The following is a 57,671-nucleotide window of genomic DNA, read 5'->3' as shown; positions in this document are numbered from 1 at the left end:
AGTGCATGCGTATTCGGCTCGATGCCGTTGTGCGCCTCAAAGGCCTCGGGCAGCGAATGCAGCAGCGACGTCGCCAGCAGCACCCCGACGGAGAAACTGACCATGCGGTCGACCACCCGCGACAGCACGGTGAGCGACAGCACAGCAGCGCCCGCCATGCTGCCAATGCCGGACAGCGCAGTCGCCAGAAGAATGCCTAACAGGGTGGTATCGAGGGTCATGCCGGGGGTGGCGCAGCAGGTGACGCTATCCGCGCCAACAAACGCAACAGAGTTGCAAGAAGAGGCGCATTGTATGCCCCTTTGTGAACCTTTGCCAGCACAGCCCAAAAAAGAGAGAAGGCCCACATGGGGCCTTTCTTGCTGGAAGGACGAAGCGCTGACTCGACGGCTTACTCGACGCCGTGGTCCTTGAACCAGGCAATGCACTTCTTCCAGCCGTCTTCCGCATCGGCCTTCACATAGCTGGGCCGGTAGTCGGCATGAAATGCGTGTCCCGAATTCGGATAGACGATGATGCGCGACGCATGCGCCTTGGGGTTCTTGGATGTCTCCAACGCTGTCTTCAGGGCGTTGACCGAATCCTGCGTGATACCCGTGTCCTTGGCACCGTACATGCCCAGTACGGGTGCCTTGAGTTCGTCCACCTTTTCGATCGGGAACACCGGCTGCAGCGATGTCGGATTGCCTCTCGGCTGGCCGTACCACACCACTGCGGCGCGGATGTCGGCGCTGTGTTCGGCAAACAGCCAGGTTTGGCGCCCGCCCCAGCAGAACCCGGTGATGCCAATGCGCGCCGGATCGCCGCCGTTCTGTTTGACCCAAGCAACCGTTGCATCCAGATCACCACTGACCTGCGCGTCGGGCACCTTGGAGATGATCTTCTCCTGCAGCTCGCTGATCGTCGCAATCGACTGCGGATCGCCCTGGCGTATGAACAGCTCGGGGGCAATGGCCAGATAGCCGAGCTTGGCAAACCGCCGGCAGATGTCGGCGATGTACTCATGCACGCCGAAGATCTCGCTGACGACGATCACCACCGGGAGCTTGGTCTTGCCCTCGGGCTGGGCACCGGGTCGCGCACAATACGCCGGCATCTTGAAATCGCCGACGGGCACGGTCACCTCGCCCGCCGTCAGACCGTTGAAGTCCGTCTTGATGGCCTGCGCCGACACGGGCAGCACCGCCGCCGCAAACGCCGAACCCAGCGCCGTCTTCATGAAGCCGCGGCGGTCAAAGTTGCGGCCCGGCACCAGACTTTCCACTTCTGCATCCAGCTGCATCGCACTCTCCTAGCGCCCGAAGGCGGTGACGGTGAACGAAGCGGCTAGTCTACCGAAGCAAACCCATCGGCGCCGAGCGCAGTGATCAGTGCAGCTTGACGCGCGGATTGGTCTTGCTGCGCAGCCAGTGGGTGACCGTATCGAGCACCATGCGCACCCAGCCGTGCAGCGCCAGCACGTGCATGCGGTACAGCGACGTGTACATCAGCCGCGCCATCAGGCCTTCGATGAACATCGAGCCGCCGATCAGCCCGCCCATCAGGCTGCCGACCGCACTGAAGTGGCCGAGCGACACCAGCGAGCCAAGGTCCTTGAACGCAAACGGCCCGACCGGCTTGCCGTCCTGGCGGCCGCGCAGCGCGTTGAACAGGTACGTTGCCTGCTGGTGCGCAGCCTGCGCACGCGGCGGCACGCTCGTCGACGCCTCGGGCCACGGGCAGCTTGCGCAATCACCAAAGGCGTAGATCGAATCTTCGCCTTCCACTTGCAGCGTGCGCGACACGACCACCTGCCCCAGCTTGTTAACCGGCAATCCAAGGTCACCCAGCACCGACGGCGCGCGGATGCCCGCCGCCCACACGGTCAGATCGGCCGGAATAGACTTGCCGCTCGCGGTGTTGACCGCATTGGCCGTCACCTCGGTCACGCGCTCGCTGGTGATGACGTCGACGTCGAGCTTGCGCAGCAGTCCGGTGGTCGCGGCGGAAATGCGCTCCTTGAGCACCGGCAGAATACGCGGCCCGCCCTCGATCAGGTGGATGCGGATGTCGTGGCGCGGGTCCATCTTGTGCAAGCCGTAGGCGGCCAGCACGTGCGCCGTGTTGCGCAGCTCAGCCGACAGCTCAACGCCCGTTGCCCCCGCACCGACGATGGCGATATCCACCTGCGGCCGGGCATCGCCCACGCGGTTCTGTGCGCGCATGCACGCGGAAATGAGCTTGCGGCGAAAGCGTTCAGCCTGCCATGCGGTATCAAGCGCGATGGCGTACTCGGCCGTGCCCGGCACACCAAAGAAGTGCGTCACGCTGCCGATGGACAGCACGAGTACGTCGTAGGCAATGGCGCGCTCTGGCAGCACCTCAGTGCCGTCGGCATCGACAAAGCCGGAAACGGTGATGGTCTTGGCCGTGCGGTCGAGCCCCTTCAGTTCGCCCTGCTGAAACTCGAAGCCGTGCCAGCGTGCCTGCGCGGCGTATTCGAGCTGGTGGGTGTTCGGGTCCATGCTGCCAGCAGCGACTTCATGCAGCAGCGGCTTCCAGATATGGGTCGGGTTGCGATCCACCAGCACGACTTGCGCACCACCGCGCTTGCCAAGCTTGTCGCCCAGGCGCGTTGCCAGTTCCAATCCGCCAGCACCGCCACCGACCACTACGATGCGCGGTCCGCCTGCGCCATCCGTCTGCCCTGCCATATCGTTCTCCTGAAGCCTTTGAATCTTTGCGATCACATCATCGTTCAGATGCAGTCTGCTGCATTGCAAAACCCGCCGCAACCCCGGGCAGGCAGATATGACAGATCATTAAATGCGCATGCTACGGCCATCCGCAGCCTGCCTTGGCAAGGAAAGCCGCGCCACGCCAGATGGCGCGCTCAGGCGGTCAGGGCATCAGTGCGCTTCTTCCCAGTTGGCGCCCATCCCCACCTCGGCCACCAGCGGCACGCGCAGCGACGCAACGCCGCACATCAGTTCAGGCAGGCGCTCGCGCACCACGGCCAGTTCGGCCTGCGGCACCTCAAGCACCAGTTCATCGTGCACTTGCATGACCAGGCGCGAGCGCATGGCCTCGGCTTCCAGCCAGCCTTGCACGGCCAGCATGGACAGCTTGATGAGGTCTGCCGCCGTCCCCTGCATGGGCGCGTTGATGGCGGCGCGTTCCGCAGCTTGGCGGCGCGGGCCATTGCCACCATTGATGTCCGGCAACCACAGGCGGCGGCCGAAGACGGTTTCCACGTAGCCGCGTTCGCGCGCGGTTTGGCGCGTCTCGTCCATGTAGCGCGCCGCGCCGGGGTAGCGGGCGAAGTAGCGGTCGATGTAGAGCTTGGCGGCATCACGGCCGATGCCCAGGTTGCTGGCCAGCCCGAACGCGCTCATGCCGTAGATGAGGCCAAAGTTGATGACCTTGGCCACGCGACGCTGGTCAGCGGTCACCTCCAACGGCGTCACGCTGAACACCTCGGCAGCCGTGGCGCGGTGCACGTCCTGCCCTTCCTGGAACGCGCGCACCAAACCCTCGTCCTGCGACAGATGCGCCATGATGCGCAACTCGATCTGCGAGTAGTCGGCCGAGACGATCACGCTGCCTTCCGGCGCGATGAACGCTTCGCGAATGCGGCGCCCCTCCTCCGTGCGCACCGGAATGTTCTGCAGGTTCGGATCGGTTGAAGCCAGACGCCCCGTGACCGCCGTGGCTTGGCCGTACGTGGTGTGAACCCGGCCGGTGTTCGGGTTCACCATCTTCGGCAGCTTGTCGGTGTAGGTGGATTTGAGCTTGGCCAGGCCCCGGTAATCGAGCAGCAGCTTCGGCAGCGGGTAGTCCTCGGCCAGCTTCTGCAGCACCTCTTCATCGGTCGAGGGCGCGCCGCTGGCGGTCTTCTTGATGATCGGCAACTTCATCTGGTTGAAGAAAATCTCGCCGATCTGCTTGGGAGAGCTCAGGTTGAACGGTTGGCCCGCCAGCGCGTGCGCCTCCGTCTCAAGCTCCAGCAAACGCTGGCCGATTTCGGTGCTCTGCCTGGCGAGGCGCTCGCCGTCGATCAGCACGCCGTTGCGCTCCATCTTTTGCAGCACGATGGAGGTCGGCATTTCGATCTGCTCGTAGATGTAGTCCAGCTTGTCGTCGGCCGCCACCTTCGGGAACAACGCGCGGTGCAGGCGCAGCGTAATGTCGGCGTCCTCGGCGGCGTATTCGGTCGCGCGGTCGAGCGGCACTTCGTCAAAGCCGATCTGCGAGGCTCCCTTGCCACACACCTCTTCGTAGGTGATGGTCTTCAGTTGCAGCACGCGATCTGCCAGCGCATCCATGCCGTGATTGCGGTGGGACTCAAGCACGTACGACTGCAGCATCGTGTCGTGCTGGATGCCTCGCAGCGCAATGCCGTGGTTGGCAAACACGTGTGCGTCGTACTTCAGATGCTGGCCGACTTTCTTGGACGCGTCGTCCTCCAGCCAAATCTTCATGCGCGCGAGCACGAACTCGCGCGAAAGCTGGGCGGCGGCATCCAGCCCCGCCACATCCGGACCACGATGCGCAACCGGGATGTAGCACGCCTGGCCCGGCGTGACCGACAACGAGATCCCCACCAGTTGCGCCAGCATCGGATCGAGCGACGTTGTTTCGGTGTCGATGCAAACCAGGTCCGCCTCATCCAGCAGCTGCATCCACGATTCGAGTTGCGCCTCAGTAGTGACGGTCTCGTACTTCACGTCTTGGGGCGCCGCCTCGACGTCGAACAAGCTGGCCTGGGCTTGTTGCTGCGCAATCGCCTCGCCAGCGTAGTTCTTGGTGGGCGTGGCTGCTTTGCGGGCAGCACCGACGCTGCGCGTATCAGGCAGTGCCTCGCCGGAAGCCTCGCGCAGCCAAGTCTTGAAGCCGTAGCGCGAGAAGAAGTCCACCAGCGCACTCTTGTCTTCACCGCCGTCAAGCAGCGCGTCGAAGTTCGGCACCTCTTTGGACAGATCGCAATCGAGTTTCACCGTCAGCAGTTCGCGGCCCTTGGGCAACCATTCGAGCGTGTTGCGCAGGTTCTCGCCCACCACGCCCTTGATCTCGCCCGCGCGGGCCATGACGTTGTCGAGCGTGCCGAATTCAGTCAGCCACTTCACCGCCGTTTTGGGGCCCACCTTCGGCACGCCCGGCACGTTGTCGACCGTGTCGCCAATCAGCGAGAGATAGTCGACGATACGCTCAGGCGGCACGCCAAATTTCGCTTGCACGCCCGGCGGATCGAGCGTCTCGTTGGTCATCGTGTTGACCAGCGTGACGTGATCGTTCACCAGTTGCGCAAGATCCTTGTCGCCGGTGGAGACGATGGTTCGAACGCCTTCCCGTGTCGCCCGTTCGGCCAGGGTGCCGATCACGTCGTCAGCCTCTACGCCCTCAACCACCAGGATGGGCCAGCCCAGCGCGCGCACGGCTTCGTGGATGGGTTCGATCTGCGCACGCAGGTCGTCCGGCATGGGCGCGCGATGCTCTTTATAGGCGGGATACAGGTCGTCGCGAAAGGTCTTGCCTTTAGCGTCGAAAATGCAGGCGCTATACTTGGCAGGGTAGTCGCTGCGCAGTTTGCGCAGCATGTTCACGATGCCGTAGATGGCTCCCGTAGGAAACCCTTCTCCGTTGCGCAAGTCGGGCAGTGCGTGATAAGCACGGTACAGATAACTCGAGCCATCGACGAGCAACAGCGTTTCTTGACTTTCCGACATTCCCATGGACTCTAATGTGACTGGAACGCCCGAAGGCGCTTCCAACAATGGCGACGCCGCTCATGGCGACGTGAAGCAGGCTGCTGGTGCATCCGCAGCGGACATGGACGTCAACGTGACGGTGGGTGCGGACCGCACGGTGGAGATTGCCTCCACCAAATCCGACGCTGCACAAGGCCGCACCGACCGCAAGATGATCCCCAGCCTGCGGGCTCTCGCCGACGAGGAACGCGCTACCGCAAAGAAAGCGCGCGCCTCCTGGCAGATGTTCACGATTATGGCAGAGTTCATCGAGGCGACGGAGTACCTCTCGGAGATCCGTCCGGCCGTCTCAATCTACGGCAGCGCGCGTCTGCGCGAGGATTCGCCGTACTACAAACGCACCATCGAAATCGCCCGACTGTTCTCGGATGCGGGCTTCGCCGTCATCTCCGGCGGCGGCCCCGGCATCATGGAAGCGGCCAACAAGGGCGCGCACGCGGGCAAGTCGGCCAGCGTGGGCCTGAACATCGAATTGCCGCACGAGCAGCAAGGCAATCCGTATCAGGATATCTCGATGCGGTTTCGCCATTTCTTCACGCGCAAGGTCACCTTCGTGAAGAACTCGGATGCGTTCATCGTCATGCCGGGCGGTTTCGGCACGCTCGATGAACTGGCCGAGGTGCTGACGCTCGTGCAGACCGGCAAATCGCGCAGCGTACCGGTGGTCTTGTTCGGCAGCCACTTCTGGAAGGGGCTGCTGGATTGGTTCCAATTCACCCTGCAGCCGATGGGCCTGATTGGGGAACATGACATGGACCTCATGCGCATCGTCGACGAACCGAAAGACGCGCTCGACGCCGTCTACGAGTTCTACGAAAAGCGCGAAGGCACCTCGCCGATTCCGCCCAAGGAAGAGATGTTCTACCTGTGACCTCAGGTGTGACATTCAGCGCCATCCGGATGGACGCTGGTGAGATGGCCGGACTGCTAGAATGTAAGGTCTCCGATCACTCGCTGGAGTCCATCATGGATTCGCTGTTTCACCCGCCTGCCGCCCGCCGTTTTGCCGCCGCTGCGCGCCTGATGCGCCGCTCGGTGCAACATGTAGGGCTGGCAGTAGGTGCCGCCCTCTGTCTGGCCCTGCCCGTGCACGCTGAAGTGACGCAGGACAGCGCCGGCCTTGACTTGCCGGACGTCAAGGCGATCAACAACCAGCCGCTGTCCAAGCCGACCCACGGTGCGATTCACAACGAAACCGTCAAGCCGAGTTTCGAGTACCGCGACAATGATGGTACGCAGGTCGAGGAATACCGCTTCCAGAAAGGCCAGGCACCGGACATCCATGTCAAATCCGGCATGGGCACGTCCTACAACCTGAGCAAGCCCGAAGACAGCTCGCCGCGCATCCGTGAGCGCGGCGACATTGACCGTGTGCCCTCGGTCAACGTCCTGAAGTTCTGACTCCCAGCGCGCACCGGCGCGGCGCTACCCATTTGCCGTGCCGCCTCCTTTCACCCGTTTCCCATTTCTGAAGCATGGCTGTTTTCACCCCGGTCTCCGACGCCGAGATCGCTCTCTGGCTGGATCAATACGATGTGGGCGCCGTGCGCGCATTTCGCGGCATCCCCTCCGGGATTGAAAACTCCAATTTCTTTCTGACCACCGAGAAAGACGGGCAAACGCACGAATTCGTGGTCACGCTGTTCGAGCGCCTCACGTTCGAGCAACTGCCGTTCTACCTGTATCTGATGCAGCATCTCGCGCAGCACAGCATCAGCGTGCCGGCACCGATTCCGGGACGTGACGGCGAGATCCTGCGCACGCTCAACGGCAAGCCGGCCACCATCGTGACGCGCCTGAGCGGTCGCTCAAACCTGGCCCCAACCGTGTCTGAATGCGCCATCGTGGGCGACATGCTCGCGCGCATGCACCTGGCCGGGCGTGACTACCCGCGCCACCAGCCCAACCTGCGCAGCCTGCCTTGGTGGAACGAAGTGGTGCCCGACGTGGTGCCTTTCGTGCACGGCGGCACGCGTGCATTGCTGGAGACCGAACTTGCCCACCAGCAACGCTTCTTCGCCAGCGCCGACTACGCCGCGCTGCCCGAAGGCCCCTGCCATTGCGACCTGTTCCGCGACAACGTGCTGTTCGAACCGGCAGCGGATGGACACCCGGAGCGCCTGGGCGGTTTCTTCGATTTCTACTTCGCCGGCGTCGACAAGTGGCTGTTCGACGTGGCGGTGACCGTCAACGACTGGTGCATCGATCTCGCCACCGGTGTGCTGGATACCGAGCGGGCGCGTGCCATGCTGCATGCCTATCACGCTGTGCGCCCTTTCACCGATGCCGAAACGCGGCACTGGCAAGACATGCTGCGCGCCGCCGCCTATCGTTTCTGGGTATCACGCTTGTGGGATTTCTACCTGCCGCGTGATGCCGAACTGCTCAAGCCGCACGACCCGACCCACTTCGAACGCGTGCTGAACGAGCGTGTGCACGCGGCTGGGCTGACTCTGGACATTCCCGAACAATGCAACTGATCGAAGTCTCCGGCAAGCAAGGCTACGTCTGGCTGCGCCAGGGTGCGTGGCTGTTCCGCAAGAACCCGATCGGGTTTTTGCTGCTGCTGTTCATCTATCTGTTTGCCGTCAACCTGCTAATGCTGGTGGCGGCACCCATTGGCGTGTTCGCCATCCTGCTGGTCAATCCGGCCATCTTCGTGGGCTTCATGTCCGCTTGCCGCGATACGGTGGCGGGCAAGCGCGTCGGCCCAGCATCGCTCGTCGCTGGCTTCCGGTCGTACGGCAAGGATGCGATGCGCGGTCTGCTGAAGCTCGGCGGCATCTATGGTGCGCTGGTGCTGGTCGTCAGCGGCATCCTGATGACGATGGTGGATACCGACACGCTCATGGCGGTGTTCAGCGACAAACCGCCCACCACCGAAGCCATCCGCGAACTCTACCTGACGATGGTGATGGGCGCGGTGCTGTATATCCCGGTGGCGGTGCTGTTCTGGTTTGCACCGCTGCTGGTGGCCTGGCACGGCGTTCCGGTCGGCAAGGCGCTGTTCTTCAGTTGGATGGCCGTGTGGCGCAATCGCGCGGCGTTCATCCTGTATGGCGCACTGGTCGGGATCCTGCTGATCGCGATCCCGCTGTTTATCGATGCGGCGTTTGCCTCAAGCGACGCCAACAACATCGCCCCAATCATCGCCACGCCGTACCGGATCCTGGTGATGGCGGTGCTGTACTGCTCGTTCTACGCCACTTACCGCGGCTGCTTCAACGTAACGCAAGCCGCCGGCCAGACTACTACCGACACGACGGCCTGACCTTCACGCCGACCCGATCGACGCTCAGTTGATCGGGTCCAGCTTGGCGATGCCAAGCGCCAGCGTCTTCACCCCGTGGCGGTTGAACTTGATCTGGGCGCGCGCCTCGGCGCCCTCGCCTTCCAGCGTCGTGATGACGCCTTCCCCGAACTTGTTGTGGAACACCGATTGGCCAACGCGGAAGCCGGTTGCTTCCGCACGCTTGGCATCGGCGTAGTTCTTGCCGGTGTCCATGCCGCCGGTCGGGCGCGTGCCGGTGTAGGCGTCTTCGTCGCCGCGCTCGGGGCGCTTGAACCAATCCTTGCCCCAAGCGCCACTCTCGCCTTGCGCACGGCGTGTCGATTGATAGCCCGAGTGCTGCGGCGTGAGCCATTTCAGCGTGTCTTCAGGCAGCTCATCAAAGAAGCGTGAACGGATGTGGTAACGGATCTGGCCGTGCAGCACACGGCTTTGCGCGAACGACAGGTACAGCCGCTCACGTGCCCGTGTAATGGCCACGTACATCAGGCGGCGCTCTTCCTCCAGGCCGTCCTTCTCCATCTGGCTGTTTTCGTGCGGGAATAAACCCTCTTCCAGCCCGGTGATGAAGACGACATGGAACTCCAGCCCCTTGGCGGCGTGCACGGTCATCATCTGCACGGCGTCCTGGCCAGCCTGGGCCTGGTTGTCACCCGCCTCCAGCGAGGCGTGCGTGAGGAAGGCAACCAGCGGCGTCATCTCAGCCGGCGTTTCGTCGGTGACGAGTTCGGAGACGGTATCCGTCTCGCCGCCTTCGATGCGGATCATTGCGTCATGGCGCACCGGTAATGCGGTGGCGATGGCATCCACGCCGTAGCCCTCTTCGGCCACGAACGCCTGGGCGGCGGTCACCAGTTCCTGCAAGTTCTCGATGCGGTCCTGGCCTTCCTTCTCGCCCTGGTAATGCGTGATCAGGCCGCTGGCGTGAATGACGTGCTGAACAATCTCGGGCAACGTCATCTGGCGTGTATCGGCGCGCATCTGCTCGATCAGGCGCACGAACGCCGAGAGCTTGGTACCCGCCGCACCCGTCAGATACGGCACCGAGGCCGCCAACGAAATGCCATACAGCTTGGCCGCATCCTGCAGCAACTCCAGCGAGCGCGCCCCGACGCCACGCGCCGGGAAGTTCACCACGCGCCCAAATGCAGCGTCGTTGTCCGGGTTCTCCAGCAACTGGATATACGCCAACGCGTGCTTGATTTCCGCTCGCTCGAAGAAGCGCAGGCCACCGTACACCTTGTAAGCAATGCCCGCCGAGAACAACGCGTGCTCAATCACCCGTGACTGCGCGTTGCTGCGATACAGGATGGCGATTTCCGAACGCGACATGCCGGTAGCGATGCGGTCGCGGATCTCATCGACAATCCAGCCGGCCTCCTGGCCATCGGTGGCCGCCTGATAGACGCGCACCAGTTCGCCATGGCCGGCGTCGGTACGCAGGTTCTTGCCCAGGCGGCGCGTGTTGTGCGAGATCAGATGGTTGGCGGTATCGAGGATGTTGCCGTGCGAGCGGTAGTTCTGCTCCAGCTTGATACGATGCTCGACGCGGAATTCGCGCTCGAAGTCGACCATATTGCCGACGTTGGCACCGCGAAACGCGTAGATGCTCTGGTCATCGTCGCCCACGGCAAAGATGGCATTGGGTGTGACACCGGGCTCGCCCAGGCCGGCGAGAATCTTCAGCCAAGCGTACTGCAGCTTGTTCGTATCCTGGAACTCATCGACCAGAATGTGCTTGAAGCGGCGCTGGTAGTGCGCGCGGATCGCATCGTTGTAGCGCAGCAGTTCATAGCAGCGCAGCAGCAATTCAGCAAAGTCGACCACGCCTTCGCGCTGGCACTGCGCATCATAGGCAGCGTACAGGTCGGCCATGCGGCGGTCGTATTCGTTGGCGATTTCCAGATCACCCGCGCGCAGGCCCTGCTCCTTGGCGCCATTGATGAAGTACTGGACGTTCTTGGGCGGAAATTTCTCGTCGTCGATGTTGAGCGACTTGAGCAAGCGCTTGACGGCGGAAAGCTGGTCTTGCGTATCCAGAATCTGGAACGTCTGCGGCAGGCCGGCATCACGATAGTGCGCACGCAGCAAGCGGTTGCACAGGCCATGGAACGTGCCGATCCACATGGCGCGCGTGTTGATCGGCAGCATGGCCTGCAGGCGGGCCGTCATTTCCTTGGCCGCCTTGTTCGTAAACGTGACGGCCAGCACACCCGACGGCGACACCCGCGCGCTCTGGATCAGCCAGGCGATGCGGGTGGTCAGCACGCGCGTCTTGCCGCTGCCCGCCCCCGCCAGGATCAGCGCCGATTCATCGGGAAGCGTGATGGCGGCGCGTTGTTCGGGGTTCAGATTGGCGAGCAGGTCAGACATGCGGGGGAAGCCTTAGCAGAATCCAGAAATTATACCGGCCCCCTTAGCCGCCTCGCCCTTGGCGGACACGCACAAGTCGTATAATTCCAAGCTTTCGCCCAGCATTTTTCTTGGGCCAAACGTCTTTTTGCGCGGATTTGCGCCCCCTGTCAGCATGACCGATCAAAACCAGTCCCTCGCCAAGAGTTTCGAACCCGCCACCATTGAGCAGAAATGGAGCGCAGCGTGGGAAGCAATGGGCGTGTCCCGTGCGACGCTTGAAGCCGGCAAGCCGGACTTCTGTATCCAGCTCCCGCCGCCGAACGTGACGGGCACGCTGCACATGGGCCACGCGTTCAACCAGACCATCATGGATGGCCTGACGCGCCACGCGCGCATGTCGGGCGCCAACACGCTGTGGGTGCCGGGCACCGACCACGCCGGCATCGCCACGCAGATCGTCGTGGAACGCCAGTTGGATGCGCAAGGCGTGTCGCGCCACGACATGGGCCGCGAGAAGTTCGTCGAAAAGGTGTGGGAGTGGAAGGAACAATCGGGCTCGACCATCACGCGCCAGGTCCGCCGCATGGGCGCCTCGATCGACTGGGAGCGCGAATACTTCACGATGGACCCGAAGATGTCGCGCGCCGTCAGCGACGTGTTCGTGCGCCTGTATGAGCAGGGCCTGATCTACCGCGGCAAGCGTCTGGTCAACTGGGACCCGGTGCTCGGCACCGCCGTGTCCGACCTGGAAGTGGTGAGCGAAGAGGAAGAAGGCTCGCTGTGGCACATCCGCTATCCGCTGGCCGAGCCGGACGCCGTGCGCGGCCTGACGCACCTGACGGTCGCCACCACGCGCCCGGAAACCATGCTCGGCGACACGGCCGTGATGGTGCACCCGGAAGATGAGCGCTACGCCCACCTGATCGGCAAGTTCGTTCACCTGCCGCTGACCGATCGCCAGATCCCGGTGATCGCCGACGAGTATGTGGACCGCGAGTTCGGCACCGGCGTGGTCAAGGTGACCCCGGGCCACGATTTCAACGACTACGCGGTGGGCCAGCGCCACAAGCTGCCGCAACTGTCGATCCTGACGCTCGACGCGAAGATCGTCGCCGATGCACCGGCCGCGTATGCCGGCATGGACCGCTTCGACGCGCGCAAGAAGATGGTCGAAGACCTCGAAGCGCAAGGCCTGCTGGCCGAGGTGAAGAAGCACACGCTGATGGTGCCGCGTGGTGACCGCACCGGCGTCGTGATCGAGCCGATGCTGACCGACCAGTGGTTCGTCGCCATGAGCAAACCGGCGCCGGAAGGCACGCGCTTCCCGGGCCGCTCCATCGCAGAAGTGGCGCTGGACGCGGTGGAGAGCGGCAAGATCAAGCTGGTGCCCGAGCAGTGGGTCAACACGTACAACCAGTGGCTGAACAACATCCAGGACTGGTGTATCTCGCGCCAACTGTGGTGGGGCCACCAGATTCCGGCGTGGTACGACGAAGCCGGCAATGTCTACGTTGGCCGCACCGAAGAGGAAGCCAAGGCGCAAGCTGCGGCCAAGGGCTATACCGGCGCATTGACGCGTGACGACGACGTGCTCGACACGTGGTTCTCGTCCGCGCTGGTGCCGTTCTCGTCGCTGGGCTGGCCGGCAGACACGCCCGAGTTGAAGCACTTCCTGCCCTCCACCGTACTGGTCACGGGCTACGACATCATCTTCTTCTGGGTGGCGCGCATGGTCATGATGACCCTGCACTTCACCGGCGAAGTGCCCTTCCACACCGTCTACGTGCACGGCCTGGTGCGCGATTCGGAAGGCAAGAAGATGAGCAAGTCCGAGGGCAACACGCTGGACCCGGTCGACCTGATCGACGGTATCGCGCTGGAGCCGCTGCTGGCCAAGCGCACCACCGGCCTGCGCCGCCCGAAGGATGCGCCCAAAGTCGAAAAGCGCACGCGCAAGGAATTCCCAGAAGGCATCCCGGCGTTCGGCGCCGATGCGCTGCGCTTCACTTTCGCCTCGCTCGCCACGCTGGGCCGCAGCATCAACTTTGACCCGGGCCGCTGCGAGGGCTACCGCAACTTCTGCAACAAGCTCTGGAACGCCACGCGCTTCGTGCTGATGAACACCGAAGGCCAGGACTGCGGCATGCAGGAATGCGTCGGTGATTGCGGCCCCGAAGGCTACTTGGACTTCTCGCAGGCCGACCGCTGGATCGTCTCGCTGCTGCAGCGCGTAGAAACCGAAGTGGAGAAAGGCTTTGCCGACTATCGCTTCGACAACATCGCCAACGCCATCTACAAGTTCGTCTGGGACGAGTACTGCGACTGGTACTTGGAACTCGCCAAGGTGCAGATCCAGACCGGCACGCCGGCACAGCAGCGCGCCACGCGCCGCACGCTGCTGCGTGTGCTGGAAACCGTCCTGCGCCTGGCCCACCCGATCATCCCGTTCATCACCGAAGAACTCTGGCAAAAGGTCGCCCCGATGGCTGGCCGCGCCAAGGGTGACGGCACTGAAAGCCTCGCGCTGCAGGAATACCCGCGTGCGGCGCTCACCAAGATCGACGAGCAGGCCGAACAATGGGTCCAGCAGCTCAAGGCCCTGGTGGATTCCTGCCGCAACCTGCGCGGCGAGATGAACATCTCTCCCGCGCAACGCGTACCGCTGTACGCCAACGGCGAAGCAGAATTCCTGCAAGCCGCTGCACCGTATGTGCAAGCGCTGGGCAAGCTGTCGGAAGTGAAGGTCTACACGGATGCTGCCGCCATGGAACACGATGGCGCCGGCGCTCCGGTCGCCATCGTCGGCGAGAACAAGCTGCTGCTGAAGATCGAGATTGACGTGGCTGCTGAACACGCACGCCTGGGCAAGGAAGTCGACCGTCTGCGCGGCGAGATCGCCAAGGCCGAAGGCAAGCTCGGCAACGAATCCTTCGTTGCCCGCGCCCCGGCCGCTGTGGTGGAACAAGAACAGAAGCGCCTGGCAGATTTCAAAGCCACGCTCACCAAGCTGGAAGCTCAGATCGCCCGCCTGCCGGTGCAGACCGCCTGAGCACTCCTGCGACCCCATATCGAAACGAAGGAAACCACGATGCAACGCGTTACCAAAGCCGTCTTCCCGGTCGCGGGTCTGGGAACCCGCTTTCTGCCGGCCACCAAGGCCAGCCCGAAGGAAATGCTGCCGGTGGTGGACAAGCCGCTGATCCAATACGCCGTGGAAGAAGCCATGGCTGCCGGCATCACCGAGATGATCTTCGTGACGGGCCGCAGCAAGCGCGCCATCGAAGACCACTTCGACAAGGCCTACGAACTGGAAGCTGAGCTCGAAGCCAAGCAAAAGACTGCGCTGCTGGAAGTCGTACGCTCGATCAAGCCGTCGCATGTGGATTGCTTTTACGTGCGCCAACCCGAAGCGCTGGGCCTGGGCCATGCCGTGGCATGCGCAGAAAAGCTGGTTGGCGATGCACCCTTCGCGGTCATCCTGGCAGATGACCTGCTTGACGGCACCCCGCCCGTCATGAAGCAGATGGTCGACCTGTACGAACACTACAACTGCTCGGTGATCGGCGTGGAAGAAATCGACCGCGAGCAGAGCCGTTCGTACGGTGTGGTTGACGGCCGTCCATGGGAAGAAGACGGCAGCGTGATCAAGATGTCGGGCATCATCGAAAAACCGACACCGGAGAATGCGCCGTCCAACCTGGGCGTGGTCGGCCGCTACATCCTTACGCCGCGCATCTTCGAGCACATCCGCAACCTCAAGCCGGGTGCCGGCGGTGAGCTGCAACTGACGGACGCGATCCAATCGCTGCTATCGGCCGAACAAGTGCTGGCCTACCGCTACAAGGGTGTGCGCTATGACTGCGGCAGCAAGCTGGGCTATCTGAAAGCCACCGTGGAACTGGCACTCAAGCACAAGGAAGTCGCGGACGAATTCCGCGCCTACCTCGCTGCGCGCGGCTAAGTCTCATCGGCCCATAGAAAAACCCGCGCAGCGCGAGCTGACGCGGGTTTTTTGTTGGCCGGAAGGCCGAAGCCTCAGCCGGCCAGGCACGCCCCCTTCTGACGTAGGCGTGACAGCTTCTGCTTCTTATTGCGGTGCTGCCAGCGGCTTGATGGTGTTGTTCAGCAGGCTCCAGTACGAGCTGCTGCTGTACGGCAGCATCTGTTCTGCGTAGTTCCACCAGAAGTAGCCACCGATGAAGCGCGGGTCGGATGCCATCGTGGTGGTACCCATCGGGTAGTACGACTTGATCAGGCTCTGCTGCACCGATTTCGGCGCCGACGTGCTCGACGTGCCGATCTCGCCAAAGCCCACCTTCGCCACCGGGAAGATGGATTCCAGCAGCTTGAAGTCGGCAGTCCAGTTCGGGCTCAGGCCCGGGCAATCCTGGTACGGGTAATAGCTGAACAGCGCATAGTCAGCACCTTGACGCACGCGCGCCGGCAGATAGGTCTGCGCCCAGGTCTGCCACGCATCCATCGGCAGTTGCCAGCAGTTGTTGCCCTTGCGATCGTCGTTGTAGTACAGCGTCACGGCGGTCAGACCACCGTTGGCCTTCACGATGTCGTGTGCTGCGGCCACCATGTTGCCAATGTCCTGCTCTTCTTGAGCGGCCACTGCATTCGGGCCGTTCGAGTCATTGCGCAGCCATTCGCCGTTGATCTCGTTGGCGATTTCCCACACGTCCACCACGTTCTTCAGCGTGCCCACCAGCTCGTTGGTACGTGCCGTGTAGGTTTGCAGATCGCTCGGGAAGTAGTACGAGTCCATGACCTCGCCCATCACATAGGCAACAGCATGGAGCTTGACGAGTGCCGGGTAGTACTGTGCAGCGGTCGTGCCCGGATCGAACACCACACGCACGGTCGGCTTGTACGGCAGATGCGTGAGCGATGCCACGATCGCGTTGATGTTGCTGACGTCGTCCAGCGTGACGCCGTAGATGGGTGCCTTCGGGCGCGTAGCCTGCGCCGAGGCGGTTTGCATACCCAGACCCGTCAGCGATGCTGCCGCCATCAGGCCCACCATGACGCGCCGGCTCGCGCGCGCCACGCTCTGTGCTGCTTTTGTGGTTTCCAACATTGTGATTTCTGTTCCCTCGGACGCAAAAACGTTACGCCCAGATTTCGATGGACAAGCGCCGTCCTACCTGTGCGGTATCTCGATGTGGTGTGACTCGGTTGGCACACTGAGCACCGAACGGGTGCGAGCGTCAGATGACGCCCCGGTCGGCGAATTGAATGCGCGATTGGAAGCTCAGCCGAGGTTATCGGCGGGCCGTGCGCTTATTTGAGGACTGGTACAGCTGGCGCGCGCTCACCCGGAATTCGAGGGCGAGGCGCGGCTTGACAAGATGAAAAGCCCTGCACTTCAGTTGATCGCTGACTGTGTTTCCCCCCGTCAGCGATCGATGGGGATCATACCCCATCCAGGTGACACGCCAATTAATATTACCGATCGCTAACGATTGGCGAAAGAAAAAAACCGCGGGCCATGCGTGCTCGCGGTCTCTTATATGTCTTGCTGGGCGCTTTAGTGCTGTGTTGCTGCGTTACTTGTGTCGATAGTTGATGCGACCCTTGGTGAGGTCGTACGGCGACATTTCCAGCTTTACGCGGTCACCCGCCAGGATACGGATGCGGTGCTTCTGCATCTTGCCCGACGCATATGCCCAGATTTCCACGCCGTTTTCCAGTTGCACGCGAAAACGATTGTCGGGCAGTGCTTCGGAGACCACCCCTTCAAATTCAATCAGTTCTTCCTTGGCCAAACTCGTTCCTTTGTATGCAGCACACGGCTGCGTCAATGGTTGCAATAAGTGTGATGACCCACCCGAACCACGCCGCACGCCCTGTGTAGTGGGCATGCAGCGGCATCGCCGCGATCATCGGCCCGCACAGCGGGCTTGGGGGGTACCGAGTTGCACCCAACGCAGGTTGCGCCCGCCAGTGGCACGCGCCTCGTTTCGTACGTTTAGTGCAAGCGAGGAATGGGTGGCGGTCGCAGAGAGCGCGCCGCCCGGCTCGACGCGGGGGGAACCCCGGTGCTGGACTCGGCTGCACGGGCCGTAACGGGCCCGGCGGCAAGCCGGATTCGCCTGCTATTCTATCACGGACAGGAGCTGTTCCGCTTCAGACCTTGTCAACGGCCAGCGACAGGTCCGGCACGTCGCCATCGATGATGCTTTCAGCAAAGCGCAAGGCTGCCACGCGCGCATCCCCCACATTGCTGAACTGTTGCTCCCCCGACAGGCGAAATACCTGGGTCTGCCCTGGCTCGGGCGACTCCCCTGCTCTGCAGATCATCACGGCGGCGTTGTAGCTGCGGTCCTCTCTGGCCTCGGGCCAGCGTGCCGTGCGCTCGTGCTGGAAAGCCAACGGATAGATGTCGAAGCCTTTGTATTGGCCCGCCGGCAAAGTGTCCATCGCAAATGCCCCTTCTTGAAGGTCGAGTGCTGTCCGACTATACACCCGTGCACTTTGCGTGGCGATGAAAGCGCTGCCAACCTTTGATCTACCTCCGCTGAAGGCTTGTACGCCTGCCCGATCTGCTCAGGCAAGCAGATCGAAACCCGTTCTTAAGAACTTTCAGGATGCCACCCCTCTTTCGTAGGGAGGCCTGTGCTAGCGTGCTGGCCGTGCGCTACTGCAAACGTTTCACGCATACCACAGCGCGCGCATGCAGGACCGCAGCATTTCACTAGGTCATCCCTCTCTCTCAAGACCAATCATGCGCATGTCCAACCCCGCTCTCGCACTCGCCTGCTCTGCGCTCATGCTCTCCGCCTGCGGAGGCGATGATGGCAGCGCCTCTCTGCCCCTCCAATCCGTCATGGCCGCGACAACAACCACCTCAACCATCGCCAAGCCGCCAGCATCTGCCACGGCTATTGCCTTGTGCGGCGCAAACAGCGTATCGCCGCTCGCGGGCGTGCAAACGTGGATGTATCAGTTGCAGAACCTCCAAACCGACGCGCAGATCAACGCGCTTGATGCCCAGCCGTACGACATGCTCGTTGTCGAGGCCGGCAACACGGTCAAGGGCCAAGAGGCATTCAACACGGCCGGCATGGTAGCGCGACTGCATACCAAGGCAGACGGCTCGCCGCGCAAGGTCATCGCCTACATCGACATCGGGCAGGCGGAAGACTTCCGCACCTACTGGACCACCGACTGGACGCCCCCCACCTCAACGGGGCCCGGTGTCCCCAACTTCATCCTGACCATCGACCCGGACGGTTGGGCGGGCGACTATCCGGTGGCCTATTGGGACCCGCGTTGGCAAGACCTGTGGCTAGGCCCCAACGGTGCAGTGGCGCAACTCGCGCGCGAAGGCTTTGACGGCGTCTATCTGGATTGGGTGGAGGGCTACACCAACGCGACAGTGGTTGCCGCTGCAAAGAAAGCCGGTGTGAATCCGGCCAAGGCCATGGTCGATTTCATTGCGAAGATCCGTGCCGCGGGCCGCGCCATCAACCCACAGTTTGCGGTGATCCAGCAGAACGCGCCGGAACTCATCGATGCCGTGGGCGCGGCACAACTACTGCCTAACCTCGATGCCATCTCGCAGGAAGACACGTGGTTTGGCGGCGACGCGGGTGTGGCCTGGAGCGACCCGGCCGGCGGTGATCAAGCGCCACCTGCCGCAGACACCCAATGGGCCATTGAGCAGTTGCAGAAGCACTGTGCGGGCGGCCTGCCCGTCTTCACGATCGACTACGCCCTGAAAACCGCCAACGCGCAGCAGGTCTACACCACCTCTCGCAACCTGGGCTTCCGTCCGCTGGTGTCGCGCATCGCTTTGTCCAAGCCGACGACTACGCCGCCCTGGAACTACTGACGTTACCCGCTGCGTTCAACGCCCTCGCTGGCGCGTCGGCCAATGACGCAAACGGCAGGCCGACGTAATTCTCGGCCAGCACGCGCGCCGCGGCCGGCGAGGTCGTCACGTATTCCAGCTCGGCGCGCTGCAGCCGCTGCATGAACGGCGTGTGGTCATCAAAGCGATGCAGCATCGACGTCATCCACCACGAGAAATGCTCCGCACGCCAGATGCGCTGCAGGCAACGCTCTGAATAGCCGGCCAGTTGCGTCGCGTCGTTCTGCTGGTAACGCGCCGTGAGCGCCTGCGCCAGCACGCGCACGTCGGCCACGGCCAGGTTCATGCCCTTGGCACCGGTGGGCGGCACGATATGCGCCGCGTCACCCGCCAGGAACAGGCGGCCGTACTGCATCGTCTCGCACACAAAGCTGCGCATCGGCGTCACGCTCTTCTGCAGGATCGCGCCTTCCTTGAGGTGCCAGCCGTCGTTGTTTTCCAGGCGCGTGTGGAGTTCATCCCAGATACGTGCGTCGGACCATTCAGCGAGGTTCTCGTCCGGCTTGCATTGCAGATAGAGCCGCGTGATCTTGGGCGAACGCATGCTGAACAGCGCGAAGCCACGGTCATGGCTTGCGTAGATCAGCTCTTCGGCTGCGGGCGCAGCCTCGGCCAGAATGCCCAGCCACGCAAACGGGTAGACACGCTCGAACACGGCCTGCCGCTGTGCTGGGATCGCCGGACGGCAGATGCCGTGAAAGCCATCACAGCCGGCGATGTAATCACACTGCAGCGTTTGCGGCACACCTTCGTGCATGAAGCGCACCGAGGGTGTGGCGGACTCGATGTCATGCACCGACACATCGCTCACCTCGAACAGCAGCGGTGCGCCCTGCTCCACGCGTGCGGCAATCAGATCCTTCACCACCTCGTGCTGCCCATACACGGTGATGGAGCGCCCGCCTGACATCGCCGTCAGGTCAACACGATGCCGCTTGCCGCCAAACAGCAGGTCGATGCCACGGTGCACCAGCCCTTCGCGGCGCATGCGCTCACCCACACCGGCTTCATTGAGCATGTCGACCGTGCCTTGCTCCAGCACGCCGGCGCGGATGCGCTCTTCCACGTACGTGCGGCTCCTGGTTTCGAGGATGACCGCATCGATGCCGTTGCGATGCAGAAGCTGCCCGAGCAGCAGGCCCGCGGGGCCCGCGCCGATGATGGCGACCTGGGTGCGCATGGTGGTTGTCTCCAGACGGATTGAAATCGTTCTGGCAAGCATTGTTGGCCCGCACCCTGATATCGCACAATGCAATATCGGCGATAAACTTTATCGCCCATTCCGATAGTGTGAGTGCCATGTCCACGCTGCCCGACTTTGACCTGAACCTGCTGCCGATCCTGCTGGCACTGCACGACGCACGCAGCGTGAGCATGGCCGCACAGCAGCTCGGCATGAGCCAGCCAGGCGTGAGCACGGCGCTGGCCAAGCTGCGCACGGTGTTCGATGACCCGCTGTTCGTGCGCACCTCGCGCGGCATGGAACCGACACCGCGCGCGCTGGCGCTCATTCCCGCCGCACGGGATGTGCTGGCCCGCGTACAGCAGGGCATTCTGGAGACGAGCGCGTTCGATCCGGCCACCACCACGCACCTGTTTTCGATTGCCCTGTCGGACGTGGGCGAGATGGTGTTCCTGCCCCGCATTATCGAGGCGATGGCGCGAGAGGCACCCGGGGCCTCGGTGCAGTCCGTGTCGCTTCCACCGGCACAGATCGAGCGTGCGCTGGAGACCGGCGCGCTCGATCTGGCCGTGGGCTACTTTCCTGACCTGAAGAAGAACAACTTCTTCCAGCAGCGGCTGTTCACGCACTACTTCACGTGCATCGTGCGGGCGGACCACCCGGTCACGCGCGGCGGCAACACCAAGCTGTCGATGGCGCAGTTCCTGGAGTACGGCCATGCCGTGGTGCGTGCGGAAGGACGCAGCCAGGAGTTGTACGAGCGCTTTCTGGAGCGCAAGCGCATCCGCCGGACACCGACACTACTCACGCCGCACTTCATGAGCATTCCGTTCATCCTGGCGCGCACGGACTTGATTGCCACGGTGCCGCATGCGGTAGGCCTGTCGTTCATGCAATCACACGCCAACATCCGCGTCATGGAGCCACCGCTGGAGTTGCCCAGTTTCGACCTCAAGCAGCACTGGCACCGCAAGTTCCACAACGATGCACGCAGCCAATGGTTCCGCGCGCTGGTGGCATCGCTGTTCAACGACGAGGCCGACGAATGGCGCGAGCCCGGTCATGCACCGGCCAAGCGCAAGCACACCAAGTAGCGACCTTACGACGCGCGTTCACTATACGAACACTCGGTTGCAATGCGAACACGAAGCCTTTAGGATCGTCGCCACGCGCAGGCGACGCCACTGCCCCGAGTGTCCGGCCCACGCTTGCCGATCAACCTTTGGAGACCTTCATGAAACGTCGTGTGCTGCTGCTGACTGCCGTTGCTGGTGCGTTGATGACCGCGTTGCCCGCCTTCGCGGATGAGCCAATCAAGATCGGCCTGATTGCGCCCTTCTCCGGTCCCTTCGCCGACTATGGCAAGCAGATGGAAGACGGCATCAAGGCGTATCAGAAGCTGCATGGCACCACTGCCGGTGGGCGTCAGGTGCAGATCATCATGAAGGACACGACAGGCCCGGTGCCGGATGTCGCCAAGCGGCTCGCACAGGAATTGGTCGTACGTGACAAGGTCGATTTCCTGGCCGGCTTCGGCCTCACGCCGGAAGCGCTGGCCGTGACGCCCATCGCGCAGCAGGCCAAGAAGCCAATGGTGATCTTCAACGCTGCGTCGTCGTCCATCACCACCAAGTCGGATTACGTGACGCGCGTGTCGATGACACTGCCGCAAATCTCCGCGCCGATCGCCTCGTGGGCACTGAAGAACGGCATCAAGCAGGTGGCGACTGTGGTGGCCGACTACGCGCCCGGCATCGACGCGGAGAATGCCTTCAAGCAGACCTTCACCGCAGGCGGCGGCCAGGTGGTGGAAGCCGTGCGCGTACCGCTGCGCAATCCGGAGTTCGCGCCGTTCATCCAGCGCGTGAAAGACACCAAGCCGCAGGCCGTGTTCGTCTTCCTGCCGGCCGGCGAGCAAGGCGTGGCGTTCATGAAGGGCTTCCGTGAACGCGGGCTGGCGCAGGCCGGCATCAAGGTCATCGCCACGGGTGACCTGACGGATGACCACGTGCTGCCAGCAATGGGCGATTCGACGCTGGGCGTGATCACGTCGTTCCACTACTCGGCGGCGCACGACTCGCCGCAGAACAAGACGTTCCTGAAGGCCTTTGCCGACGCCAACCCCGGTGCAGGCCGCCCCAACTTCATGGCGGTGGCCGCGTACGACGGCATCAGCGCGATCTATGACGTGATCAACAAGCTCGGCGGCAAGATCGATGGAGAGAAGGCGATGGCCGCCTTCAAGGGCATGAAGATCGATAGCCCGCGTGGACCAATCACCATCGACCCCGCCACCCGCGATGTGGTGCAAACCGTCTACATCCGCAAGGTGGAGAAGGTCGGCAACGAGCTGTACAACGTCGAATTCGACAAGTTTGCCGACGTGAAGGACCCGGGCAAGTAAGCCGCATTCAGTCTTCCGCCTCAGGCGACTGCCACAAGCCGCTGCAACAGCGGCTTGTCGGCAAGCAGATCGGCGCTGCTCGATGCGTGGACGATGCGCCCGCGATCGAGCACCAGTGCACGCTGCGTCAACTCCAGCGCCAGGCGCGCATGCTGCTCCACCACAATCACCGCCATGCCGCCCTCGTCCACCAGCGCACGGATGGCGCGGCCGAGCTCCTGCACGATGATCGGCGCGAGACCTTCCATCGGCTCATCCAGCAACAGCAGTGCAGGATTCGTCATCAGCGCGCGGGCGATGGCGACCATCTGCTGCTCACCGCCCGACAGCTGATTGCCGAGATTGCGGCGCCGCTCCTGCAAACGCGGGAACGTCTTGTACACGCGCGCGACATCCCAGGCGCCGGGCCGTGCGACGGCAGTCAGATGTTCTTCCACCGTCAGCGACGGAAACATCCACCGCTCCTGCGGCACCCAGCCAAGGCCTGCCCGCGCGCGGCGGTGCGGTGCCACCTTGCCGATGTCCGTACCTTGCCAGCGGATGCGTCCACCATGCAGACGCGTGAAGCCCATCAGCGTGCTTAGCAGCGTGGTTTTGCCAACGCCATTACGACCCAGCAGCGCAAGGCTGCCGCCCGCTTCCAGCGTGAATGACACATCATCGAGCACGATGGCGTTGCCGTAGCCGGCCGTCACGTTCTCAAACGCGAGCAACTCAGGCATGTTCAGCCTCCCCGAGGTAGACCTCGCGCACGCGTGGGTCGGCGGCGATCTCCTGCGGCGTGCCTTCAGTCAGCACGCGGCCGGCCACCAGCACGCTGATCCGCTCGGCAAAGCGGAAGACGAGGTTCATGTCGTGCTCGATGAAGAGGATGGTGATGTCGCGCGGCAGGCTGGCGATCACCTCGAACAGTTCAGCGCTCTCCCCCGCCGGGATGCCGGCGGCGGGCTCGTCAAGCAACAAGATGCGCGGCTGCGTGGCCAGCGCGAGCGCAATCTCCACCAGCCGCTGTTTGCCATACGGCAACGCATGCGTTTGTGCCAACGCATCGGCGCCTAGCTGCAGGCGACACAGCAGCGCCATGGCTTCGTCGCGCGCCTCCTTGTGTGCGGCAACCGTGCGATGCCATTGCCACGCAACGCCCGTGCGCTCGAAGATGGCGAGCATCACGGATTCCAATACCGTCAGCCCCGGGAACAACGTGTTGATCTGGAACGTACGCGTGATGCCGCGCTTGACGCGCCGATGCGCGGGCAGGCGCGTGATGTCTTCATCGCCCAGCAACACCTGTCCAGAGGTGGGTGCAAACGCGCCGGTCAACAGATTGATGAAGGTCGTCTTGCCCGCACCGTTGGGGCCGATCAGCGCGTGGCGTGCTCCTGGCGCGAACGACAACGAGATATCTGAGTTGGCATGAAAGCCGCCCCAGCGTTTGGACAAACCGCGCGTGCTAAGCATTGGCGTGGGATGTATCGTCGGCGCGTTCATGCGGCACCGCCTTTGCGGGCACGCCAGGCCTTGAGGGCGGAAACCGCCGCCTCCAGCCCACCCAGCAGACCACCGCGTGCAAACAGCACGATCACCATCAGCAGCAGCCCAATCCAGAACTGCCAGTAGACCGGGTTGATACCGGAGAGCACGTCCTGCGCCACCATGAACACCGCCGCGCCGATCAGCGCGCCATACAGCCGGCCCGCGCCGCCCAGCACCAACATGATCAGCAGCTCGGCCGAGCGCGAGAAGCCCAGCGAATCCAGCCCGACAAACTGCGTAGTCTGCGCGAGCAGCCCACCGGCGACACCGGCAATCGCGGCGCTTACCGTGAACGCAACCACTAGGCGCATGCGCACGTTGGCGCCAATCGCCGGCATCCGTTTGGGCCCCTGCTGAATGCCGCGCAGCGACAGCCCGAATGGCGAGCGCACCAGCCTGCGCAGCAGCACGAACACCGCAAACAGCACAACAAGGCTGTAGATGTAGGCCGTGCGGCCCGCCAGATCAAACTCGAAGGTACCGAGCAGGTTGTTCATCGTCACGCCTGAGAGGCCATCGACGCCGCCCGTCAGGAATGCCATCTTGTTGGCCGCTTCATACAGCATCAGGCCAATACCGAGCGTGACCATCAACCGCGTCAGATCCTGCCCGCGCACGACAAGGAAGCTCACGCAGAAGCCCCCCAGCGCAGCGACGATGGCGGCGGCGCCTAACCCCGTCAACGGCTCACCCCAGCCATGCGCCGCCAGCAGCCCTGCCGTATAAGCGCCCAGCCCGAAGAAGCCTGCATGCCCCAGCGACACAATGCCCGCGTAGCCGAGCACCAGGTCAAGCGACAGCGCAAACAGCCCCACGATCAGCACCTGGCTGCCGAAGACCAGGTAGTCCGGAAAGAGGAAGAACACGGCGATCGGCACGCACCAGAATGCCATCTCCAGCGCCGACCAGCGCGCATCGGGCAAGCCGTGCACCCGTGTGGACTCTGCGGGCTGTGAGGCACGCATCAACTGTTGCAGCACGCTCATGCGCGCCTCCCCAGCAGGCCGCTCGGAAACAGCACGAGCAGCACCACCATCAACCCGTAGATGACAAACGCGCCGATCTCCGGCACGTAGTACTTACCTGCCACGTCGAACACGCCCAGCACCAGCGCCGCCAACAACGTCCCCTTGATGGAGCCCGCGCCCCCCACCGCGACCACAAGCAGGAAGTACACCATGTACTTGATCGGGAACGACGGATCGAGCCCGAGCACGTCGATGCCCAAGCCGCCACCCAAACCCGCCAACCCGGAGCCCAGTGCAAACGTGACAGAGAACACCAGGCTCACGTTGATGCCCAGCCCGGCGGAGGCCTGTTGGTTGTCCACCGACGCCCGCACCTGTGCACCAAAGCGCGTGCGTTCGATCAGCCAGGCCAACAGCACCGTCAGCACGATCACCACGCCGATCAGGAAGAGCCGATAGCGCCCGACCTCCAGCGCGCTGCCGAATACGCTCAGTTGCCCGCGCAGCACCTCCGGCAACTCAACCGGCTGCTGCGCCGGTCCCCAGACATAGGTCGCCCCTGCCATCGCCATAAACACGAGTGCGATGGAGAACAGCACCTGATCCAGCGGACTCGCACGATAGAGCCGCCGGTACAGCGTGCGCTCCAGCACAAACCCGATGGCCGCGGTGACAAGGAAAGCAATGGGTAGCGTCGCCAGGAACGGCACGCCGAGTCGGTTCATCAACACCACACACACGTAGCCGCCCGCCATGGCAAACGCGCCGTGCGCAAGGTTGATGAAGTTCATCAGGCCCATCGTGACCGACAGGCCGATGCTGATCAGGAACAGCAGGCTGCCGTAGGCCAGCCCGTCAAACAACACACCCAATGCACTGAGCATGGGGTCTCCTCCTTGGGGTCTGTTCTGGCTCGGCGGCCAGTTTGCCCGGTCTGTGTTGCGTGGCGTCTCCCCCGAGACGAACTGTCCTACTTGCCGGCGGCTTCCGCGTCCATCTCGGCAAACACGGTCTGCGCGAGGTGGAAGGCGTGGTTGGCGGCCGGTACACCGCAATAGATGGCAGTCTGCAACAGTGTCTCCTGAATCTCGTCGCGTGTGACACCGTTATTGGAGGCGGCGCGCAGGTGCAGACGTAGCTCGCCGTCGCAGCCCAGCGCCACCATCATCGCGATCGTCAACAGGCTGCGCGTGTGGCGCGGCAAGCCGGGGCGCGTCCAGATCTCACCCCAGGCATAGCGCGTGATCAGGTCCTGAAACGGCGCGGTGAGGTCGGTCTGTGCAGCGTTGGCACGGTCGACATGGGCATCGCCCAACACGGCGCGGCGCACCTGCATGCCGGCGGCATGGCGTTCGCGATCATCCATGGGTAGCCTCGCGCACAACGCCCGTTGTGAGGAAGCTGACCAGCGCTTCAGTGTAGCCGTCAGCCTGCTCCCAGTTGGCGAGGTGGCCGGCGGAAAGCTCCACGTACTGCGCGCCCGGCACGCCATCGGCGATGAGCTTGGTCTGCGCGGCGGGCGTGGAAATGTCGTGCGTGCCGCCAATCACCAGCATCGGCACGCGGATGTTCGGCAGTTGCGCACGCAGGTCCGCATCGCGAATCGCACCGCAGTTGCCGTTGTAGCCAGCGTCGGGCGTGGACAACAGCATCGCTTTGACGATGTCGACGCGGCCCGGCGCGGCGTCGCGATAGCCCTGCGTGAACCAGCGCTCCAGCACCGTTTCGGTCACGCTGGCCATGCCGCCTTGCTCCACCTGGGCGATGCGCGTGTTCCAGCTTTGCTGCGTGCCGATCAGCGCCGCGGTGTTGCTCACCACCATGCGCGGGAAGCGCTCGCCGTGATTCGCAGCCAGCCACAGGCCCGTCAGCCCGCCCATCGACAGGCCGCAGAACAGCGCCAGATCAATATCGTAGTGATCCAGCAGTGCGAGCACATCGCCACCGAGCTGCGCGACGCCGAACGGCGCTTCCGGCACGCTTGTCTGGCCGTGGCCCCGTTGGTCATAGCGCAGCACACGGAAATGCTTGCGCAATGCATCGAGCTGCGGCGCCCACATGCCGAGGTTGGTGCCCAGCGAGTTGGACAGCACCAGCACCGGCTTGCTCGTATCGTGGGGGGCGTCAAATTCGTGATACAGGCGGACGTTGTCGTGTTCTAGCCAGGGCATGGCGTCTCCGTGGATGTCTTGTTCAGGGGTGGCGGCGAGCGTGCTCGGCCAGCACGCGATCGACAGCGGCGCCCGCGTCGCCAAGGTAGTGTGTGGGATCGAGCAGCGCGTCGAGCCGTTGCGGCGTGGCGCTGCCCCAGATGCGCAGGACGTCGGCGTCTTGGGCCAGCACGTCGCGCAGTGTTCGGTTGTCTTGTACGGCCTTGCGGCTGGCGGCTTCCACCACGTGGTGCGCTTGCAGGCGGCCAAGGTCTGCACCCAGTGCCAACATCACAGCCTCACCGAGGATCAGGCCATGTGTGAGATCGAGATTGGCGCGCATACGTGCTGCATCGACATGCAGGCCTTCGGCGATGTCGCGCATGCGGTCGAGTGCGCCTGCGGCCAGGCACACCATCTCGCGCAGCGTCGCCCACTGCGCCTGCCAGCCGCCGAGCGCGCGCTCGTGCTCCTGCGGCAGCGCAGACAACAGCGTGCTCGCCAGTCCGGGCATGCGCGTGGCCGCAGCCAGCACCGTCGCACAGCCAACTGGGTTGCGCTTGTGCGGCATGGTGGAAGAACCGCCCTTCCCCGCACCCGATGGCTCGGCAACTTCGCCCACCTCGGTCTGCATCATCAATGAGAGATCGCGGGCGAAATGTCCCAGCGTGCCAGTCAACAGTGCGAGCGTCGTACCGATGTCGGCCACACGATCCTGCTCGCCATGCCACGACAGCGTGGGCAGCGGCAAATCAAGCTCATGCGCCAGCGCCTGCGCCACAGCGCGGCCGTGCTCACCCAGGCTGGCGAGCGTGCCCGCCGCGCCACCAAACTGCAGCGCCGGCACATGCGCACGCAACGCGGCAAAGCGATCCTGCGTGCGGTGCACCGCCTCCAACCAGCCTGCGACCTTGCGGCCGAACGTTGTCGGCAGGGCCTGCTGCAGCCATGTGCGCGCCACCATCGGTGTGTTGCGATGGCGCTGCGCCAACGCGGCCAGCGCATCGGCCAGCTTCTGCAAATCCACCTCGATCAACGCGGCCGATTGCTTCCACTGCAGCATCAGGCCGGTGTCGATGATGTCCTGGCTGGTGGCGCCCCAATGCACGTAGCGTGCAGCGTGTTCGTCGTGCTGCGCGACGGCGGCAGTTAGTTGCTTGACCAGTGGAATGGCGAGATTGCCCGCACTGGCAGCCGCATCGCCAAGTGCCTCCAGATCCAGCGTCGCTTTAGCGCATACCGCGCGAATCGGCGCGACGGCTTCCGCCGGAATCACGCCGACCGCACCTTCGGCCTGCGCAAGCGCCGCCTCTACGTCGAGCATCGCACGCACGGTGGCCCCGTCAGACCACACCGCCAGCATGGCCGGCGTGGAGAACGCGCGATCGAACAATCCGCTGGTCATGGCGATATCAAACGCGCTCAATCACCAGCGCAATACCCTGCCCTACGCCAATGCACATCGTGCACAGCGCATAGCGGCCGCCAGTGCGATGCAGTTGATACATCGCCGTCGTCACCAGGCGCGCACCGCTCATGCCGAGCGGGTGACCCAGCGCGATGGCGCCGCCGTTCGGGTTGACGCGCGGGTCGTCATCCCGCAAGCCGAGCTGGCGTGTGACCGCCAAGCCTTGCGCGGCAAACGCCTCGTTCAGCTCGATCACGTCCATCTGATCGATCGTCAGGCCCAGTTGCTTGAGCAGCTTCTGCGAGGCCGGCGCCGGGCCGATCCCCATCACGCGCGGCGGCACGCCAGCGGTAGCCATGCCGACAATGCGCGCACGCGGCGTCAGGCCAAAGCGTTTTGCCGATTCTTCGTTGGCGAGCAGCAACGCGCAGGCGCCGTCGTTCACACCCGAGGCATTGCCGGCGGTGACGGTGCCGTCCGGGCGCACCACGCCCTTGAGCTTGGCCAGCGCTTCCATGGTGGTTGCGCGCGGATGCTCGTCGCGGCTCACGACAATGGCATCGCCCTTCTTCTGCGGAATCGTCACCGCGGTAATTTCCTGCGCGAGCGTGCCGTCTTCCTGCGCACGCGCGGCGTTGGCCTGGCTGCGTAGCGCGAAGCGGTCCTGGTCTTCGCGGTTGACGTTGTAATCGGTGGCGACGTTCTCGGCGGTTTCGGGCATCGAGTCGACGCCGTACTGTGCCTTCATCAGCGGGTTGATGAAGCGCCAGCCGATCGTCGTGTCATAGATGGCGGCGTCGCGCGAGAAAGCGCTCGCGGCCTTGCCCATCACGAACGGTGCGCGGCTCATGCTCTCCACACCGCCGGCGATCATCAGCGACGTTTCACCGGCACGGATGGCGCGCGCGGCGGTGCCGGTGGCATCCATGCCTGAGCCACACAACCGGTTGATGGTCGAACCCGGCACGCCCTCAGGCAACCCGGCCAGCAGCGACGACATGCGCGCCACGTTGCGGTTGTCTTCGCCGGCCTGGTTGGCGCAGCCGAAGATCACGTCGTCGATGGCCGACCAGTCGACCTGCGGATTGCGCGCCATCAGCGCCTTGAGGGGCACCGCGCCCAGGTCGTCCGCGCGCACGGCGGACAGGCTGCCGCCGTAGCGGCCGATGGGGGTGCGAATGGCGTCGCAGATAAAGGCTTGCGTCATGGTGGTTTGTCTCCAGTAATGTATGCGTTATGAACGACGCAGCGGCGCGGCCGTCAGCGTCTGCAGCGACTCAAAATCGAGGCCGTCGGCCATCTCGCGCACCACCAGCCCCTCGGGCGTGATGTCGATCACGGCAAGGTCGGTGTAGATGGTATCGACACAGCCGACGCCCGTCAGCGGGTACGTGCACGCTTGCACGATCTTGCTGTCGCCCTGCTTGGTCTGGTGCTCCATCATCACAAAGACCCGCTTGGCTCCGATGGCCAGATCCATTGCCCCGCCTACGGCCGGAATCGCATCTGGTGCACCGGTGTGCCAGTTGGCCAGATCACCCGTGGCCGACACCTGGAAGCCGCCGAGCACGCAATAGTCGAGATGGCCGCCTCGCATCATGGCAAACGAATCGGCGTGATGGAAGAAGGACGCGCCAGGCTTGATGGTGATGGGCTGCTTACCCGCATTGATGAGGTCTTCATCCTCGTCACCGGGTGCGGGTGCCGGGCCCATGCCGAGCAAACCGTTTTCGGTGTGCAGGATGATCTCGCGATCGGCAGGCAACTGGTTGGCCACCAGCGTCGGCAGGCCGATACCGAGGTTGACGATGGAGCCATCGGGAATATCGCGCGCCACGCGGGTGGCGATCTGGTCGCGCGTCCAGCGCTTGAATTGGGTGGTTGCTTCGGCGCTCATGCGGCCTCCTTGGCTTGTACAGCGCTGCCGAGTTGGACGACACGCTTGACGAAGATACCGGGCGTGACGATGTGCTCCGGGTCCAACGCGCCCAGCTCCACTGTCTCGCTGACTTGCGCAATGGTGCATTTGGCCGCCATGGCCATCACCGGACCAAAGTTGCGCGCGGTCTTGCGGTAGACGAGGTTGCCCCAGCGGTCCGCCCGCAGCGCCTTGATGAGCGCGTAGTCGGCGGTCAGCGGCAGCTCGAATACGTACGGTTTGCCGTCGATGATGCGTGTCTCCTTGCCCTCTGCCAGTTGCGTGCCGTACGCGGTCGGGCAGAAGAAGCCACCGATGCCAGCACCCGCAGCGCGGATGCGCTCGGCCAGATTGCCCTGCGGCACCAGCTCCAGCTCGATTTCGCCGGCGCGGTAGAGCGCGTCAAACACGTACGAGTCGGCCTGGCGCGGGAACGAGCAGATGATCTTGCGCACACGGCGTGCCTTGAGCAGCGCGGCAAGGCCTGTCTCGCCGTTGCCGGCGTTGTTGTTGATGATAGTGAGGTCACGTGCGCCGTGGGCGATGAGCCCGTCGATGAGCTCAGAGGGCATGCCAGCGGTACCAAACCCGCCGATCATGATGGTGGCACCGTCAGGGATATCGGCCAGCGCGGCCTCCACAGACGGACAAATCTTGTTGATCACGTGCATTCTCCGGCAGGGGCGCCACGCATTTTGATCGCCTGGCGCCGCTCGGAGCATCGCGGGCCACAAGTCACGCAAATGGCCGGGCCGCGAGCGCGCGGCCTGCGAGTCTCCTGATTGATGACTGGATCGACACAGGCCTTTGCTGTCCGGCCCACGCTCCCTTTTGTTCGATATACGAACTCACGTTCGATCCAAGAACTAATCTACGCCCGGGCTCCCGGCCGTGTCAAGGCGTACGCATAGCGATCAGGCGTTCGAGTGGCGAAACTTGTGGAATATCAGTAGTCTTGAGGTCAGTACTCCGCTTTCGCTTCTCTGCATGTCCGCCGCCGAACTTCCTGCCGAAAAACCCAGCGATTCCTACGTGCAATCCTTCGCACGCGGGTTGTCCGTCATCCGCGCCTTCAATGCGGAGCGGCCCGAGCAGACGCTCTCCGAAGTTGCCGAAGCAACCGGCCTCACGCGCGCAGGCGCCCGTCGCATCCTGCTAACGCTGGTGAGCCTGGGCTACGTCAGCTTTGAAGGGCGCCTGTTCCGGCTCACGCCCAAGATTCTCGACCTAGGTTTCGCCTATCTCACCTCGATGCCGTTCTGGAACCTCGCCGAGCCGGTGATGGAAGAGCTGGTGCAGACGGTGCATGAGAGCTGCTCCGCCTCGGTGCTCGATGGCACGGAAATCGTGTACGTGCTGCGCGTGCCCACGCAGAAGATCATCGCGTTGAACCTGGCGGTCGGCAGCCGCCTGCCGGCGTTCTGCACGTCGATGGGGCGCGTGCTGCTGTCCGGCCTGCCGGAAGACCGGCTCGACATCGTGCTGCGCGAATCCGACCGCCGCGCGCGCACGCAGCGCACCGTCACCGAAGTCGATGCCTTGAAGGCGGTCATTGCCGGCGTGCGCCAGCAGGGCTGGGCGCTGGTTGACCAGGAGTTGGAGGAAGGGCTGATCTCGCTGTCAGCGCCGATCCGCAATCGGGCGGGCGATATCATCGCCGCCATGAACATCAGCGGGCAGGCCAACCGTACGTCAGCCAAGCAGATGACCAAGCAGTTTCTCGAACCATTGCAGGCAGCGGCCGAGCGCATCTCGGCCATGGTGCGTGTGCGGACCTGATCGCAAGCAAGTTGCGTGCGATTGGGTGCATTAGGCGCCTCGCATCCCGGCGTTTTTTTCAATAAAATTGTCGCTTCGTGGGCAAAGAGGATGTCTGTGACTCAACACGCCGCCATTCGGATCGGTCTGGATGTGAAAGGCCGCCTGCGTTGCCGTCAGACGAGTGGTCGGGCAAGCGCTGCGCGCGCCCTGGCGATTGCCCTGCCGTTGCTGGCCAGCCCCCTGTGGGCACAATCGCAGTCCTCGGCCGGAGCTTCTGCCCTGCAAGAGCTGACTCCGCTGGCACGCATGCTGGTCGGTGCCGCCACCGGCCGCAGCACCGCTGCCGCCGGCGTGCCTGCCCTCACCGGCCCCGCCCGCAATACCGATCGGGCGCTCACCCAGGCTTGCACGGAAATCAACCGTTTCACCCCCATCCCGCTCGACCGGGAGACTGCGCTTGTGCAATGCACGCTGGCGCAGAAGAAGAATCTCGTCTTCCTCATCACGCTGACCAACTATGCGGCGCACTCGGCTGCGTCGCAGGGTTTCCGGCTGAACTTCGTGCCGATCCTGCAGAAGAACATCTGCAACAACGGCGACGTACGCATCCTGACGCGCCTGGGCCTGAGCCTGGCCTACCGCTATCGCGGCAACGACCATGAGATGGTCGGCGACGTGCCCATCAACGAAACCATCTGCGGCGCCCTGTAAGACCAGCGCACGGCACCGGGAATCCCCCGATGGAGCCGGGTCGGTTGCCATGTCATTAATGGGAACCCATGTCTTCTTTCCATAACAAGCACGCCGTGCCTCAATCCTGCCGCGCCTGCATTTGAGCCACCTCAGCCAGCGTTGCCGACAACCCGTAAGCCCGCCCGTGCAATTCGTCCCAACCCGTTTTCCAGCCTGCGTTTGTGCCAGTCCGCATGGTCTATAGTTGGGCGGCTTGCGCTGCCGTCATATGGTTATCCGGATAGCGAGCAGCCAAGCTTGTCGCACGCCTGTATGCTCGCGGTCGATCTTGATTCACGCACTGCCACCCATCCAAGTCGTCAAGGAGGAAATCCGATGAAAACAAACCGACGTCTGACACAAGTTGCCGGCGCTGCCGTCCTGGCCGCCGCCACCCTGGTCGCCACGATTGCCCATGCCGACCAGCTCGCCGACATCAAGAAGAAAGGTGAACTCGTCTGCGGCGTGCTCGGCACCGATGAGCCGTTCAGCTTCCTGAAAGACCCGATGAGCCGCGAGATCGTCGGCTACGACGTCGATATGTGCGACGCCGTGGCCAAGAGCATCGGCGTGAAGCCCGTGCTCAAGCAACTGGCCGTGGCCGCACGCCTGCCCGAGCTGCAGCAAGGCCGCGTGGATCTGCTGGCCGCGTCGCTCACGCACAACAAGGAGCGCGAGGCGCAGATCGACTTCTCGGTGTCGACCTTCATCACCGGCCAGAAGGCCATGGTCAAGAAGGACAGCGGCATCACGTCGCTTGCCCAGCTCGACGGCAAGAAGCTCCTGACGGTCAAGGGCTCCACCATGGAAGCCAACATCGCCAAGACCATCAAGAATGCCGATGTCGTCTCGTTCGACAACAGCCCGCAAGCGCTGCTGGCCCTGCAACAAGGCAAGGGCGTCGCCTACGTGAACGACGAGACCACGCTGATCGGCAACATGGCCAAGATGGGCCCGGTGGCCAAGGACTACGCGCTCCTGCCGCAGAACCTGTCGACCGAGCACCTCGCGCTGGGCATCCGCAAGGGGGAGCCGGCCTTCAAGAAGCAGGTTGACGACGTGCTGCTGGGCATGGAAAAGAGCGGCGAAGCACAAAAGCTGTTCGACAAGTGGTTCGGCCCGACCACGAAGATGGCCTTCCCGCAGCGCACCTTCAAGATTTCCACCGACAAGATCGACTAACTACAAGTCGGGCCGCCCGGACCGGGGTTTCAACCTCGGCCGGGCGGTATGAAACTCCATGCCCCAATTTGATTTGTCGATGCTGCTCTCGGGGCAGTATCACCAGTGGCTTGTCAGCGGCTTCTTCCTGTCGATCAAGCTATCGCTGCTGGCCTTCGTGCTGGCGTTGCCGCTTGCGATCGTGGTGGCGCTGCTGCGCCTGGCACCGGCCGCACCGTTGCGCGCCATCGGCCAGACCTACGTTGAAGCCATCCGCAACGTGCCGCTGCTTGCGCACATGCTGTTCTGGTATTTCGGCGCGCCGCAGATCCTGCCGCAGTTCATCAAGGACTGGCTCTATAGCCTGAACTACGAAGCCGCGAGCGCCGTCATTGCGCTCGTGCTCTACACGGCCGCCTATATGGCGGAAGACATCCGCAGCGGCATCCGATCGATCCCGAAGGAGCAGTTGGAAGCCAGCCGCGCACTCGGCCTTTCTTTCCTTCAGGCGATGCGGCTCGTGGTGCTGCCGCAATCGTTGCGCGTGACCGTGCCACCGTTGGTCAGCCAAACGCTGAGCCTATGGAAGAACTCCAGCATCGCCATGGTGATCGGCGTGGCTGAGCTGATGTACCAGGCACAACAGGTGGAGTCCGCCACCTTCCGCGGCTTTGAAGCGTTTGCGTTTGCCACGGCGGCCTACCTGACCATTTCGATTGCGATCACGGTGTTCTCCGCCTGGTATCAGCATCGCTATCCTGTGCGGACGCTGTAGCCATGCTCGACCTCATTCAAACCTACGGCGTTTACTACCTGATCGGCCAGTATCCGAACGGCCCGTTGGGCGGTCTGGCACTGACCTTTCTGCTGGCGTCGGCGGGCCTTGTTCTGGCACTGCCGGTGGGCATCGTGCTGGGCCTGTGCCGCGTGAGCCCGTTTGCCGTGCTGCGCTGGCCGGCCACAGCGCTCGTCTACGTGGTGCGCGGTACACCGCTGCTGATGGTGATCTTCTGGGCGTACTTCCTGCTGCCCACCATCACCGGCCAGCGTACAGACCAGTTCAGCACCATGCTGACCGCGCTGGTGATCTTTGACGGTGCCTATCTGGCGGAGATCGTCCGCGCCGGCATCCAGGCTCTGCCTCGTGGGCAAATGGAATCCGCCCGCTCACTCGGTCTGTCATATATGCAGGCAATGCAGCGCGTGATCCTGCCGCAGGCACTGCGCAACATGCTGCCGTCGCTGGTCAACCAGCTCGTCTCCACCATCAAGGAGACCTCGCTCGGCTACATCATCAGCCTGCCCGAGGTGTCGTTCGTGGCGGGGCAGATCAGCACGGCCGTCATGGTCAAGTCTGCCGAGGTCTACGGCCTGCTGGCGATCAGCTATTTCGTGATGTGCTTCAGCCTGACCCGCGTGGCGTTCTTCCTGGAGCGGCGCCTTGCCGCACACGCTCCATCCAAACCATGAACATGATTACGATCGAACACGTCGACAAGTGGTACGGCGAGTATCACGCCCTCGTCGACATCAATGAAACCGTCGCCCAGGGCGAGGTTGTGGTGGTGTGCGGGCCGTCGGGCTCGGGCAAGTCAACGCTGATCCGCACGCTGAACCGGCTGGAGCCGATCCAGAAAGGCCGCATCATCGTCAACGGGCAAGACGTGCATGCACACGGCGTGAACGTGAACGTTCTGCGCAGCGGCATCGGCTTTGTGTTCCAGCAGTTCAACCTGTTTCCGCACCTGACGGTCATGCAGAACTGCACGCTGGCACCAGTGCAACTTAAGCGCATGCTGCCGCAGGAAGCGCGCGACTTTGCGATGCGTCTGCTGGAACGCGTGGGTCTGCCGCACAAGGCCGACGCCTACCCAGGCGCGCTCTCAGGCGGGCAGCAACAACGCGTGGCAATTGCCCGTGCGCTGGCCATGAAACCGCCGGTGATGTTGTTCGACGAGCCGACCTCCGCGCTGGACCCGGAGATGGTGAACGAAGTGCTGCTGGTGATGAAGGACCTTGCCCGCGACGGCATGACCATGGTCTGCGTGACGCACGAAATGGGCTTCGCGCGCGAAGTGGCCGACCGCGTGATCTTCATGGATCAGGGCCAGGTGCTGGAGCGCGCCAAACCCGAAGACTTCTTCCTGCGCCCACAGCATCCGCGTGCGCAGCGATTCCTCGCAGACATCCGCTCGCCGTGGGCCCAACCCGCGTGAGCCCAGGTATTGCGCAATAAAAAACGGGGGACGATGTCCCCCGTTTTCGTTTGTACAGCCAGCGAGCTTATTGGATCGCCTTGTCGTTCGGGTGGGCGTACAGATCCTTCATCCCCGTCGTCATCGGGTAGTTCAGGTTCAGGCCCTTCGGCGGAATCGGCGACAGGAACCACTTCTTGTACAGGTCATTGGCCTTGCCCGACTTCATCAGGTCGGCAATCACGTCGTCGGCCACCTTCTTGAACGCCGGATCGTCCTTGCGCATCATGCACGCGTAGGTTTCGGTCTGCAGGGGCGTGCCGGTCACCACCCAGTCGGCCTGGTTCTTGGCCTTGGTGCGCTCGCCGTACAGCAGCGGCTCATCCATCACGAAGGCGACGGCGCGGCCCGACTCCAGCGTCAGGAATGCCTGGCCGTGATCCTTGGCGAGGATCAGGTTCATCTTGTCGGCATCCTTTGCTTCACCGTTCATCTTCTGCAGGATGCGGTCTTCCGTCGTGCCAGCGGTGGTCACCACGGTCTTGCCCTTCAGGTCCGGGAAGTCCTTGATGCCCGAATCCTTCTTCACCAGCATCAGCATGCCGTAGATGAAGATGTTGTTCGAGAACGCGACCTGCTTCTGGCGCTCAAGGTTGTTGGTGGTCGAGCCGCACTCGAAATCGATCGTGCCGTTCTGCAGCAGCGAGATGCGGTTCTGCGACGTGATCGGCGTGAGCTTGACCTGCAGCTTGGGCACACCCAGCTTCTTCTCCACACCGGCAACGATCATGTTGGAGATTTCTTGCGAGTAGCCGGTGATGGTGTTCGCATCGGCCTGGTACGAGAACGGAATCGACGACTCACGATAGCCGACGGAAATCACGCCCGATTGCTTGATCTTCGCCAGCGTGTCGTTCGACTGTGCCTGCGCGCCGGTGGACAGCGCAGCCAGGGCGCCGGTCGCAGCCAGCGTCAGTCCGCACAGGATGCGTTTGGTCGAATTGATCGGATGCAGCGTCTTCATGCTTCCCCTCCTTTGGGTGTGTTCGCTTCAGACTTCTTTGATTACCAATTGGCGCAAGCGATCAAGCTTGCGCGCTCGGTCTTTTGAATCTCTTTGCTTCTATCACGCGGCCAATGCGTAGGGCGCCGGAGAAATCACCGGCTTGCGCCCCGCGATCATGTCTGCCAGCAGGCTTGCACTGCCAAGCGCCAGCGTAAAGCCCAATGCGCCGTGGCCGACATTCAGCCACAAGCCTTCCACCGGCGATGCGCCAACCACTGGCACACCGGTCGGCGTTGCCGGGCGCATGCCCGCCCACGGCCCCGCATCGGCACCCGCGTCATTGGCACGCATGGCGCCCGGAAACAGCGCGCGGGTTTCGTCGTACAAGGTCTGCACACGGCGGGTGTCGAGCGCGGTCGACCAGCCAACCAGATCCGCCATGCCGGCCACACGCAGCGTTTGTCCGATGCGGGCATAGACGATCTTGCGCGCGGCGTCTGTCACGCTGATGCGCGGCGCAACATCGCCTTCATCCAGCGGCAGGCTGATGCTGTAGCCCTTGAGCGGATACAGGCCAGGGTCGATGCCCAGCGGGCCGAGCAGCTTGGCGCTGGTGACGCCGGCGGCCATCACCACCGCATCGGCTGCGAGTTGCTCGCCGCCGGCCAGCGTCACGCCGCGCACGCGACGGCCTTCCGTCCACAGCGCGTTGACCCCGGTGTTGAAGCGCAGCGTCACGTTGGGCATCTCGCGCAGCCGGTTGAACAGGCCCACGCAGAGTTGGTGGCAATCGGCCACGTCTTCATCGGGCGTATAGATCGCACCGACGATCTGGTCGCGCACCCCGTCGAGCGCAGGTTCGTGGGCAATGGCCTCGTCGGCGGACAGCGCGTGCTGCTCGCAGCCCAGCGTGGCCTGGTAGCCGACCTGGGCGCGGGCGGATTCGAAGGCTGCGGCATCGCGGTGCACCACCAGCTTGCCGCGGCGGGCAAAGCTGAAGGCCAGTTCGGGCGATGCCTCGCGCAGGGCTTCCATGCGGGTGCGGCTGTAGAACGACAGGGCGAGCAACTCGCGCGTGGTGCGGTCGGCACGCTCGCGGTTGCAGGCGGCGATGAAGCGCAGGCCCCAGCGCAGCAGCGCCGGGTCTAGCGAAGGCTTCAGGCGTAGCGGCGAATCGCTGCGCAGCAGCCAGCCCGGTACGTGCGAAAGCACGCCGGGGCCGGCCAGCGGCGCCACATAGCTGTAGCTGAGCTGGCCGCCGTTGGCGTAGCTGGTGCCCTCGCCCGGGCCCGGATGGCGTTCGATCAGGGTGACCTGATGGCCTTCCTGGGCCAGCGCGACTGCCGTGCTGATGCCGATGATGCCGGCGCCGACTACTGCGATTTGCATGAAGAAGCTGCGACTTGTAGAAATGTTGTCGGCAGCTTAAGGAGGCGGGGGGGTGTTGCGCAAATGCGGAGTTGTTGGGGGGGATGTTGTGGGGCTATAGGGTGTTTTTGGGGTGGTTTGTTGAACCGTGGTGGTCCACCCCTTTTTCATCCCCTGCCGGGGCTGACTCACTTTCTTTGTCTTGCCAAAGAAAGTAAGCAAAGAAAGGCGCGCCCAAGATGGCGACCCCCTCCTTGAATTTCTGTCGCAGGGAGGGAGAGGAGGCAAACTCGCTTCGCTCAGACAGCCTCCTCTCTTTTTCCTCCCTGCAACAGAAATTCAAGGCGCCATCTAGGGCAGGAGCGTCAAAGGCCAAACCAACGCGGCGCTTGTGTTGGCGCCGAGGCATGCTCGGCTTACTTCCCTCCGGCGGCGGCCCAGTCGGTGGCGGCGTCGAACAGCTTGCGGCCTGTGGGCGTGAGGTTCGGGAAGGTTTCGTTGTCTAGGAAGAAGAACACGCGGCGGGCGGGGGCGAGCGTTTCATAGTCCATCGTTGCGCCTTTCTCGTAGCCGAAGATGGTTGCCTTGCTCGGGTCGCCCGCCACGCTGGCGATGATGCTTGCGCCCAGGCCCGGCTTGCCCCACCCCATCGGCGCGTCCTTGGCATAGCCCACGGCCACGCCGGCCGGCACACCGCCGGAGAGCGGATGCGGCGCGTTGACCATCCACAGGTAGTGCTCCTTTTCAGCCATGCCGAAGTCGGTGCCGAGGCGCTTGCCGGTCATCGCCAGATCGTCGAGCAGGTCGTTCTCCCATGTCATCAGCGGGACGGGCACGTTACGGTAGGCGCCCAGCAGATCGCGCGAGCGCACAGTGGACGACAGCACGACGAGGTCAAAATCTTTCGCGCGCTCTGCCGGTTGGTATTGGTCGTACAGCGTGACGGCGTAACCGCGCGATTCGAGATGCGCGACGATCTGTTTGTCGATCGGCAGGCTCTTGCCCTGCATGCGGACGACCATCAGGACGGTCTTGCCGGTGCCAGGTTGGGTCTCTGCGGCAGCGGGTTGGGTGAAGGCGAATGCCATCAAAACGACAGCACAAAAACGAAGCAGCGATTGCATGGGTTGCACTCCTGAAAACATCATCACAGGTCGATCTTCATGCCGAGCTTGAACAGGCGCGGCGCGCCCATCGACAGGCGGTTGTTGCCCGCACCAGCCCAGTAGCGTTTGTCGGTCAGGTTGTCGACGTTGAACTGCAGCGTGGTGCGCTTGCCCGAGATGCGGGTGACGTAACGCACGCCGGCACTGAAGAGCGTGGTGCCGCCCAGTTCTGCCTGGTTGGCGTCATTCACGGGGCGTGGGCCGAGGTAGTACGCACCGGCGTTGAACGATACGGCGCGCAGCATCGGCAGGGTGTATTCCGCAAACACGCTGGCGGTGCTGCGCGGCGTGTTTTCGGGCGTGTTGCCGTTCAGGCCGTTACCGACGCCGCGGAACTTGGCGTCCGTCCAGCCGGCGGAGGCCAACAGCGACAGGTCTTTCGTGACGCGACCCTGCGCGGTCAGCTCAACACCACGAATGCGCTCGCGGCCATCCTGCACGAAGACGTTGGCATTGTTGGTGTAGCTGGCGGCGCGGTCGATGTCGTAGACGGCGGCGGCAAGCTGCGTGCCGGCCGGCGTTTCATAGCGCACGCCCACTTCCTTCTGTTCTGACAGCGCCGGCGGCATCGCCACGTTGGCGTTGGCGGCGGTATTCGGTGCGCGTGCGCCGGCCTCAAGCCCCTGTGCATACGACGCATACGCCGACAGCGTGGGCGTGAACTTGTAGATGACGGCGCCCAGCGGCGTGGTCTTGCTGGCTTCGTAGCGGTTGGGGGCCTGCGTGCTGGTGTAGCTCGTATAACGCAGGCCGGCAATCACCTGCCAGTGCTCCGACAGCGTCATGCGGTCCATCGCGTAGCCCCCCGTATCCACAGCGCGCTGCGCAGGCGTGGTGCTGTTGCCTTGCGTCGGCAACCAGCCGAGGTCGATCGGGTTGTACAGGTTCTGTGCGCCGCTGAAGCGGTCGGAGTACACCGCTGCCTGGCGGAAGTCCGAGCGCGCCACGCCAAACGTCAGGTCGTGCGTGATCCAGCCCGTCTTCTCCGTGCCGTTGATGTCTGCGCGCACATGGCTCGTGTGCCACAACCCGCTCTGGCGGTTGCCTGAGATCGTGCCCGCGCCGGTGATCGGATTGGTCAGGCGGAATTCCGTAAAGGCGCGCGTGCGTGCCGTTTCCGACATGCCGCCCTCCACGGTCAACAGCCATGCATCACTGAGCGCATAGTCGGCGCGCAGCAGTGCATTGGTGGTGTTGCCGTTGAAGTCTGCCCAGCCCGGCGCCAATCGCTTGGTCGGATCCGGCATGGCGGGCAGCGTGATTACACCGTTCTTGGCCGCCGGCAGCGTCACCACGGATTGCTCGGTGATGATCTTGCGCGAGTACTCCACGTCTGCCTTCAGGCTCAGGCGGCTGTTGACCTTCCAGTCGAACGCCACGGCCCCGAGCTGGCGCGTGCCATCAATGCCGCTGGTGGGCGATTGCAGCGAGCCGCCTGCGGCGTTGAAGCGGATGCCGTACTGGTTGTCTTCACCAAAGCGGCGGGCCACGTCCAGCGTGCTGACGATCGAGCCATTGCTGTCGAACTGCACACCCAGCGTGGTGACCGGCGTGTTGCCCGCGCGCTTGGTGACGAGGTTCACGACGCCGCCCGGCGTGGTGTAGCCGTAGTACAGCGCCGACACACCCTTGAGCACTTCCACGCGCTCCTTGTCTTCCAGCGGAATGGCCGCGAGCGCTGCAATCGGCATCGAGCCGTTGAAGCGGAAGTTGGTGCGGTTCTCCATCGTCACCCCGCGGATGGCGAGGTTGTCGAAGGTCTCGCCCGAGAGCTGCTGGCGCGTCACGCTTGCCGTGTTGCGCAGCGCATCGAACAGCGATGTGTCCTGCTGCGCGTCGAGCGCCTCGCGCGTGACCACATTCACCGTGGCAGGAATGTCGCGCAATGCCATCCCCCGGAACGCGCCCACCTCTGCCGTGCTGGCTGCAAAACCACGCTGGCTGCGCGCGGTGACGGTGGTTTCGTCCAGGTCTACCTTGGCGTGATTGCCGGCGGCGGGTTGGGTGTCGTCGGCACGCGCAGGCGTGGCGGTGAGCAAAGCGGCAAGAGGAATGGCGGCAAGCGCGCACGGCAGCGCACGGGCCGCCGCAGTGGCGACAGTATGGCGGGTCATCGCGGGCAAAGGGTCGACAGGATTGGTCAAACCGAGCGCGCCCCGACATGCATGTCATGCACTGGGGAAGAAGAAAAAACGCGCCGCAGAAACATCACGCGGCGCGTCGATCCGTTGGCTTGCAGGTGAAGACCCGCTGGCTCGCCCGGCAGAAGCGATGGCCAGCGATCAGGCAAGGTGCCCGCTGCCGCCCATCAAATGAGAATGATTCGCATTATATATTTTGAAATGTGATGTAAGCAACCATTAATTCGGCACCCCCTGCTTCCACCGTGGCCAGTGGTCGACGATGTCGTCCAGCAACGGCTTGGCCGCATTGACAAGGTTATGCGTGGCCGGCACGAAACCGCCCTGCTGCGCGTAGTTGATCAGGCCGTCCGTTGCCGTCTGGCCGTCGTACGGGCGGTCGAAGTCGGAGCCCGCCCGCAGCAGCGCCACCCGGCTGAAATCGACCTTGCCGGCGCGGGCACCACGTGTGAGCACTTCCAGCGTAGCGTTGTCCTCCTGCGCAGTGGTGCAGTAGGTGCCCTTGTTGTCGGTCATTGTCTTCACCCAATCACGTGCGCGCTGACCCAGGTTGCGGCCGGCCCACCACGTGTCGGCGGAGGCCACATCGCACTGGATGACCGCGGGCGGTTGATTGGCCGGCGCAAACGCGTAGTTCTTGCGGAAGGCGATGGCCTCTGGGCTGTCTTCCAGCGTGGCCGATTTCGACAGCGTGAACGCCTTCTGCAACAGCGTCTCGTTCAGCTGGAACACCTCGGTGCGGTAGTCCAGCGGTGGCTTCTGCCCAGGGCCTTTGGTGCCGATGCCGAAGTAGCCATACGGCCAGCCGGTGGGCATTTCGCGTGCGTCGATCTCGTGCGACAGGCCGTAGTCCACCGCATAGCGCGCCCATGCCGCCGAGCCCACCGTACCCTGCCCCGGATCGATACCCGCAATGCCGGCGATCACGAAGTAGGTGTGCGTCAGGTCCAGCTTGCTGCGATAGAGCAGCGCAGAAATGGTCGACGCCGCATTCGCGTAGCCCATGCCGGTGGTCACCTGGCAGATGCCGTCGACGTTGCACAGCATGTTGGGCGCGTCGGGCGACAAGCCGGAGATATAGACCTTCTCCTTCAGGTCGTAGCGGTCGATAAAGGGCTGGGCTTCGCCCTGGAACATGTTGATGACGATGACCTTGACACCGTCGTACGCACAGCTGTTCAAGGTCAGCGCGGCCGCGCCCACGGCGAGCAGCTTGGTGATGGAACGCATGGGGGTTGTGGTCCGGGAATCGATCATGGCGAGGGCACTCCGTGTTTCCACACGCTCCAGCGCGTGACGATCTCGTTGACCAGCGGACCGCCCGCCAGATAGAGGTTGTTGAGCGACGGCACGAACCCACCCGAGTTGCTGTTGACCAGCGAGTCATACGGCGTCTGCCCCGGATACGGTCGGTCGAAGTTGGACGCGGTACGCAGCACGGCCACGCGTTGCAGATCGAGCAGGCCCGCCTTCGACCCGCGCGTGAGCGCTTCGAACGTGGCGTTGTCTTCCTGCTGCGTGGTGCAGTAGGTGCCCTGCCCATCGGTCAGCAGCTTGACCCACGCGGCTTCACGCTCGCCCATCTTGGCGCCGTGCCAGTAAGTGTTGCCGGCGGCGGTATCGCATTGCACGACCGACGGCGGCTGGTTGGCCGGTGCGCTGGGGTAATTGGCGCGATACGCGCGTGCGGTGGCATTGTCGTCAAGCGCCGCGCCCTTGGAGAGCGCCAGCGCCTTCTGCAGCAATGCCTCGTTCACGCGAAACACTTCCGTCTTGTAGTCCAGCGGCGGCTTCTGCCCTGGGCCCTGCGTGTTGATGCCGATGAAGCCGCTGGGCCAGTTGGCGGGCACTTCGCGCGCGTCGATCTCCCAAGCGATGTCGCTATCGACCAGGAAGCGCGCCCATGCAGCGCTGCCCAGCGTGCCTTGCGACGGATCGATCCCGGCAATGCCTGCCACCAGGAAGTACGTGCGCTGCAGGTCAAACTTGCCGCTGTAGATCAGCGCCGACACCGACGACGCGGCATTCGCCTTGCCCATGCCGGTGGTGAGCTGGCACACGTCGTTGGCGTTGCAGTGCACGCTCGGATAGTCGATCGACAGGCCGGGCACGGGCACGTCCTGCGTGAGGCCCAGCTTGTCGATCCACGGCTGCGCCTCGGGCGCAAACATGCTGATGATCAGCACCTTGACCTTGCGCGCGTGCGATTCCGGTGCAAGTTGCGCAACCGGCTGGGTCGATGCGCCAATGCCTGCGGCCACCAGCACGCCGGCCGCAACCGCCCGTAGCAATCGTTTGCTGCGCCGCGCAGCCGAAGACGCTGGCGGCACAGCGTCGACCTTGTCAGATAGGACGCTCATGGTTCTCCTCGGATTGGGGGTAAGGGGTACGACGGGCACTGCGGGGGACAACAAGCTCGGTCAATGCAAATTACCTGCCAGGCTGCCTGCAACCCGCAGCGTCTGACCGGTATAGGCGATGGCGTGGCCTGTCTCCAGCATTGGAAGCATCGGCCAACTTGTTTGCGTTGCGTAGACAAGACGCCACCCCTGTGCCGGATGCCCCAAAAGGCGCATCTAGCCATGCCTCGCACGCCGGTGGAAATCGATTGCTCAGATTCCGGCGCAGGCGCTCAGGGTCTCCGTAAGACGAGCGTGATGTACTCCAGGCCGCCTCGGCACACCTTGCCGGGCATCTTGTTTGTCACGCATCAGCCGATCGGCCGGGTTCTCCGGACCGCATCCGGCAAACCGGAAACTCTCTCGTCATGCTGGAACCGACACGCCCTGGACGGCGGAGCGTCAACACGCCCGCCGCGACCGCTCACGCGCGTGACCTCAACTCGAGTGCCGCCGCGCTGTCCGCCAACGCGGTCATGGCATCTGCAGCCCAAGCGGCGTACGCCTGGCCGTGGCAGGCCTTGCGCAAATCGCGCACGTGGATCTTCGCGGTGCTCATCGCCTGTGCCTACCTGCTACCGGGCACGCTCGGCCACGACCCCTGGAAGCAGGACGAGACCTACACGTTCGGCATCATCCAGCACATGCTGGAAACCGGCGACCTGATCGTGCCGACCAGTGCCGGGCAGCCCTTTGTAGAGAAGCCGCCGCTGTATGCGTGGGTCGCCAGCAGCCTGGCCTGGCTGCTGTGGGATGAACTGCCCGCGCACGACGCGGCGCGGCTTGCCAGCGCGCTGTTTGCCGGCCTGGCCTTCGCCTGCACCGCGCGCCTGGCGCGTGCCGCCACCAACGCGCCTTCGTGGGCTGACCCGCGTGTGCTCGGCACATTGGCGCTGTGCGCGGGCTCGCTGATCGTGGTCAAACACACGCATGACATGATCACCGACGTGGCCCTGCTGGCCGGCACCGCCATCGGCTTCTGCGGGCTGTTCGAATGCGTGCAGGCAGCCGTGCAACCCACGGCGCGCAGGCGCAGCTCCGCAGTGTGGCTCGGCGTGGGTATGGGGATCGCGCTGTTGGCGAAAGGCATATTCATTCCGCTGGTGTTCTGCATCACGCTGGTCGGGGCGTGCGTGCTGTTTCCAGCCTGCCGCAGCCGCGCGTTCCTTCGCCTGTTGGGTACCGCCGCGCTGGTGTTCCTGCCCTTCGCCACGATCTGGCCCACGCTGTTCTACCTGCGTGCCCCGGACCTGTTCCACGTCTGGTTCTGGGACAACAACATCGGCCGCTTCCTGGGCTTTTCTGTGCCGGTGCTGGGCGCGGAGAACGACGACCCGTTCTACGTCTGGCACACGCTGCTGACCATCGGTTTTCCCGCAGGACCACTTGCACTGCTCGCGCTAGTGTGCGGCGCCTGGCGCGAGTGGCGAACACCACGCGTGGCCCTGCCGGCCATCTTCGCGGGCGTCGGGCTGCTCGCGCTGCAGGTCTCTGCAACAGCGCGCCCGCTCTACCTGCTGCCGTTCATGGTGCCGCTGGCGCTGCTCGGCCAGCAGGCAATCGCGCGACTGCCGATGCGGCTCCATGTCGGATGGGATTACCTCAGCCGGGTGCTGTTTGGCGGCATTGCGGTACTGGCGTGGCTGCTGTGGGCGGTCATGACGGAGAACACCTCGCGGGCGAGCGTGCGCTGGCTTGACCGCTGGTTGCCAGTCGACTGGACCATGCCGATCGAACCCTGGCTCGTGGGCGGCGCACTGGTGCTCACGATTGGATGGCTGCGCCTGCTGCCGCATCTGCGGCGGGCGGGGGTATGGCGCGGCGCGCTGTCTTGGGCGGCCGGCGCCCTGGTGGGCTGGGGATTGGTCGCCACCCTGCTGCTGCCCTGGCTGGACGAGGCCAAGAGCTATCGCTCGGTGTTCAACAACCTCAGCAGCAAGCTGGCCCCGGCATGGCACGCAGACGACTGCATGGCGAGTCTGCATCTGGGTGAATCCGAGGCGCCGATGCTGCACTACTTCACCGGCATCCTGCACCGCCCGCTGGCGCAGTCGTCAACGCACGCGTGCCGATGGTTGATCCTCCAGGACAGCCACACGCACGCACGCACGCCCGGTCGCGAATGGCTGCCGTTCTGGTCTGGTGCCCGCCCCGGTGACCGGAACGAGCGGCTGCGGGTCTTTATGCGGGTGCCCCCAGTCTTGCTCACACAGTCCATCCGGCATTGACCAGCCCAAACAAAACGGCGCGCGCCCCGTTGCCGGGAACGCGCGCCGTTCAGCGCATCAGGTTCAAGGTGCTACATCACACCTTCTGCTGCACCCAGGCGACCACACCCGCCAGTGCCTGCGGCAGGTTGTCCGGCTCGGTACCACCTGCTTGAGCCATGTCCGGGCGGCCACCACCCTTGCCGCCGACCTGCTGGGCGACAAAGTTGACCAGCTCGCCGGCCTTGACCTTGGCGGTGGCGTCCGCCGTCACGCCGGCGATCAGCGCAACCTTGCCGTCGCTCACGCTGCCCAGGACGATGGCGGCGGTCTGCAGCTTGTCCTTGAGCTTGTCCATGGTCTCGCGCAGCGTTTTGGCATCCGCGCCGTCGAGCTTGGCAGCCAGCACCTTGATGCCGGCCACGTCCACGGCCTGGCTCACCAGTTCGTCGCCCTGGCTTGCAGCGAGCTTCGACTTCAGGCGCTCCAGCTCCTTCTCCAGCGTCTTGACCTGGTCCTGCACCTGGCCGATGCGCTGCGTCAGTTCCGACGGCTGTGCGCGCAGAGCGGCAGCCGCTTCGTTGATGCGCGTGTCGAGCGTCTGCAGGTAGTGCAGCACGTTGTCGCCGGTGATGGCTTCCACGCGGCGGATGCCGGCGGCCACGCCCGACTCGCCCACGATCTTGAACAGGCCGATGTCACCGGTGCGGGCCACGTGGGTGCCGCCGCACAGTTCCTTCGACGTACCGATCGACAGCACGCGCACTTCGTCACCGTACTTCTCGCCAAACAGCGCCATCGCGCCGTTCTTGACCGCATCGTCAAAGCCCATGATTTGGGCGCTGGTGGCGGCGTTGGCGAAAATTTCTGCGTTGACGCGGGCTTCCACTTCGCGGATCTGCAGCGGCGTCATCGGCGCGTTGTGCGAGAAGTCGAAGCGGGTCTTGTCCGCATCGACCAGCGAGCCCTTCTGCTGCACGTGGCCGCCCAGCACTTCGCGCAGGGCCTTGTGCATCAGGTGGGTGGCCGAGTGGTTGCGCATGGTGCGCGCGCGACGCACGGCGTCCACTTCCGCAGCCACGGCATCGCCAACCTTCAGCACGCCGGTGCGCAGCTCGCCGTGATGGCCGAACACTTCGGGCTGCACCTTGAGCGTGTCGGCCACGTCAAACCAGACGGTGGCGGCCTTGAGCGTGCCCTGGTCGCCAACCTGACCGCCGGATTCCGCATAGAACGGCGTGTGATCGAGCACCACCACGCCGGTCTGGCCCGGGTGCATTTCCTGCACCGATGCGCCATCGACAAACAACGCCGTCACGCGCGCAGTTTCGCGCACGAGCTGGTCGTAGCCGTGGAAGGTGGTCTTGTCGCCGGTGTAGTCGAGCGTGCCGGCGGCCAGCTTGAACTTGCCGGCGGCGCGCGCCTGCTCACGCTGGCGGTTCATGGCAGCGTCAAAGGCGGCTTCGTCGACGATCACATCGTTCTCGCGGCAGACGTCTTGCGTCAGGTCCAGCGGGAAGCCATAGGTGTCGTGCAGCTTGAAGGCGAGTTCGCCGTCGAGCATCTTGCTGCCCGACGCCTTCAGTTCGCCCAGCGCGCTGTCGAGGATCGACATGCCGTGCTCGATGGTCTCGAAGAAGCGGGCTTCCTCCGTGCGCAGCACCTCGACCACGCGGTCACGCGCTTCGCGCAATTCCGGATAGGCCTCGCCCATCTGCGCAACGAGGTCGTCCACCAGCTTGTGGAAGAACGCGGCGCGGCAGCCCAGCTTGTAGCCGTGGCGGATGGCGCGGCGGATGATCCGGCGCAGCACGTAGCCGCGGCCTTCATTGCCCGGGATCACGCCGTCGACGATCAGGAACGAGCACGCGCGAATGTGGTCGGCAATCACGCGCAGCGAGTTGTTCGACAGATCCTTCGTGTTGGTCTCGCGCGCAGCGGCAGCGATGAGCGCCTGGAACAGGTCGATCTCGTAGTTGCTGTGCACGTGTTGCAGGATGGCAGCCAGGCGCTCCATGCCCATGCCGGTGTCGACGCACGGTGCGGGCAGCGGGGTCAGCGTGTATTCGCCGGTCGCCGAATCGAGCTGGCGGTCGAACTGCATGAACACGTTGTTCCAGATCTCGATGTAGCGGTCGCCGTCGGCTTCCGGGCTGCCCGGGGGGCCGCCCCACACATCCGGGCCGTGGTCGTAGAAGATTTCCGAGCACGGGCCGCACGGGCCGGTTTCGGCCATCTGCCAGAAGTTGTCGGAGGCGTACGGTGCGCCCTTGTTGTCGCCGATGCGCACAACGCGCTCGGGCGGCAGGCCGATCACCTTGGTCCAGATGTCGTAAGCCTCGTCGTCGGTCTGGTAGACGGTGGCCCACAGCTTATCGGCCGGCAGCTTGTATTCCTGCGTCAGCAGCTCCCACGCCCACACGAGTGCATCGCGCTTGAAGTAGTCGCCGAACGACCAGTTGCCGAGCATCTCGAAGAACGTGTGGTGACGCGCGGTGTAGCCGACGTTTTCCAGATCGTTGTGCTTGCCGCCGGCGCGCAGGCAGCGCTGCACGGAGGCCGCGCGCACGTACGGGCGCTTGTCGGTACCGAGGAAGACGTCCTTGAACTGCACCATGCCGGAGTTGGTGAACAGCAGCGTCGGGTCGTTGCCCGGCACCAGCGGCGAGGAGCGCACCACGGTGTGGCCCTTGCCCTCAAAGAAGGTCAGGAATTTTTGGCGGATATCGGAGGCTTTCATGTCGCGGGGTGCCGAGTCAGCATTGCGCCTGGGAGCATCCCGCTCCTGAGCGCCTTGGATTAGTGCAAACCATTGATTATACGGGGTTCGCTCCCGGGTCGCGCCCAATCGGCGCCGCATTTCCCCCGGTTGGTCGCATGGGCCTGCGGGCTCGCCGGGGCGTGGTGTAGAGTGCACCCGTTCCGATTGTGCAGATTCGTTATCCATGGGCGCTCTCAGCCATCTCCGTGTTCTCGATCTCACGCGCGTACTTGCCGGCCCGTGGTGCGCGCAAAACCTCGCCGATTTTGGTGCCGATGTCATCAAGGTGGAGCGCCCCGGCGCTGGCGACGACACCCGCACCTGGGGCCCGCCCTGGCTGAAGGACGAGGCCGGTGAGGACACCGCCGAGGCCGCCTACTACCTGGCCGCCAACCGCAACAAGCGTTCGACCACCGTCGATATCAGCACGCCCGAGGGTCAGGACATCGTCCGCAAGCTCGCTGCGCATGCGGACGTGGTGCTGGAGAACTACAAGGTCGGTCAGCTCAAAAAATACGGGCTGGACTACGACGCGCTCAAGGCCGTCAAGCCGGACCTGATCTACTGCTCCATCACCGGTTTCGGCCAGACCGGGCCTTACGCCGCACGCGCTGGCTACGACTTCATCGTGCAAGGCATGGGCGGCTTCATGAGCCTGACCGGCGAGCGCGACGACCTGCCCGGCGGCGGCCCGCAGAAGGCCGGCGTGGCCATCTCGGACTTGATGACCGGCATGTATTCGACGGTCGCCGTGCTGGCCGCGCTCGCGCACCGGGATCGCACGGGCGAAGGCCAGTACATCGACATGGCCTTGCTTGACGTGCAGGTCGCCATGCTGGCCAACATGAACACCAACTACCTGGCGAGCGGCCAGGCGCCCAAGCGCTGGGGCAACGCGCACCCGAACATCGTGCCGTATCAAACGTTCCAGGCATCGAATGGCTGGATCATCGTGGCGGTGGGCAATGACGGCCAGTTCCGCCGCTTTGTCGACGCCGGTGGCATGCCCGAACTGGCCGATGACCCGCGCTTTGCCACCAACCCGCAGCGCGTGGCCAACCGCGATGTGCTGGTGCCGATCCTGGCCGAGATGGTCAAGCGTTTCAGCAAGGGTGAATGGATCGACAAGCTCGAAGCTGCCGGCGTGCCCTGCGGCCCGATCAACGATCTCCACGAGGTGTTCGACAACGAGCAGGTGCAGGCGCGCGGCCTGCGTGTCGACCTGCCCCACCCGAGCGCGGGCACCGTCAAGCTGGTCGGCAGCCCGGTCAAGATGAGCGTCACGCCGCCGAAGGCCGCGAGCCACCCGCCGCTGCTGGGCGAACACACAGAAGCCGTGCTGCGCGACGTGCTGGACCTGAGCGCCGACCAGATCGCCGCGCTGCGTGCACGCGGCGTGATCTGATACCCGCGCTGACACCGCCCACCGTTTCCCCACCCTGACGAGGTCACCATGTGGCTTGATGCGTTGCTGGCTTACCTGCACTACATCTCGATCTTCACGCTGATCGTCTTCCTCACCGCCGAGGCCGTGGTGCTGCGGCCAGACATGACGCCGGAAATCCGCAAGCGCCTGGCACGCTATGACGCCGTCTTCGGCTTCGCAGCGCTGGCGGTGCTGATTACCGGCGCGTTGCGTGTGATCTACGGCGCCAAGGGCTATGCGTTCTACGTCCACAACCCGGTGTTCCACGTCAAGGTGGGCCTGTTCATCCTGGTGGGGCTGCTGTCGATTATCCCGACCATCACCATCCTGCGCTGGAACAAGCAAGGCAAGACGCTGCCCGACTTCGTGCCACCGCCGTCGGAGATTGCCAAGACGCGCCGCTGGGTCATGATCGAATCGCACCTGATCATCTTCATTCCGCTGGCGGCCGTGCTGATGGCGCGCGGCATCGGCATGTAGTTCGCGCATGTAGCTCGCAATCACAATGGGCCGCGACAGCGTTGTGCGGCCCGCTCCCTCCTGCCTTCCTGCGGCTAGGGCAAACCCTGAACCGTTTGTCCATGCGCCCTGCCAGGCTGCTGCGCGGCCTGCCCCCCCCCAGCAAGGTGCTTGAAAGCCGCTCTGCTTAGCGTGCACACTTGGTCGCCGCTTTGCCGCCATTCGGCCACCCGCAAAGCGATGCGCCGCATGCCCACAGGAGGACACCCATCTTGCAGAACGATCCACAAAGCCGCCCGGTGATCCGCAGTCACCAGGACTTTGCATCGGGCATCCTGTTCATCGTTGCGGGCGCAGCATTCGCGTTCCTGGCGCGCGGCTACCGCATGGGCACAGCCTCCTCCATGGGCCCCGGGTACTTCCCGTTCTGGCTGGGGATCGTGCTGGTGCTGCTGGGTGTGGTGGTGGTCGTGCAATCGCTGTCGCGCAAGGGCGTGGCAGACCGCATCCCACGCTGGGACATCAAGACGCTGCTGTGGATTCTCGGCTCAGTGGTGCTGTTCGGGTTGCTGCTGCAGCCGCTGGGGCTGGTGCTCTCGCTGGTGGGGCTGGTGCTCGTCTCCAGCATGGCCAGCCACGAGTTCACATGGAAAGGCGCGGTCGGCACCGCCATCGTGATGGTGCTGGTGAGCCTGGCCGCCTTCGTCTATGGGCTCAAGCTGCAGTTCCCGGTGTGGCCGGCGTTCATCAGCAACTGAGGCACGCGACATGGATCTCTTCGCCAATCTCGCGCTCGGCTTCTCCACTGCGCTGTCGCTCCAGAACCTGATCTACGCCTTTATCGGCTGCGTGCTCGGTACGTTGATCGGCGTGCTGCCGGGGCTCGGCCCCATCGCCACGATTGCGATGCTGCTGCCGGCCACGTACGCGCTGCCGCCGGTGGCCGCGCTCATCATGCTGGCAGGCATCTATTACGGCGCGCAGTACGGCGGCTCCACCACCGCCATCCTCGTTAACCTGCCGGGCGAATCGTCGTCGGTGGTGACCACCATTGACGGCTACCAGATGGCGCGGCGCGGGCGAGCCGGCGTTGCGCTGGCCACGGCCGGCCTCGGTTCGTTCTTTGCCGGCTGCGTGGCCACGCTGGTGCTAGCTGCATTTGCCACGCCGCTGTCGGAATTCGCCTTCAACTTCGGCCCGGCGGAATACTTCTCGCTGATGGTGCTGGGGCTGATCGGCGCCGTGGTGCTGGCTTCAGGCTCGCTCATCAAGGCCCTCGCGATGATCGTGCTGGGCCTGCTGCTGGGGCTGGTGGGCACAGACGTGAACTCCGGCACCGCGCGCTATTCGTTCGATGTGCCGGAGCTGGCCGACGGGTTGAACTTCGTTTCGGTGGCGATGGGCGTGTTCGGCTTCTCCGAGATCATCGCCAACCTGGAGCAGAAAGAGCACCGCGAGACCTTTGTCGACCACGTGCGCAACCTGTGGCCCAGCCGCGAGGACTTCAAGCGCATGATCCCGGCCGTGCTGCGCGGCACGGCGCTGGGCTCGGTGCTCGGCATCCTGCCCGGCGGCGGTGCGACGCTGGCATCGTTCGCGTCGTACTCGCTGGAGAAGAAGACCTCGAAGTATTCGCACGAGTTCGGCAAGGGTGCCATCGAGGGCGTTGCGGGCCCGGAATCGGCCAACAATGCGGCGGCGCAGACATCCTTCATCCCGCTGCTCACGCTGGGCATTCCGCCCAACGCGGTGATGGCGCTGATGGTGGGTGCGATGACCATCCACAACATCCAGCCCGGCCCGCAGGTGATGACCAGCAACCCCGCGCTGTTCTGGGGCCTGATCGCCTCGATGTGGATCGGCAACCTGATGCTGATCGTGCTGAACCTGCCGATGATCGGCGTGTGGGTGCGCCTGTTGAAAGTGCCCTACCGCTTCCTGTATCCGGCCATTCTGGTGTTCTGCTGCATTGGCGTGTACTCGGTCTCGAACACCACGTTCGACATCTTCCAGACAGCGGTCTTCGGGCTGATCGGTTACCTGCTCCTGAAGCTGCGTTGCGAGCCCGCGCCAATGCTGCTCGGCTTCGTGCTCGGGCCCATGATGGAGGAGAACTTCCGGCGCGCACTGCTGCTCTCGCGTGGAGATTTCTCCACCTTCGTCACCAAGCCGCTGTCGCTGGGGCTGCTGATTGCTGCGGCGGCCCTGGTACTGCTGGTGGTGCTGCCCGTCATCCGCCGCAAACGCGAGGAAGCGTTTCAAGAAGAGTAGCGGCGTTGCTGCATCGCATCCTAAAGAACCGGAGGCTCGCCCTCCGGTTTTTGCTTGCGCACGCGGCGGCGCAGCATTAGAGCCAATCTTCCAATTCAGTTGACGCTGGAATGCGCACTTCGGATAACGGAGGGCGATCGACCCGCAGAGGTCGACCACCCATCCATCATTCAGGAGACAACCGAATGTTGCAGACGCCCCTGCTCCATACTGTGTACAAATCAGTGCGCGGCATCTTGCGCACGCACACCGCAGCCGCCGCTTTGACCACGGCCCTGGCTGCATCCGCCCTCACGCTTACCGTCGCCGCACCGGCCCATGCGGCAAGCACGTACGCCGCCACGCAATACCCGATCGTGTTGGTGCACGGCCTCTCGGGCACCAGCAAGTTCCTCGGCGTGGTGGATTACTGGTACCAGATCCCCGAAGACCTGCGTGCCAACGGCGCCAACGTCTACGTGGCCGATGTCTCCGCCTTCAACGATGAAACGGTGCGCGGCGAGCAACTGCTCAGCCAGATCCGCACCGTGCTGGCCACCACGGGCGCGGCCAAGGTCAACCTCATCGGCCATAGCCAGGGCGGCCTGACCTCGCGCTATGCGGCCGCCGTGGCACCCAACCTGGTGGCGTCCGTCACCACGATCGGCACACCGCACAAGGGTTCGGAGTTTGCGGACTTTGTCGAGAGCACGCCGGCACCTTTCAAGGCGCTGGTGAACCTGGGCGCGGACGTGTTCGGCTCGGTGCTCGGCTGGTTCAACGGCAACAGCAATCCGCAGAATGGCTTTGCAGCGCTGCATATCCTCTCGACCGCGGGCGCGGCGGATTTCAACAAAACCTTCCCGAGCGCGGGCCTGGCCAGCGGCTGCAACACCGGCAGCGCGACCGATGTGCGCAACGGCAACGTGCAAAAGCTGTATTCGTGGACGGGACGCTCGACGGCCACCAACATCCTCGACCTGTTCGACCCGGTGCTGGTCTTCAGCGGCGGGGTCATGCGGGCGCGCGGCTCAGGCACCAACGACGGGCTGGTCTCGATCTGCAGCGCCAAGTTCGGACAGGTGCTGTCGACCGACTATGCTTGGAATCACCTTGACGAGGTCAACCAGCTGCTCGGCCTGATCGGCTGGGGTGCGGCGGATCCGGTTGCGGTGATCCGCACGCAGGCCAATCGGTTGAAGACGGCCGGGCTGTAATCCGTCGCCACCTATCGCCATGCATTGCCGCTTATTGCCACCAACGCGCACATCGTCATGAAGGGCAAATCACAACCCGTGCAATCCATGCAGCCGACAACATTCATCGGCGCCGTGTTGGTGGCAACTGCCGTTGCGGGGGGGGTCTACTGGTGGCATGCCACCGGTGAAGCGCCCCCAGCCGCCGAGCAACCGCAGGCGGTGCCCCGCTCTGGCGCCTACATCGGCAGCATCAAGAGCGACGAGACAACTGCCGCGGCCAAACCCACCGAATTGGCCGACACACAGGTGCCCGACGGCCTGCGTGTGGACGCAAGTGGCCACCTCATCCTCGAACCCGCCAACCGCGCAGTGTTCGACTACTTCCTCGACGTGCCCGCGTCGCTGCCTGAAGCGCAGCGCATTGCGATGGCAGAGGCGCATATGCACGCCAAGCTGGTCAGCCCCGCGCTATCGGAGGCGCAATCGCTGCTGCAGCGCTATCTCACCTACCGCAAGGCGCTGGCCGGGCAAGGCGATACCGGCCGCAGCAAGCCAAGCCTTGAACAGGTTCAGCAGCAGCCCGAGATCATTGCCACGCTGCGGCAACAAATCGGCGCCCGGGCCGCGCTGCGCCGTCAATACCTGGGCACGGATGTCGCCCAGGCCTGGTACGGCGACGAAGATGCGCTGGACAGCGCCGCGCTCGACCGCCTGGCCGTGATGGCCGACCCCTCGCTCACCCCCGAGCAACGCGCCGCCAAGCTCGCAGCCATCGAGGCCAACCTGCCAGCCGCCCTGCGAGAAGCCCGCCGCAATGCCTCCGCGCCGGTCAAGCTCGCAAACGACATGGATTCCTGGACCAAGGACGGCCTGAGCGAGGCACAGATCCGCCAGCGGCTGGCCGCCCAGGGCATCGACGGCATCGTGGCGGATCGCCTGGTGCAGGCCAGCCGCGAAGAAGCCGTCTGGCGCGGCCGTTACGACGCCTACGCCCAGCAGCGCGACCGCATCAACAGCTTCCCCGGCCTGTCAGATGCCGACCGCGCCGCTCAGCTCACCCAACTGCGCCAGCAGGCCTTTCCCGCCCCGAATGAGGCGTTGCGTGCACAAGCATTGGATGGCGTAGCGCAACGGAAATAAGGGACAACCCGGCAGAGTGCCCCGGGCACGGTAAAATCACGGGATTGCCGAATCACGCATTCCCATGAGCCAAGACAACGCCAATGGGGCGGCCGCCGCCCCCACGTCCAACTTCCTGCGCCAAATCATTGATGGCGACCTGACGCAAGGCACCTATGCCGGCCGCAAGGACACCAAGGGCCAGGCCCTTCCGCCGGTCATCACGCGCTTTCCGCCGGAGCCCAACGGTTACCTGCACATCGGTCACGCCAAGAGCATCTGGGTGAACTTCGGCCTGGCCAAGGACTACCAAGGCCGCTGCCACCTGCGCTTTGACGACACCAACCCCGTCAAGGAAGACACCGAATACGTCGACTCCATCATCGACGCGGTGCACTGGCTCGGCTACTCGTGGGAAAACGGCACCGGCACGCACCTGTACTACGCCAGCGACTATTTCGAACAGCTCTACGGCTTTGCCGAAGTGCTGATCCAGCGCGGCGCCGCCTACGTCGACAGCCAAAGCGCTGAGCAGATTGCCGCCAACCGTGGCGACTTCACTCGCCCGGGCACGCCGTCGCCGTTCCGCGACCGCTCGGTGGACGAGAACCTTGCGCTGTTCCGCGACATGCGCGCCGGCAAGTACAAGGATGGCGAACTCGTCCTGCGCGCCAAGATCGACATGGCTGCGCCCAACATCGTGATGCGCGATCCGGTGCTGTACCGCATCCGCCATGCTCATCACCATCGCACGGGCGACGCCTGGTGCATCTACCCGATGTACGACTTCACGCATTGCATTTCCGATGCGCTGGAGAACATCACGCATTCGCTGTGCACGCTGGAGTTCGAGAACAACCGCCCGCTGTACGACTGGGTGCTCGACCACCTGCGTGACGCCGGCGCCCTGCCCGCACCGCTGCCGCATCAGTACGAGTTCGCGCGCCTGCACCTGACCTACGCCATCACCAGCAAGCGCAAGCTGCTGCAACTGGTGACGGAAAAGCGCGTCGACGGCTGGGACGACCCGCGCATGCCGACGCTGGTGGGTATCCGCCGCCGCGGTTACACGCCGGAATCGATCCAATTGTTCTGCGAACGCGTAGGCGTCTCCAAGGCCGATAGCTGGATCGACATGAGCATCCTGGAAGGCTCCGTGCGCGACGACCTCGATGCGCGCGCGCCGCGCTCGGTGGGCGTGCTGGACCCGGTCAAGCTGATCCTCGACAACGTGCCGGCAGATTTCAACGAGCCATGCTCGGCGCCCGTTCACCCGAAGCAGCCTGAACTCGGCCGCCGCGAATTCCCGCTCACGCGTGAGCTGTGGATTGAGCGCGAAGACTTTACGGAAACGCCGCCCAAGGGCTACTTCCGCCTGTTCCCGGGCAACAAGGTGCGCCTGCGTTACGGCTACGTGATCGAATGCACCGGCTGCGATAAGGACGCCGACGACAACATCACCGCCGTGCACGCCAACATCATTCCGG

Annotated in this window: 49 protein-coding genes (2 of these 49 cut by a window edge); 23 read left to right on the top strand and 26 right to left on the bottom strand. The window is 64.0% G+C overall.

The window, feature by feature from the left end; genetic code table 11:
- The 4 genes from F7R11_RS07085 to polA all read right to left on the bottom strand — a co-directional run.
- Positions 1-221, bottom strand: the beginning of a protein-coding gene (locus F7R11_RS07085; protein ID WP_064802240.1) for a ZIP family metal transporter. Its footprint begins 586 nt before the window's first position; 221 of the gene's 807 nt are visible here — the first part of the coding sequence; the start codon lies at positions 219-221; its stop codon lies off the left edge, out of view.
- 170 nt (positions 222-391) lie between these two features.
- A complete protein-coding gene (locus F7R11_RS07080; RefSeq protein ID WP_064802238.1) occupies positions 392-1,282 on the bottom strand; it encodes a dienelactone hydrolase family protein in 891 nt (296 codons plus the stop codon).
- Positions 1,283-1,367: 85 nt separating this feature from the next.
- Complete coding sequence (locus F7R11_RS07075) at positions 1,368-2,693, bottom strand: NAD(P)/FAD-dependent oxidoreductase (RefSeq protein ID WP_064802237.1); 1,326 nt, start codon at positions 2,691-2,693, stop codon at positions 1,368-1,370.
- Between the two features lie 195 nt (positions 2,694-2,888).
- Positions 2,889-5,705 (bottom strand): DNA polymerase I, encoded by a 2,817-nt coding sequence (polA, locus tag F7R11_RS07070; protein WP_064806209.1) that lies wholly within the window; start codon positions 5,703-5,705, stop codon positions 2,889-2,891.
- 4 nt (positions 5,706-5,709) lie between these two features.
- Between polA and F7R11_RS07065 the strand changes: the two genes are divergently transcribed.
- The 4 genes from F7R11_RS07065 (at position 5,710) to F7R11_RS07050 (ending at position 9,018) form a co-directional block, all read left to right on the top strand.
- Positions 5,710-6,618, top strand: a complete 909-nt coding sequence (locus F7R11_RS07065) for an LOG family protein (RefSeq protein ID WP_021195138.1) — start codon at positions 5,710-5,712, stop codon at positions 6,616-6,618.
- A 95-nt stretch (positions 6,619-6,713) separates the two neighbouring features.
- Entirely contained in the window at positions 6,714-7,148 is a 435-nt protein-coding gene (locus F7R11_RS07060; RefSeq protein WP_031329430.1) for a hypothetical protein, read from the top strand.
- 74 nt (positions 7,149-7,222) lie between these two features.
- A complete protein-coding gene (locus F7R11_RS07055) occupies positions 7,223-8,227 on the top strand; it encodes a homoserine kinase (protein WP_064802235.1) in 1,005 nt (334 codons plus the stop codon).
- A complete protein-coding gene (locus tag F7R11_RS07050; RefSeq protein WP_064802233.1) occupies positions 8,218-9,018 on the top strand; it encodes a BPSS1780 family membrane protein in 801 nt (266 codons plus the stop codon). The genes F7R11_RS07055 and F7R11_RS07050 overlap by 10 nt, the downstream gene beginning before the upstream one ends.
- A gap of 24 nt (positions 9,019-9,042) precedes the next feature.
- Here the strand turns inward: F7R11_RS07050 and F7R11_RS07045 are convergent, their stop codons facing one another.
- The gene (locus F7R11_RS07045; protein ID WP_064802231.1) at positions 9,043-11,409 is read right to left on the bottom strand and encodes a UvrD-helicase domain-containing protein; all 2,367 of its coding nucleotides are present in this window, start codon (positions 11,407-11,409) and stop codon (positions 9,043-9,045) included.
- A gap of 154 nt (positions 11,410-11,563) precedes the next feature.
- Between F7R11_RS07045 and F7R11_RS07040 the strand changes: the two genes are divergently transcribed.
- Entirely contained in the window at positions 11,564-14,440 is a 2,877-nt protein-coding gene (locus F7R11_RS07040) for a valine--tRNA ligase (protein WP_064802229.1), read from the top strand.
- A gap of 39 nt (positions 14,441-14,479) precedes the next feature.
- The gene (gene galU, locus F7R11_RS07035) at positions 14,480-15,352 is read left to right on the top strand and encodes a UTP--glucose-1-phosphate uridylyltransferase GalU (protein ID WP_064802227.1); all 873 of its coding nucleotides are present in this window, start codon (positions 14,480-14,482) and stop codon (positions 15,350-15,352) included.
- Between the two features lie 126 nt (positions 15,353-15,478).
- On the opposite strand, the gene F7R11_RS07030 is transcribed toward galU, so the two are convergent.
- The 3 genes from F7R11_RS07030 to F7R11_RS07020 all read right to left on the bottom strand — a co-directional run bounded on the left by F7R11_RS07030 (position 15,479) and on the right by F7R11_RS07020 (position 17,817).
- The gene (locus F7R11_RS07030; RefSeq protein ID WP_064802226.1) at positions 15,479-16,474 is read right to left on the bottom strand and encodes a hypothetical protein; all 996 of its coding nucleotides are present in this window, start codon (positions 16,472-16,474) and stop codon (positions 15,479-15,481) included.
- A gap of 469 nt (positions 16,475-16,943) precedes the next feature.
- Positions 16,944-17,162, bottom strand: a complete 219-nt coding sequence (gene infA / locus F7R11_RS07025; RefSeq protein WP_004631109.1) for a translation initiation factor IF-1 — start codon at positions 17,160-17,162, stop codon at positions 16,944-16,946.
- A gap of 361 nt (positions 17,163-17,523) precedes the next feature.
- A complete protein-coding gene (locus tag F7R11_RS07020) occupies positions 17,524-17,817 on the bottom strand; it encodes a hypothetical protein (RefSeq protein WP_031329431.1) in 294 nt (97 codons plus the stop codon).
- Positions 17,818-18,121: 304 nt separating this feature from the next.
- Between F7R11_RS07020 and F7R11_RS07015 the strand changes: the two genes are divergently transcribed.
- Positions 18,122-19,231, top strand: coding sequence for a glycoside hydrolase family 191 protein (locus F7R11_RS07015; RefSeq protein ID WP_064802223.1), 1,110 nt, complete (start codon positions 18,122-18,124; stop codon positions 19,229-19,231).
- Here F7R11_RS07015 and pobA read toward each other — a convergent pair.
- Entirely contained in the window at positions 19,209-20,450 is a 1,242-nt protein-coding gene (gene pobA, locus F7R11_RS07010) for a 4-hydroxybenzoate 3-monooxygenase (protein ID WP_064802221.1), read from the bottom strand. The genes F7R11_RS07015 and pobA overlap by 23 nt on opposite strands.
- A 119-nt stretch (positions 20,451-20,569) precedes the next feature.
- On the opposite strand from pobA, the gene F7R11_RS07005 reads away from it, so the two are divergent.
- Positions 20,570-21,547, top strand: coding sequence for a LysR family transcriptional regulator (locus F7R11_RS07005; RefSeq protein WP_064802218.1), 978 nt, complete (start codon positions 20,570-20,572; stop codon positions 21,545-21,547).
- Positions 21,548-21,687: 140 nt separating this feature from the next.
- A complete protein-coding gene (locus F7R11_RS07000; protein ID WP_064802216.1) occupies positions 21,688-22,857 on the top strand; it encodes an ABC transporter substrate-binding protein in 1,170 nt (389 codons plus the stop codon).
- A 20-nt stretch (positions 22,858-22,877) separates the two neighbouring features.
- On the opposite strand, the gene F7R11_RS06995 is transcribed toward F7R11_RS07000, so the two are convergent.
- The 10 genes from F7R11_RS06995 to F7R11_RS06950 all read right to left on the bottom strand — a co-directional run bounded on the left by F7R11_RS06995 (position 22,878) and on the right by F7R11_RS06950 (position 31,499).
- On the bottom strand, positions 22,878-23,579 hold the full coding sequence (locus F7R11_RS06995; RefSeq protein WP_021195151.1) for an ABC transporter ATP-binding protein: 702 nt from the start codon (positions 23,577-23,579) through the stop codon (positions 22,878-22,880).
- Complete coding sequence (locus tag F7R11_RS06990; RefSeq protein WP_064802213.1) at positions 23,572-24,345, bottom strand: ABC transporter ATP-binding protein; 774 nt, start codon at positions 24,343-24,345, stop codon at positions 23,572-23,574. The genes F7R11_RS06995 and F7R11_RS06990 overlap by 8 nt, the downstream gene beginning before the upstream one ends.
- A complete protein-coding gene (locus tag F7R11_RS06985; RefSeq protein WP_064802211.1) occupies positions 24,342-25,376 on the bottom strand; it encodes a branched-chain amino acid ABC transporter permease in 1,035 nt (344 codons plus the stop codon). Before F7R11_RS06985 ends, F7R11_RS06990 begins: the two co-directional genes overlap by 4 nt.
- Complete coding sequence (locus F7R11_RS06980) at positions 25,373-26,242, bottom strand: branched-chain amino acid ABC transporter permease (RefSeq protein WP_064802209.1); 870 nt, start codon at positions 26,240-26,242, stop codon at positions 25,373-25,375. Before F7R11_RS06980 ends, F7R11_RS06985 begins: the two co-directional genes overlap by 4 nt.
- Before the next feature lie 86 nt (positions 26,243-26,328).
- Positions 26,329-26,724, bottom strand: coding sequence for a 4-carboxymuconolactone decarboxylase (pcaC, locus tag F7R11_RS06975; protein ID WP_064802206.1), 396 nt, complete (start codon positions 26,722-26,724; stop codon positions 26,329-26,331).
- The gene (gene pcaD, locus F7R11_RS06970) at positions 26,717-27,529 is read right to left on the bottom strand and encodes a 3-oxoadipate enol-lactonase (protein ID WP_064802204.1); all 813 of its coding nucleotides are present in this window, start codon (positions 27,527-27,529) and stop codon (positions 26,717-26,719) included. Before pcaD ends, pcaC begins: the two co-directional genes overlap by 8 nt.
- Before the next feature lie 22 nt (positions 27,530-27,551).
- Positions 27,552-28,913: a 3-carboxy-cis,cis-muconate cycloisomerase gene (locus tag F7R11_RS06965; protein ID WP_064806207.1), complete on the bottom strand. Its 1,362-nt coding sequence runs from the start codon at positions 28,911-28,913 to the stop codon at positions 27,552-27,554.
- 7 nt (positions 28,914-28,920) lie between these two features.
- Entirely contained in the window at positions 28,921-30,123 is a 1,203-nt protein-coding gene (gene pcaF, locus F7R11_RS06960; protein WP_021195158.1) for a 3-oxoadipyl-CoA thiolase, read from the bottom strand.
- A gap of 27 nt (positions 30,124-30,150) precedes the next feature.
- Positions 30,151-30,813 carry a CoA transferase subunit B gene (locus F7R11_RS06955; protein ID WP_064802202.1) on the bottom strand — a complete coding sequence of 221 codons (663 nt, stop codon included), beginning with the start codon at positions 30,811-30,813 and terminating at the stop codon, positions 30,151-30,153.
- Positions 30,810-31,499 carry a 3-oxoacid CoA-transferase subunit A gene (locus tag F7R11_RS06950; RefSeq protein WP_064806205.1) on the bottom strand — a complete coding sequence of 230 codons (690 nt, stop codon included), beginning with the start codon at positions 31,497-31,499 and terminating at the stop codon, positions 30,810-30,812. Before F7R11_RS06950 ends, F7R11_RS06955 begins: the two co-directional genes overlap by 4 nt.
- Positions 31,500-31,821: 322 nt before the next feature.
- On the opposite strand from F7R11_RS06950, the gene F7R11_RS06945 reads away from it, so the two are divergent.
- From F7R11_RS06945 to F7R11_RS06920, 6 genes are all read left to right on the top strand, one after another.
- Entirely contained in the window at positions 31,822-32,613 is a 792-nt protein-coding gene (locus F7R11_RS06945; RefSeq protein ID WP_064802200.1) for an IclR family transcriptional regulator, read from the top strand.
- 90 nt (positions 32,614-32,703) lie between these two features.
- Positions 32,704-33,306: a hypothetical protein gene (locus F7R11_RS06940; RefSeq protein WP_021195162.1), complete on the top strand. Its 603-nt coding sequence runs from the start codon at positions 32,704-32,706 to the stop codon at positions 33,304-33,306.
- 357 nt (positions 33,307-33,663) lie between these two features.
- Entirely contained in the window at positions 33,664-34,509 is an 846-nt protein-coding gene (locus F7R11_RS06935) for an ABC transporter substrate-binding protein (protein ID WP_064802198.1), read from the top strand.
- 58 nt (positions 34,510-34,567) lie between these two features.
- Entirely contained in the window at positions 34,568-35,263 is a 696-nt protein-coding gene (locus F7R11_RS06930) for an amino acid ABC transporter permease (protein WP_021195164.1), read from the top strand.
- 2 nt (positions 35,264-35,265) lie between these two features.
- The gene (locus F7R11_RS06925; protein ID WP_064802196.1) at positions 35,266-35,958 is read left to right on the top strand and encodes an amino acid ABC transporter permease; all 693 of its coding nucleotides are present in this window, start codon (positions 35,266-35,268) and stop codon (positions 35,956-35,958) included.
- Positions 35,955-36,704 (top strand): amino acid ABC transporter ATP-binding protein, encoded by a 750-nt coding sequence (locus tag F7R11_RS06920; RefSeq protein WP_082932789.1) that lies wholly within the window; start codon positions 35,955-35,957, stop codon positions 36,702-36,704. The genes F7R11_RS06925 and F7R11_RS06920 overlap by 4 nt, the downstream gene beginning before the upstream one ends.
- Positions 36,705-36,771: 67 nt before the next feature.
- Here the strand turns inward: F7R11_RS06920 and F7R11_RS06915 are convergent, their stop codons facing one another.
- The 6 genes from F7R11_RS06915 to F7R11_RS06885 form a co-directional block, all read right to left on the bottom strand.
- A complete protein-coding gene (locus tag F7R11_RS06915) occupies positions 36,772-37,707 on the bottom strand; it encodes a glutamate/aspartate ABC transporter substrate-binding protein (protein ID WP_064802195.1) in 936 nt (311 codons plus the stop codon).
- A gap of 102 nt (positions 37,708-37,809) precedes the next feature.
- On the bottom strand, positions 37,810-39,078 hold the full coding sequence (locus tag F7R11_RS06910) for a D-amino acid dehydrogenase (protein WP_064802193.1): 1,269 nt from the start codon (positions 39,076-39,078) through the stop codon (positions 37,810-37,812).
- 395 nt (positions 39,079-39,473) lie between these two features.
- A complete protein-coding gene (locus tag F7R11_RS06900) occupies positions 39,474-40,181 on the bottom strand; it encodes a hypothetical protein (protein ID WP_064802191.1) in 708 nt (235 codons plus the stop codon).
- Between the two features lie 23 nt (positions 40,182-40,204).
- Positions 40,205-42,337, bottom strand: a complete 2,133-nt coding sequence (locus F7R11_RS06895; RefSeq protein ID WP_064802189.1) for a TonB-dependent siderophore receptor — start codon at positions 42,335-42,337, stop codon at positions 40,205-40,207.
- A 246-nt stretch (positions 42,338-42,583) separates the two neighbouring features.
- The gene (locus F7R11_RS06890; RefSeq protein WP_064802187.1) at positions 42,584-43,621 is read right to left on the bottom strand and encodes a purine-nucleoside phosphorylase; all 1,038 of its coding nucleotides are present in this window, start codon (positions 43,619-43,621) and stop codon (positions 42,584-42,586) included.
- On the bottom strand, positions 43,618-44,724 hold the full coding sequence (locus F7R11_RS06885; RefSeq protein ID WP_064802185.1) for a purine-nucleoside phosphorylase: 1,107 nt from the start codon (positions 44,722-44,724) through the stop codon (positions 43,618-43,620). Before F7R11_RS06885 ends, F7R11_RS06890 begins: the two co-directional genes overlap by 4 nt.
- A gap of 407 nt (positions 44,725-45,131) precedes the next feature.
- Here F7R11_RS06885 and F7R11_RS06880 point away from each other — a divergent pair, with 407 nt between their 5' ends.
- Positions 45,132-46,991: an ArnT family glycosyltransferase gene (locus F7R11_RS06880; RefSeq protein WP_064802183.1), complete on the top strand. Its 1,860-nt coding sequence runs from the start codon at positions 45,132-45,134 to the stop codon at positions 46,989-46,991.
- Between the two features lie 76 nt (positions 46,992-47,067).
- On the opposite strand, the gene alaS is transcribed toward F7R11_RS06880, so the two are convergent.
- Positions 47,068-49,710, bottom strand: coding sequence for an alanine--tRNA ligase (gene alaS / locus F7R11_RS06875; RefSeq protein WP_064802181.1), 2,643 nt, complete (start codon positions 49,708-49,710; stop codon positions 47,068-47,070).
- 205 nt (positions 49,711-49,915) lie between these two features.
- On the opposite strand from alaS, the gene F7R11_RS06870 reads away from it, so the two are divergent.
- The 7 genes from F7R11_RS06870 to F7R11_RS06840 form a co-directional block, all read left to right on the top strand.
- Positions 49,916-51,136 carry a CaiB/BaiF CoA transferase family protein gene (locus tag F7R11_RS06870; protein WP_064802179.1) on the top strand — a complete coding sequence of 407 codons (1,221 nt, stop codon included), beginning with the start codon at positions 49,916-49,918 and terminating at the stop codon, positions 51,134-51,136.
- Positions 51,137-51,184: 48 nt separating this feature from the next.
- The gene (locus F7R11_RS06865; protein WP_021195176.1) at positions 51,185-51,637 is read left to right on the top strand and encodes a DUF2214 family protein; all 453 of its coding nucleotides are present in this window, start codon (positions 51,185-51,187) and stop codon (positions 51,635-51,637) included.
- A gap of 251 nt (positions 51,638-51,888) precedes the next feature.
- Positions 51,889-52,374, top strand: coding sequence for a tripartite tricarboxylate transporter TctB family protein (locus tag F7R11_RS06860; protein ID WP_064802177.1), 486 nt, complete (start codon positions 51,889-51,891; stop codon positions 52,372-52,374).
- A gap of 10 nt (positions 52,375-52,384) precedes the next feature.
- A complete protein-coding gene (locus F7R11_RS06855) occupies positions 52,385-53,887 on the top strand; it encodes a tripartite tricarboxylate transporter permease (RefSeq protein ID WP_064802175.1) in 1,503 nt (500 codons plus the stop codon).
- A 185-nt stretch (positions 53,888-54,072) separates the two neighbouring features.
- Entirely contained in the window at positions 54,073-55,083 is a 1,011-nt protein-coding gene (locus F7R11_RS06850) for a triacylglycerol lipase (RefSeq protein WP_064802173.1), read from the top strand.
- 57 nt (positions 55,084-55,140) lie between these two features.
- Entirely contained in the window at positions 55,141-56,205 is a 1,065-nt protein-coding gene (locus tag F7R11_RS06845; RefSeq protein WP_064806200.1) for a lipase secretion chaperone, read from the top strand.
- A 64-nt stretch (positions 56,206-56,269) separates the two neighbouring features.
- Positions 56,270-57,671: the 5' portion of a glutamine--tRNA ligase/YqeY domain fusion protein gene (locus tag F7R11_RS06840; RefSeq protein ID WP_064802171.1), read on the top strand. Its footprint extends 341 nt past the window's final position; only the first 1,402 of its 1,743 coding nucleotides appear in the window; its start codon is at positions 56,270-56,272; its stop codon lies beyond the right edge, outside the window.

Origin of the sequence: Ralstonia insidiosa (genome assembly GCF_008801405.1) — a bacterium.
GTDB lineage: Bacteria > Pseudomonadota > Gammaproteobacteria > Burkholderiales > Burkholderiaceae > Ralstonia > Ralstonia insidiosa.
Note: the sequence above shows the minus strand (reverse complement) of the source record. Positions and strands in the feature narration are given on the sequence as shown.

Coding starts and splice junctions, on each gene's coding strand:
- F7R11_RS07080 (WP_064802238.1), bottom strand. CDS start 1,282: ATGCAGCTGGATGCAGAAGTGGAAAGTCTGGTGCCGGGCCGCAACTTT.
- F7R11_RS07075 (WP_064802237.1), bottom strand. CDS start 2,693: ATGGCAGGGCAGACGGATGGCGCAGGCGGACCGCGCATCGTAGTGGTC.
- polA (WP_064806209.1), bottom strand. CDS start 5,705: ATGTCGGAAAGTCAAGAAACGCTGTTGCTCGTCGATGGCTCGAGTTAT.
- F7R11_RS07065 (WP_021195138.1), top strand. CDS start 5,710: ATGGACTCTAATGTGACTGGAACGCCCGAAGGCGCTTCCAACAATGGC.
- F7R11_RS07060 (WP_031329430.1), top strand. CDS start 6,714: ATGGATTCGCTGTTTCACCCGCCTGCCGCCCGCCGTTTTGCCGCCGCT.
- F7R11_RS07055 (WP_064802235.1), top strand. CDS start 7,223: ATGGCTGTTTTCACCCCGGTCTCCGACGCCGAGATCGCTCTCTGGCTG.
- F7R11_RS07050 (WP_064802233.1), top strand. CDS start 8,218: ATGCAACTGATCGAAGTCTCCGGCAAGCAAGGCTACGTCTGGCTGCGC.
- F7R11_RS07045 (WP_064802231.1), bottom strand. CDS start 11,409: ATGTCTGACCTGCTCGCCAATCTGAACCCCGAACAACGCGCCGCCATC.
- F7R11_RS07040 (WP_064802229.1), top strand. CDS start 11,564: ATGACCGATCAAAACCAGTCCCTCGCCAAGAGTTTCGAACCCGCCACC.
- galU (WP_064802227.1), top strand. CDS start 14,480: ATGCAACGCGTTACCAAAGCCGTCTTCCCGGTCGCGGGTCTGGGAACC.
- F7R11_RS07030 (WP_064802226.1), bottom strand. CDS start 16,474: ATGTTGGAAACCACAAAAGCAGCACAGAGCGTGGCGCGCGCGAGCCGG.
- F7R11_RS07020 (WP_031329431.1), bottom strand. CDS start 17,817: ATGGACACTTTGCCGGCGGGCCAATACAAAGGCTTCGACATCTATCCG.
- F7R11_RS07015 (WP_064802223.1), top strand. CDS start 18,122: ATGCGCATGTCCAACCCCGCTCTCGCACTCGCCTGCTCTGCGCTCATG.
- pobA (WP_064802221.1), bottom strand. CDS start 20,450: ATGCGCACCCAGGTCGCCATCATCGGCGCGGGCCCCGCGGGCCTGCTG.
- F7R11_RS07005 (WP_064802218.1), top strand. CDS start 20,570: ATGTCCACGCTGCCCGACTTTGACCTGAACCTGCTGCCGATCCTGCTG.
- F7R11_RS07000 (WP_064802216.1), top strand. CDS start 21,688: ATGAAACGTCGTGTGCTGCTGCTGACTGCCGTTGCTGGTGCGTTGATG.
- F7R11_RS06995 (WP_021195151.1), bottom strand. CDS start 23,579: ATGCCTGAGTTGCTCGCGTTTGAGAACGTGACGGCCGGCTACGGCAAC.
- F7R11_RS06990 (WP_064802213.1), bottom strand. CDS start 24,345: ATGAACGCGCCGACGATACATCCCACGCCAATGCTTAGCACGCGCGGT.
- F7R11_RS06985 (WP_064802211.1), bottom strand. CDS start 25,376: ATGAGCGTGCTGCAACAGTTGATGCGTGCCTCACAGCCCGCAGAGTCC.
- F7R11_RS06980 (WP_064802209.1), bottom strand. CDS start 26,242: ATGCTCAGTGCATTGGGTGTGTTGTTTGACGGGCTGGCCTACGGCAGC.
- pcaC (WP_064802206.1), bottom strand. CDS start 26,724: ATGGATGATCGCGAACGCCATGCCGCCGGCATGCAGGTGCGCCGCGCC.
- pcaD (WP_064802204.1), bottom strand. CDS start 27,529: ATGCCCTGGCTAGAACACGACAACGTCCGCCTGTATCACGAATTTGAC.
- F7R11_RS06965 (WP_064806207.1), bottom strand. CDS start 28,913: ATGACCAGCGGATTGTTCGATCGCGCGTTCTCCACGCCGGCCATGCTG.
- pcaF (WP_021195158.1), bottom strand. CDS start 30,123: ATGACGCAAGCCTTTATCTGCGACGCCATTCGCACCCCCATCGGCCGC.
- F7R11_RS06955 (WP_064802202.1), bottom strand. CDS start 30,813: ATGAGCGCCGAAGCAACCACCCAATTCAAGCGCTGGACGCGCGACCAG.
- F7R11_RS06945 (WP_064802200.1), top strand. CDS start 31,822: ATGTCCGCCGCCGAACTTCCTGCCGAAAAACCCAGCGATTCCTACGTG.
- F7R11_RS06940 (WP_021195162.1), top strand. CDS start 32,704: ATGTCTGTGACTCAACACGCCGCCATTCGGATCGGTCTGGATGTGAAA.
- F7R11_RS06935 (WP_064802198.1), top strand. CDS start 33,664: ATGAAAACAAACCGACGTCTGACACAAGTTGCCGGCGCTGCCGTCCTG.
- F7R11_RS06930 (WP_021195164.1), top strand. CDS start 34,568: ATGCCCCAATTTGATTTGTCGATGCTGCTCTCGGGGCAGTATCACCAG.
- F7R11_RS06925 (WP_064802196.1), top strand. CDS start 35,266: ATGCTCGACCTCATTCAAACCTACGGCGTTTACTACCTGATCGGCCAG.
- F7R11_RS06920 (WP_082932789.1), top strand. CDS start 35,955: ATGAACATGATTACGATCGAACACGTCGACAAGTGGTACGGCGAGTAT.
- F7R11_RS06915 (WP_064802195.1), bottom strand. CDS start 37,707: ATGAAGACGCTGCATCCGATCAATTCGACCAAACGCATCCTGTGCGGA.
- F7R11_RS06910 (WP_064802193.1), bottom strand. CDS start 39,078: ATGCAAATCGCAGTAGTCGGCGCCGGCATCATCGGCATCAGCACGGCA.
- F7R11_RS06900 (WP_064802191.1), bottom strand. CDS start 40,181: ATGCAATCGCTGCTTCGTTTTTGTGCTGTCGTTTTGATGGCATTCGCC.
- F7R11_RS06895 (WP_064802189.1), bottom strand. CDS start 42,337: ATGACCCGCCATACTGTCGCCACTGCGGCGGCCCGTGCGCTGCCGTGC.
- F7R11_RS06890 (WP_064802187.1), bottom strand. CDS start 43,621: ATGATCGATTCCCGGACCACAACCCCCATGCGTTCCATCACCAAGCTG.
- F7R11_RS06885 (WP_064802185.1), bottom strand. CDS start 44,724: ATGAGCGTCCTATCTGACAAGGTCGACGCTGTGCCGCCAGCGTCTTCG.
- F7R11_RS06880 (WP_064802183.1), top strand. CDS start 45,132: ATGCTGGAACCGACACGCCCTGGACGGCGGAGCGTCAACACGCCCGCC.
- alaS (WP_064802181.1), bottom strand. CDS start 49,710: ATGAAAGCCTCCGATATCCGCCAAAAATTCCTGACCTTCTTTGAGGGC.
- F7R11_RS06870 (WP_064802179.1), top strand. CDS start 49,916: ATGGGCGCTCTCAGCCATCTCCGTGTTCTCGATCTCACGCGCGTACTT.
- F7R11_RS06865 (WP_021195176.1), top strand. CDS start 51,185: ATGTGGCTTGATGCGTTGCTGGCTTACCTGCACTACATCTCGATCTTC.
- F7R11_RS06855 (WP_064802175.1), top strand. CDS start 52,385: ATGGATCTCTTCGCCAATCTCGCGCTCGGCTTCTCCACTGCGCTGTCG.
- F7R11_RS06850 (WP_064802173.1), top strand. CDS start 54,073: ATGTTGCAGACGCCCCTGCTCCATACTGTGTACAAATCAGTGCGCGGC.
- F7R11_RS06845 (WP_064806200.1), top strand. CDS start 55,141: ATGAAGGGCAAATCACAACCCGTGCAATCCATGCAGCCGACAACATTC.